We start from the raw sequence: 57,671 nt of genomic DNA on the forward strand, positions 1-57,671 counted from the left end.
CGTCGCCGATGGCGAGGAAGGGGTGCGTGCCGATGGCGACGGGCGCCTCGTCGGCTCCGACGTTGACGACGCGGTGGACGACCTTCAGCCCGTCGGCCTGCAGCTCGTAGCGGACCGAGGTCTCGAGGTGGAACGGGTAGCCCGCCTGCGGCACGACCGGCGCGGCCAGCTCGACGAAGGACGGGCCCTGGTCGACGAGGCGGTACGGGGTGCTCACCAGGAGGCCGTGGATGGCGTTGTGGTACTTCGGCTCGGTGATCGCGAGCTGGAGCGTCTCGCCGCGGTGGTGCCAGCGCCCGTCCTTCACGCGGTTGGGCCAGGGCATCAGGACGATGCCCGAGCCGAACGGCGGGACGGTGCTCTCCGGGTAGGAGGCGGTGATCTCCACTCCGTCGACCGAGAGGTGGCGCAGCGCTGCGGCCACCTCCGTCACGACGGCGTGCAGGGTGCGTCCCTCGGCGGTGAGGTCGAGCGAGAACTGGCGCCCGGTGGCGGGGGCGGGGGTGAAGTCGGCCATTCCTCGATCCTACGGACTGACGCGCTCGCCGAGCGCCCGGCAGCGGGTGACCGCGAGCCCCGCCTCCTCCAGAGCGGCGACGAGTCCGTCGGCGGCGCCCGCCCCCGTGAGCAGACGGTCGAACTCGTCGGGAGCGGCGACCCGGCCGAGGTCGACCACTCCGAGCTTCGAGGAGTCCGCGACCACGACCCGGCGGGTCGCCGCCTGCAGCATCCGGCGCTTCAGGGTCGCCTCCGGGAGGTTGACGTTGGTGACGCCGGCCTCGGGGTGCACGCCGGTGCAGCCGATGAAGGCGATGTCGGCGCGGATCCGCTCGAGCAGCTCGGACGCGAGCGGCTCGACCAGCGAGTGCTGCAGCGGCCGCAGAGTGCCCCCGGTGACGACGACCGTGAAGCGCGGGATGGCCGGCTCGAGCGCCAGCGCCGTGGAGAGGCCGTTCGTGATCACCGTGACGTCGCGCAGCTCCTCCCGCGCCACGAGCGCGTGCGCGATGGCGAGCGGGGTGGTGCCCACGTCGAGCACGATGCTCTGCCCGGAGGAGACGGAGGCGGCGGCCTCCTCGCCGATCGCGGCCTTCTCGTCGGAGGCGGCGCTCAGGCCCTCCTCGAGCGAGCGCTCACCGGTGGGCCTCGGCGCCGGGATCGCCCCTCCGCGCACCCGCTGGAGGACGCCCTCGCTCGCGAGCAGGGCGAGATCGGAGCGGACCGTGACGACCGAGACCCCGAGCATGTCGGCCATCGGGGCGACCCCGACGAAGCCCGAGCTCTCGGCGGCCAGACGCAGCCGCAGCCGGCGCTCGATCGCCGACGTGGACTCCTGCTCGCCGTCCGTCCTCATCCGCCCATCGTGCCCGCGGGCCGGTGGACTTGTCAAAGGGAAAACGAGCTTTCCTTTTCGAAGATGCGGCCCTAGTCTGACTCCTGCCATGAACGAAGCGATCACACTCTCCGCCGGCGTCGTCAAGCGCCCGCACACGCTGGCCGACGGCCGCGAGCTCCTCTACTTCGACGACGCCGACACGACCCTCCCCCCGGAGCGCGCCGCCGACGCACGCCACCTCGACCCCCGCCCTGCCACCGCGCGGATGCGCCAGGACGTGCTGACCGGCGAGTGGGTCTCCATCGCCGCGTCGCGCCAGAACCGCGTGTTCCTGCCGCCGGCCGAGCTCGATCCGCTCGCCCCGGCGTCGCCGACGAACCCGTCGGAGGTGCCCAGCCGCTACGACGTCGCCGTCTTCGAGAACCGCTCCCCCTCCTTCGGCCCGCTCCTCGAGGACGCGGACGCGCCCGCCTCCCTGGAGGACCTGCGCACTCTCGGGCTCGGCCGGACGCTGACCAGCGTCGGCCGCTGCGAGGTCGTCTGCTTCAGCCCCGAGCACGAGGGCTCGTTCGCCACGCTCAGCGCCTCCCGCGCCCGGACCGTGGTCGAGGCCTGGGCCGACCGCGTGGGCGCCCTCTCGGCCCTTCCCGGCGTGCAGCAGGTCTTCCCGTTCGAGAACCGCGGCGAGGCGATCGGCGTCACGCTGCACCATCCCCACGGGCAGATCTACTCCTACCCCTACGTCACACCGCGCACGACCCGCCTGCTCGCCTCGCTCGACAGCTACGGGCCGTCGATGTTCGCCGACGTCCTCGCCTTCGAGCAGGCCGGCGAGCGCGTCCTCCTCCGCGGCGAGCACTTCACCGCGTTCGTGCCGTTCGCCGCGCGCTGGCCGGTCGAGGTGCACCTCCTGCCGCACCGCCACGTCCCGGACCTGGCGGCGACCACCCCGGAGGAGCGCGACGAGCTGGCTGCGATGTACCAGCACCTGCTCCGCGGCATCGACGCCCTCTACGACACCCCGACGCCCTACATCGCCGCCTGGCACCAGGCCCCGGTGCACGAGCGCCGCGACGAGGTGCGCCTGATGCTCCAGATCACCTCGCCCCGCCGCGCCGAGACGAAGCTCAAGTACCTCGCGGGGAGCGAGGCCGCGATGGGCGCCTGGATCGGCGACATCGCCCCCGAGACGAGCGCCGCGGCCCTGCGCGCGGCGATCGAGCGGGCCGACGCGGCCGTGCTCGAGGCCGGGATCGCACAGCGCCCCGACGCGGCGCTGCCGGTCGCCGCGCACAGCGACGACTCGCTTCCCGGCGGCGCCGCCACTCCCGCCACCACCGCCGCCGACATCGCCGAGGAGAACCGATGACCGCCGCTCCCGCCTCCCTGACCGCCGTCGCCGAGAGCGCGGCCGCCGCCTTCGAGCGCACCTTCGGCCGCCCCGCCGCGGGCGTCTGGGCCGGCCCCGGCCGCGTGAACCTGATCGGCGAGCACACCGACTACAACGACGGCTTCGTCTTCCCCTTCGCGATCGACCGCGCCACGGCGATGGCCGTCGCTCCGAGGGAGGACCGCCTGATCCGGATCAGCAGCGCCTTCTCCCCCGACGTGGTCGAGGTCGCTCTCGACGAGCTCGGCCCCGGCGCCGTGACCGGCTGGTCGGCCTACCCGCTCGGCGTGGTCTGGGCGCTCACCGAGTACGGCGTCGACCTGGGCTCCCGCTCGGGCTTCGACGCGTACGTCGACTCCGACGTGCCGGTCGGCGCGGGGCTCTCGAGCTCGGCGGCGCTGATGTGCGCGATGGCCGTCGCCCTCGACGAGCTCTGGCACCTCGGTTTCGACCGCGCGACGATGGCCCGCGTCGGTCGTCGCGCCGAGAACGTCGCGGTCGGCGCCCCCACCGGGATCATGGACGAGTCCGCCTCCCTCTTCGGGAAGCGCGACGCCGCGGTGTTCCTGGACTGCCGCAGCCTCGACACCGAGGTCGTCCCCCTCGGCTTCGAGGAGGCCGGGCTCGTCCTGCTCGTCGTCGACACCCGCGTCGAGCACGCGCACGCCACCGGCGGCTACGCCGAGCGGCGCGCCTCCTGCGAGCTCGGCGCCGCGACCCTCGGCGTGCCGTCGCTCCGCGAGCTGACGGTCGACGACCTGCCGCGCGCCCAGGAGCTCCTCGACGACGTCACCTACCGGCGCGTGAAGCACGTCGTGACCGAGGACGTCCGCGTGCTCGAGACCGTCCGCACCCTGCGCGAGCACGGTCCCCGGGCGATCGGCGATCTGCTCGACGCCGGCCACGTCTCACTCCGCGACGACTTCGAGATCTCGGTGCCCGAGCTCGACACCGCCGTCGAGGCGGCGCGCGGCGCCGGAGCGATCGGCGCCCGGATGACCGGCGGCGGCTTCGGCGGCTCCGCGATCGCCCTCACCCCGGTGGAGAAGGAGGAGGAGGTCCGCGCCGCGGTCCTCGCCGCCTTCGCCGAGAAGGGCTTCTCGACTCCGGAGCTCTTCCTGGTCACGGCCGCCGACGGCGCGGGTCGCGTGCTCTGACCTCTGCTTCCGTCGACGCCCCCTGCGACCTCGCGTCGCAGGGGGCGTTCCTCGTCCAGCCGCTACGGCGCCGGATCCGGCGGAACGACGGCGCGCGCTTCTCCCCCGGTGACCCGGACCAGCTCGGCGAAGCTCGTCGGGTAGACGGTGTGCGCGTGCCCGGCCGCAGCCCAGACCACGTCGTAGGCGGCGAGGGCCGTGTCGACCACGGTGCGCAGCGGCGCGGGATGGCCCACCGGCGCGATCCCGCCGATCGTCTGGCCCGTCGCGGATTTCACCTCCGCGGCCGGCGCCCGGGTGATCGATCCGCCCAGCTGCACGCCCAGCCAGGCGGTGTCGACGCGGTGGCCGCCGCTGGTCAGGACCAGCAACGGCGCACCGTCGAGCAGGAACACGAGCGAGTTGGCGATCTGACCGACGTCGACGCCCAGCGCCTCGGCCGCCAGTGCGGCCGTCGACGCGGCCGAGTCGAGCCAGCGCACGGTCGGGTGCACGCCGTGCCGGTCGAGGTCGGCGAGGACGCGGTCGACGGCCGGGTGGCTCCGTTCGCTCATGCCGCCGAGGCTAGCGCCCCGGCCGCGCTCACTTCTCGAACGTGGAGGCGTCGATCACGAAGCGGTAGCGGACGTCCGAGGCGAGGACGCGCTCGTAGGCCTCGTTGATCTGCGAGGCCGAGACGACCTCGACCTCGCTCGCGATGCCCTTCTCGGCGCAGAAGTCGAGCATCTCCTGGGTCTCGCGGATGCCGCCGATGCCCGAGCCCGCGAAGGAGCGACGGGCGCCGAAGAGCGTGAAGACGTGCAACGGCAGCGCCTCGGCCGGAGCGCCCACGTTCACCATCGTGCCGTTGCGGCGCAGGAGCCCCAGGTAGGCGTCGAGGTCGAGGGGCGCGCTGACCGTGTTGACGATCAGGTCGAAGGTGTTCGCGAGATCGGTGAAGGTCGCCTCGTCGCGCGTCGCGTAGTAGTGGTCGGCGCCCAGGCGGAGGCCGTCCTCCTTCTTGCTGAGCGTCTGCGAGAGCACGGTGACCTCGGCGCCCATCGCGTGCGCGAACTTGACGGCCATGTGGCCGAGCCCGCCGAGGCCGACGACGGCCACGCGCTTGCCGGGGCCCGCCTCCCAGTGCGAGAGCGGCGAGTAGGTCGTGATGCCCGCGCACAGCAGCGGGGCGGCGGCCTCGTAGGGGATCGACTCCGGGACGCGGAGCACGAAGTCCTCGACGACGACGACGTGCGTGGAGTAGCCACCCTGGGTGATGGTGCCGTCGCGGTCGACGGAGGCGTAGGTACCGGTGTTGCCCTTCAGGCAGTACTGCTCCTCGCCCGCGAGGCAGTTCTCGCACTCGCGGCAGGAGTTCACCATGCAGCCGACGCCGACGCGGTCGCCGACGGAGTGCTTGGTGACCTCGGAGCCGACCTCGGCCACGACGCCGACGATCTCGTGGCCGACGGTCAGCGGGTACGCCACCGGTCCCCAGTCGCCGCGGACGGTGTGGATGTCGGAGTGGCAGATGCCGGAGTAGGCGATCTCGATGAGCACGTCGTGCGGTCCGACGTCGCGGCGCTCGATGGTGGTGGGGACGAGCGGCTCGGTCGCGGAGGGGGCGGCGTAGGCGGTGACGGTGAGCATGAATTCTCCTCGTGGGGCGGGGCGCGCTCCGAGGACGTGTCCGACGGGGTGGGGGACGCGAGAGCGCCGGGCCACGCTACCGGCAGGCGACTGGACGTCGCCCCCGAGCGCGGTCCGGCGCGGGTCCCGTGGCGCGGGACCGGTCAGCGCAGGGCGCGCTCGGCCGCCGTCACCACGTTGTGGATGAGCATCGCGCGCGTCATCGGGCCGACTCCGCCGGGCACGGGCGAGAGCCAGCCCGCGACCTCCGCCACCTCCGGTGCGACGTCGCCCGTCAGCTTCGCGCGGCCCGTCTCCGGGTTCTCGACTCGCGTGATGCCCACGTCGAGCACGGCGGCGCCGGGCTTCACCCAGTCGGCGCGGATGAGCCCGGGCACGCCCACGGCGGCCACCACGATGTCGGCGCGGCGCACCTCCGCGGCGAGATCGGCCGTGCGGGAGTGGGTGAGGGTCACGGTGGCGTCGAGGCCCTTCCGCGTGAGCAGGAGCCCGAGCGGACGGCCGACGGTGAGCCCGCGGCCCACGACGACGACGTGCCTGCCCGAGGTCGGGATGCCGTGGCGCTGCAGCATCTCGACGATCCCGTTCGGCGTGCAGGGCAGCGGGCTGTCCAGCTCGCCCTCGACACCGAGAACCAGGCGGCCGAGGTTGGTGGGGTGCAGGCCGTCGGCGTCCTTGTCCGGATCCATGAGCTCGAGCATCGCGTTCTCGTCGATGCCCTTCGGCAGCGGGAGCTGGATGATGTACCCGGTCACGGCCTCCGAGTCGTTGAGCTGCCGGATGGCGGCGCGGATGTCGTCCGCCGACGCGGTCGCGGGGAGGTCCACGCGGATCGACTCGATCCCGACCTCCGCGCAGTCGCGGTGCTTGCCCGCGACGTACGAGCGGGAGGCGGGATCGTCCCCCACCAGCAGCGTGCCGAGCCCGGGCACGACGCCCCGCTCGCGCAGAGCGGCGACCCGCTCCGCGATCTCCGTCTTGACCGCCGTCGCCGTCGCGACGCCGTCGAGTACCTGTGCCGTCATCTCGGGCTCCTCGGTCGTGGCGCGGCGGAGGGGGGCGGTGCCCCGTCCTCCGCCGCGCGGGTGGTGCAGCGGATCGACTACAGCCCGGGGTAGAGCGGGAAGTCGTCGGTGAGGCGGGCGACGCGGCCGCGCAGCGCCTCGAGGTCGGCCGAGGGCTTGAGCGCCTCGGCGATGACGTCGGCGACCTCGGTGAACTCCGTGTCGCCGAAGCCGCGGGTCGCGAGCGCCGGCGTGCCGATGCGCAGGCCCGAGGTGACCATCGGCGGGCGGGGGTCGAACGGCACGGCGTTGCGGTTGACCGTGATGCCGACCTCGTGGAGGCGGTCCTCGGCCTGCTTGCCGTCCAGCGGCGAGTCGCGCAGGTCGGCGAGGACGAGGTGGACGTCCGTGCCGCCGGTCAGGACGTCGATGCCCTCGGCCTTCGAGTCGGCCGCCGTGAGGCGCTCGGCGAGGATCTGCGCGCCGCGGATGGTGCGTGCCTGGCGATCGGCGAACTCGGGCTCGCCGGCGAGCTTGAACGCGGTCGCCTTCGCGGCGATCACGTGCATGAGCGGGCCGCCCTGCTGGCCGGGGAAGACGGCCGAGTTCAGCTTCTTGGCGTACTCCTGCTTCGCGAGGATGAGCCCCGAGCGCGGGCCGGCCAGCGTCTTGTGGACGGTGGTGGTCACGACGTCGGCGTAGGGCACCGGCGACGGGTGCAGCCCCGCCGCCACGAGGCCGGCGAAGTGGGCCATGTCGACCCAGAGCTTCGCGCCGACCTCGTCGGCGATGGCGCGGAACGCCTCGAAGTCGAGCTGACGCGGGTAGGCGGACCAGCCGGCGATGAGCACCTGCGGGCGGACCTCGAGGGCCTTCTCGCGGACCGCGTCCATGTCGATGCGGAAGGTCTGCGGGTCGACGCCGTACGCGGTCGCGTTGTAGAGCTTGCCCGAGAAGTTCAGCTTCATGCCGTGGGTCAGGTGGCCGCCGTGCGCGAGCTCGAGGCCGAGGATGGTGTCTCCGGGCTGCACGAGCGCGGCGAGCGCCGCGGCGTTGGCGGAGGCTCCGGAGTGCGGCTGGACGTTGGCGAACTCGGCGCCGAAGAGGGCCTTGGCGCGGTCGATCGCGAGCTGCTCGGCGATGTCGACGTACTCGCAGCCGCCGTAGTAGCGGCGGCCGGGGTAGCCCTCGGCGTACTTGTTGGTCAGGACGGAGCCCTGCGACTCGAGGATCGCGCGCGGCACGAAGTTCTCGCTCGCGATCATCTCGAGGTAGCCGCGCTGGCGGTCGAGCTCCTGCTGGAGCACGGCGGCGATCTCGGGGTCGACCACCGACACGGGCTGGTCGAACGAGGCGGCGACGCCGGGGCTGGCGGGGGAAGAGGACACGGACGCTCCTTGGCTGGGAAACGGAAGGGGCCCGGCAGGTCGCGGCGGCGCGACACGGCTCGTTCGGGCGACCCGATCTACGGTATCCGTTCCAGCCCAGGCGTGCGGCGGGAAAAGTGTCCGGGGCGCTGCCCCGGAGGAGGTGCCGCTCCCTGATGGTCACCCATCCGAACGCCAGTCGCGGCGGGCTCACTCTAGCAAGCGGGCCGGGTGGCGCGGGAGTCGCGCCAGTCGGGGGCGGGCACGCGCGATCGTGCGACGATCCCTCGGGCGGTCCCGGCGCGGGACCGGGAGGGAGGGCGTCGCCGTGGGTCCTCGACGCCGCTCCGAGCGCATCGACGGCCGCAGCGACGAGGAGCTCGTCGCGCTGGTCCGGGAGGGCCGCACCGACGCGGTCTCCGAGCTCTGGCGCCGCCACTCCTCGGCCGGGCGCACCGTGGCCCGGGCGTCGGCGAGCAGCTCCGACCCCGACGACCTGGTCTCGGAGGCGTTCCTCCGCGTCCTGCGGGCGATCGAGCGCGGCGGCGGACCCGAGGGCGCCTTCCGCCCCTACTTCTTCACCGCCGTCCGCAACGTCGCGGGATCCTGGGCCCGGCGGGACCGGCACGAGCGGCCGTTCGACGAGGCCGACCGCGCCCTCCCCTCTGCCGGCCCCGATCCCGAGGCGCACGCCCTCGCCGCCCTCGAGCGCGACCTGGGCGCGCGCGCGTTCCGGGCGCTGCCGCCGCGCTGGCAGGAGGTGCTCTGGTACACGGGGGTGGAGGGCCTGTCCCCCGCCGCCGCCGCACCGCTGATGGGCCTGCGGCCCAACGCGGTCGCAGCGCTCGGGGTGCGGGCGCGGGAGGGGCTGCGCTCCGCGTGGATCCGGGAGCACGTGGCGGACGCCTCGGCGACGGGCGAGTGCGAGTGGGTGCTCGAGCGGGCGGGGACGTACGCGCGAGGACGAGCCCCCGTCCGGGACAGGCACCGCATCGACCGGCACCTGGACGGGTGCCTCTCCTGCCGGGAGGCGCTGGCGGAGGCCGAGAGCACTGCGCGCCGCCTCGCGTCGGTGCTGCTGCCGCTCTCGGCCGGCGTGAGCGGTGCGGCCGCCTGGGCGGCGGGCGGGGGCTCCGGCGCGGCCTCCGGTCCGCTGCCGAGCGCGGTCCGGGCGTCGAGCGCGGTTCGAGCGTCGAGCGCGGTCCGAGCGTCGAGAGCGGGCAGCGGAACAGGAGTGGTCGTCGCCGCGTCCGCTGCGGCGGCACTCGCGATCGCGGGAGTCGTCGGCGCGGTGGTGCTGCTGTCCGGGAACGGGGGCGGCGCGCTCGTGGCGGCGGAGGACGCCTCCGCGCGGGTGGACGAGCGCGCAACGGCCGAGGCGGTTGCGCCGGCGTCGAGCGGAGGAGCGACGGCGAGCGCCGACCGACCGGAGACGGACCCGGAGGACCAGGAGGCCGCGGACCGCGCGAGTGCAGGAGCGGACGGCGATCCGGCGGGGCGGTCCAGCGGCTCCGGCGCCGCTCCGAGGAGCACGGTGCCGACCGTGGCCGGAGGGGATGCGTCGGACGATGCCGGAGCGACGCGCGCAACCCACGGGAGGACGGGACGTCCGCCGCAGCGGGAGCCGTCCTCCGAACCCGTCGGCGCACCGGCGTCGAGAGGGATCGAGGCGACCGCCTCCCCGACTCCTGCCGCCGAGCCCGCCCCGTCCCGCCCCACCGTGACCGGCAGCGCGGCACCGGCGCCCAAGCCCGCCGTCCCCGAGGCTCCGGCCCCCTCCGGGCCGCCGGGGGCCACGACCGGGGGCTCCGCGCCGGGCCCGATCGGCAGCGGCCCGGCCCTGCCCTCCGTCCCGGTCCCGACCCCCGCACCGAGCACTCCGGTCCCGGTTCCTGTTCCGATCGTGACTCCCCCACCGGACACTCCGGCTCCGGCAGCGACGCACGTACCGAGCACTCCGGCGCCGGTCCCGACGGAGGCGCCGAGCACCTCCGCTCCGGTCACGACTCCCACTCCGGCCGCACCCCCCGCTCCGGCCGCACCGACCCTCGCGCTCGACACCGACGGCCGGCTGCTGCCCGGTGCCCGGGGCACCGCCGCGCCCGGCGCCGAGGTGCTCCTCGAGGACGCCTCCGACGGACGCCGCGTGGGCTCCGCCACCGCCGACGCCGACGGCTCCTGGACCGCGCCGGCGCTCCCCCTCCCCGCGGGCACGACCACGGTGCTGGCGCGCACCGCTGCAGGAGTCAGCGCCCCCGAGACGGTCGACCTGCGCGCTCCGGTGCTCCTCGCCCGGGCCGCGTCGAGTGGGGGCGCGGTCGGCGTGCTCGTGCTCGCCGATCCCGACGCGGACGGCCTCGACCTCCTGGTCGACGGCGAGCAGGTGCGGTCCCTCGCTCCCGGAGCCCCCGTCCTCGCCGCGACCCTGGAGGTCGGTCCCGGGAGGCACACGATCGGCGTCCGCTACTCCTCCCCGGACGGGCGGACGGGACCCGTCGCCGCCGTGTCCGTCGATGCGGGCTGAGGCGCGCGGACCGCCCCGTGCCCCACCGTTATCCTGGGCGGATGCAGCCCGAACCCGCCGCGTCCGCGACTCCCCGGCCCGCCCCCGCGAGCACCCGTCCGACGGGCAGCGACGCCGCGTGGTCCGGCGCCCGGCCCGCGGGAAACCACTGGACCCTGACCTTCGCCTGCCCCGACCAGCCGGGCATCGTGCACGCCGTGTCCGGTGCCGTCGTCCAGGCCCGCGGCAACATCACCGAGAGCCAGCAGTTCTCGAGCGCCGACACCGGCCGCTTCTTCATGCGCCTGCAGGTGGAGTCGCCGATCAGCCGCGAGGAGTTCGCCGCCGCCCTGCTGCCGATCACCGAGCACTACGGGATGACCTGGCGCCTCGACGTCGTCGGCCGGCCGCTGCGCACCCTCGTCCTCGCCTCCACCGCCGCGCACTGCGTCAACGACCTGCTCTTCCGCCAGCGCGCCGGGCAGCTCGCGGTGGACATCCCGATGATCCTGTCCAACCACGGCAGCCTGCGCGACCTCGCCGAGTTCTACGGCGTGCCCTTCGAGTCGCGACCCGTGGTCTCGCCGGAGTCGAAGCGCGGGTTCGAGGAGCGCGTGCTGGAGGTCGTCGAGGAGCACGACGTCGAGCTCGTGGTCCTGGCGCGCTACATGCAGATCCTCTCCCCCGAGCTCTGCGCGCGACTGGCCGGCCGCGCCATCAACATCCACCACTCGTTCCTGCCGGGCTTCAAGGGCGCGAACCCCTACAAGCAGGCGCACGCCCGCGGCGTCAAGCTGATCGGGGCGACCGCGCACTTCGTCACCAGCGACCTCGACGAGGGGCCGATCATCGAGCAGAACGTCGTCCGCGTGGACCACTCGCACTCGGTCGCCCAGCTCGTGGCGATCGGGCAGGACGAGGAGAGCCGCACGCTCACGCAGGCGGTCAAGTGGTTCGCGGAGGACCGGGTGCTCCTCGACGGGGCCCGCACCATCATCTTCCGCTGACCTCCGGCGGCTAGCATGGTCGGCGTGAATCGAGCAGGAGCGGACACCGCGGGCACCGACATCAGGATCGGCCCGAACGAGATCCTCCGGTTCCTCCTGGAGCTCGTCGCGCTGGCGACCTTCGCCCTCTGGGGCTTCGCGTCGTGGGACCTCCCGTGGAACATCGTCCTCGGCATCGGCGCTCCGGTGGTCGCCGCGCTGATCTGGGCGCTCTTCCTCTCGCCGCGCGCGGTCCTCGCGATCGACGTCTACGGCCGCTCGCTGATCGAGCTGCTCGTGATGGGCGCCGCCGCGCTGGCGTGGCTGGACCTCGGCCAGCCGGTCGTCGCGATCGTCTTCGGCGTCCTCGCCGTCGTCTCCGGCGTCATCGCGGGACGCCGCTCCCTCTGATCCTGACGGCGGCCGCTCAGGCCGAGGGGGCGCTCGCTCGGAGCCGTCCACCGCTGTCCCCGAGGGTGCACCGCGGTCCCCGTGCGCTCGCCGCCGCCTCGGACCGGAACCGAACGCGTCGTCCCGGCTCGCAGCGGCAGGTCGCCACCGCGTTCTCCCGTCGATCCACCTCCCGGGATGCGCGACCGCAGCGGGACCCCGGGCCGATCGCGCCGCCGGGCCCCCAGTCGGAGGTGCTCCGCCCCGCCTGATCGTCGATCTCTCCCCGACCCGCTCCCGCCTCCCCTCTCGAGCCGTTCCCCCACGCAGCCGGGCCGGTCCTGCTCCCGGCACGCACCACGAGCCGCCCCGTCTCCGCCTCCCCCGCCCGGGAACGGCGAACGGCCGCCCCCGCCGCTCCTGGAGGAGCAGGGGGACGGCCGTTCGCGGCGGTCGCGGAGGACTACTCCGCGGCGCCCGCCTCACGCTGCGCCAGGGCGCGGCGTCGGAGGCCGGTGATCACAGCACCTGCACCGAGGAGGGCGAGGGCGGCGGCTCCGAGGAGACCGCCGTCGAAGCCCGTCGACGGGAGGCCGCCGGCGCCGTGGCCGGGCGCGCCCGGTCCGGCGGTCGGCGTGGAGGTGGGCTCCCCCGGTCCGGCGGTGGGGCCGGCCGTCGGCGTCGCGGTCGGCTCCGGGGTGCCCGTGGGCTCCGGAGTCGCGGTCGGCGTCGGGGTGGGGGTGACCGCCTCGGTGACGTCGACGCTCACGAGCGTCGCGAGTCCCGAGTCGGTGTAGGCGACACGGCCGAGGTAGCGGGCCGGGCCCGCCAGGTTCGACCAGGAGACCGCGTACGCGATCGGCTCGCCCTGCACGGCGTCGACCACGGCGGGGTCGGTGCTCAGCGAGCCGAGACCGTTCTCCGGAGTGATGACGAAGCTGCGGAAGTCGAACGTGACGGTCGAGGATCCCGGAGCGGTCGAGTAGACATCGGCCTGGACCGAGTACTCGCCCGGAGCGGGGTCGGCGATGTCGACGCGCTCGTCGGCCGAGCCGGTCGCCGAGGTGAAGACCTTGTCGGTGCTCTCGCTGGTGACGGTGAGGTCGAGGTCGGCCGCGTCGTCGAGCGAGTCGAGATCGAAGCGGGCGAACTCGGCGCCCTCCGGCACCACGACGGTGGTCGTCAGCGACTTCCCCGTGGGGAGCGTCGCCGAGTGGCCGTCAGCGGCAGTGGCGTCCTCGGCGAGGACGCCCTCGGCGAGACCGCTAGCGGTGAGCGGCAGCGCGCCGGTGATGCCGGGCGTGACCGTCACCGTGCCGGTGCCGGTCGAGCCGGTGCCGGAGACCTCGTAGGGCGCGTCCAGCAGGACGGGGCGCACCGCGATCGGGCTGCGGACGTCGTGCTCCGCGCTCGCCCAGGTCAGGTAGCCGGTGGCGAACTGGTTGAGCGCCGCCGAGCCGGTGGTGAAGGAGACCGTGTACTCCGCCGTCTGGCCCGCACCCGTGAAGGAGAGGGTCGAGGGCGAGACGACGGTGTCGATCCCGGCGAGGCCGTCGACCGAGGCGGTGTAGGTGCCCGCGCCGGTCGAGGTGACCGTGCGGGTCACGGTCTGCGTGCCCGCGAGGGCGCCGATCGCGATCGAGGCCTGGTTGAGGTCGGACGGGTCGATCGCGGCGATCGGGTCGATCACCGGGTTCGAGGTGAAGACGTAGCCCGCACCCTTGAGGAACGCGATCCAGTCCTCCGTGCCGCTCTCGTAGAGCAGCCCGGGGTCGAGGAACGCGGCCGGGTCGACGTGTCCGGCGCCCTGGGCGAAGACGTCCTCGGACGCGGCGCCCGACTGGTCGACGCTGTCGTAGGCGGAGGTCATCATGGCCGACTTCACCGCGGACGGCGAGGCCTTCGGGGTCGCGCCGAGGATCAGCGCGCCGAGGCCCGCCACGTGCGGCGACGACATCGAGGTGCCGGACTCGAACGCGAAGGCGGGGTCGTCGCCCTCGGCGTTGAAGCTGTCGGCGAGGATCGCGACGCCGGGCGCCGTGAGGTCGGGCTTCAGCACGTCGGCGCCGTCCGCCTCAGCGGGTCCGCGCGACGAGAAGCCGGCGACCTGCGGGACGGGGATGGAGGCTCCGGACGAGTTGCCCTCGGAGAGGGTCACGGTCGCACCGGCGGTGCCGGCGTAGGTCGTGATCGCCTGGTAGGCCTCCGAGTCGATCTGGATGCTCGGGACCGAGTGGTCGTCGACGTGCAGGGCGTTCGGGGTCGGGTTGAGCAGCAGCATGCCGATGCCGCCGGCCCGCTCGACCTCGGCCGACTTGGAGACGCGCGCGGTGACGCCCGCGGTGCAGGCGACGACCGTGCCCTTCACCTTGTCGGGGTCGAGGGTGCCGGTCTCGCAGATGGCGGGGTTCTCGGCGCCCGAGCGGACGACGTCGGCGCTGTTCACCAGCGGTCCGGTGACGTCCTCGTGGACCGAGATGGATCCTCCGACGAACTTCTGGCCGTCGCCGAGAGCGGCGGTCGCGGTGTAGGTCGGGATGGAGGACGCGGCGACCGTGGTGTACCAGGGCGACGCGTGGTCGAGCGTGGAGGCGCCCGCACCCGAGTTGCCGGCCGAGGCCGCGACGAAGACGCCGGCGGCGGCGGCGTTGAGGAACGCCTCGTCGATCGCGGTCAGGGTCGAGGTGGCCGAGCCGCCGCCGATCGAGAAGTTGATGACGTCGACGCCGTCCTTGGTCGCGGCGTCGATGGCCGCGAGGATGCCCGCTCCGGAGCAGAAGTCGTCGTCGTCGGTGCCCTCGTCGGGTCCGTTCCAGCAGACCTTGTACGCGGCGACCTTGGCGGCCGGGGCGACTCCGGAGATCTTCCCGTAGTCGTAGCCGTCGACGCTCGCCTCGACGCCGTTGTTGCCGGCTGCCGTGCTCGCGGTGTGCGAGCCGTGTCCGTCGGCGTCGCGCGGGGAGCGGTACTCGGGGTTGTCCGTCGAGCCGACCTCCTCGTCCGCGAGGAACCAGCGTGCGCCGATGAGCTTCTGGTTGCACTCGTCGCCGTCCCACTGCTCGGAGGCGGGGAGCCCCGGCGAGCAGGAGCCGACGAAGGTGCCGCCGTCCGACTTCACGAAGGAGGTGGTGGTGCCGTCCGTGTAGGGGGCCGCTCCGGGCGAGGTCGCCAGGGGCGCGCCTGCGAAGGAGGGGTTCTCGGGCGCGATGCCGGAGTCGATGACGCCGACGACGACGCCCTCGCCCGCCTTGTCGATGCCGCCCAGCTTCTGCCAGACGCCGGCCTCGCCCTCGAGGCCGAGGAAGTCGGTGGAGCGCTGCTGTCCGGTGTCGGGCACGGGGGTACCGGCGGCGGCCGCGGCGAGCGGCGAGGCCTGCGCGGCGCGGTCGACCTTCAGGTTCTCGACCTTGCGGACCTGGGCGACGTCGCGGCGGCTCGCGAGCTCGCCCGCCTGCTCGCCCGAGAGGGTCGCGGAGAAGCCGTTGAGGGCGACGGTGTAGTGGTAGCCGATGGCGGCGTCGACCGCGGAGGCGACGTCCTCCTGGCGCTGCTCGAGGTGGGCGGAGTAGTCCTCCACCGGAGCCGAGGCGGCCTGCAGCTGCGCACCGTCGACGGGCGCGGTGCGGGCGAAGCGGGCATCGCTGCCCTGGTAGGTGGCCGCGGAGGGCTCGACGAGGGTGACGACGTAGTCGCCGTCGTCGAAGCTCTGGCCGACGGAGAGCCCGCCGACGAGCGAGGCACTGCCGGCGAGAGGGGCGGCACTGGCGCCGGTGGTGGCGAAGGCCGCGGTCGCGGCGACTCCGAGGACGGCGAGGCCCGCGAGGATGCGCCTCTCAGCGCGGCGGACGGGTGGTCGGTGGGACAGGTGGATCGGCAATCGATGTCCTTACTCACATTCGCTGGGAACCGGATCGGTTTCCACACAGAAACGACCCTACGAACTCGATTGCCCAGCTTTGTTACGAACAGGTAACGAAGTTGACGCTGAAGGGGGCCGATCCGTTGGCACTCCCCCTCCCAGAGTGCTAATTTAATCTCGTTGAGCCGGGTCGGCTCAACTCTTGGAACTCTTCGTTGCACGACTGAATGGAGTGATCTCATGGCTGTCACCTACGACCCCGTCCGCGAGCTGGACCGCCTCGCCACCGCCCTCCTCGGCTCCGGTCAGGGGCCCCGCCGGATGCCGATCGACCTGTACCGGGACGGCGACCACTACGTCCTCACCGCCGACCTCCCCGGCATCGACCCGGGGTCCGTCGACGTCGACGTGGACGGGCAGCTCCTCACCATCCGTGCCCAGCGCACCGTCGCGAGCGGCGACGACGTCACCTGGATCACCCGGGAGCGCCAGTCGGCGACCTTCGTCCGCCAGCTGAGCCTCGGCCAGGGCGTCGACACCGAGCGCATCGCCGCGTCCTACGACAACGGCGTGCTCTCGGTGACCATCCCGGTCAGCGAGAAGGCGCGTCCCCGCCGCATCGAGGTCGTCTCGACCGCCCGCCCCGAGCAGGTGCGGATCGGCGAGGCGGCCGCCGAGTAGGACGACGAGCGAGGGCCCGTCCGCGATCGTGCGGGCGGGCCCTCCGCCTGTCCGCACGCCCTACGCTGGCCGGATGCGCGCCTCCTCCTCCGACACCGCTGTCGGCGTCCTGCTCCCCCGCGATCTCCCCGCCTCCGAGGTGCTCGGCTACGCCCGCCGCGCCGAGGAGCTCGGCTTCGACGAGCTCTGGGTGGTCGAGGACCTCGGCTTCCGCGGCGGCATCGCCCAGGCCGGCGCGGTGCTCGCCGCCACCGAGCGGATCGTCGTCGGCATCGGCATCCTGCCCGCCGCCGTCCGCACGGCGGCCTTCACCGCGATGGAGCTCGGCACTCTCGCCGAGCTGTTCCCCGGCCGCGTCCACGCCGGCATCGGGCACGGGATGCCGCACTGGATGCGCGGCCTCGGCGTCTGGCCGCGCAGCCCGCTCACCCTGCTCGAGGAGCAGTTCGACGCGATCCGCTCGCTGCTCTCCGGCGAGCGCACCGACCGCTCCGGCCGCTACGTGCACGTGGACGGCCTCGTCCTGGAGTCGCCGCCCGCCGTCGTGCCGCCGCTGCTGGCCGGCGTCCGCGGACCGAAGTCGCTGGCGCTCGCGGGCCGGATCGCCGACGGGGTCGTCCTGGCCGAGCCCGTCACTCCGGAGTACCTCGCGGCGGCCCGCAGCCACCTCGGCGGCACCGGACGGATCGTCGCCTACAACGTGGCCGCCGTGGACGACGACGCGGCCGCCGCGCGCGACGCGGTCCGGCCGGGACTCGAGTGGATCGGCGAGCCGGACTGGGCGCCGCACATCGAGCCGCTCCCCTTCGCGGAGGACTTCGCCCGCCTGCGGGCCGAGAGCGCCGACCGCGCCGCCTTCGTCCGCGACCTGCCCGACGCCTGGGTCGACCAGCTGGCCGTCGTGGGCACCCCCGAGGACGCTCGTCGCCGCATCGGCCTGCTGCACGAGGCCGGTGCGTCGAGCGTCGTGCTGATGCCGTCGGGGCCCGATCCGCTCCACGCGATGGAGGACCTCGCCCGGGCGCTCTGAGGCGCTCGGCCCGGGCGCGTCCCACCGGGCCCGGAGACGCGTCCGGCCCGCAGGATCCGAGGATCGTGCGGGCCGGACGCGTCTGCCGAAGCCGGAGATCAGGCCGACATGCGGGCCTTCAGGTTCTCATCGAGGGTCGCGAGGAACTCCTCGGTCGTCTGCCAACCCTGCTCGGGGCCGACGAGCAGGGCGAGGTCCTTCGTCATCTTCCCGGACTCGACCGTCTTGATGACCACGTCCTCAAGCGTGAGCGAGAAGTCGATGAGCTCCTGGTTGCCGTCGAGCTTGCCGCGGTGCGCGAGGCCGCGCGTCCAGGCGTAGATCGAGGCGATCGGGTTCGTCGAGGTGGGCTTGCCGGCCTGGTGCTGGCGGTAGTGGCGCGTGACGGTGCCGTGCGCCGCCTCCGCCTCGACGACGCTGCCGTCGGGCGTGGAGAGCACGGAGGTCATCAGGCCCAGCGAGCCGAAGCCCTGCGCGACGGTGTCGGACTGGACGTCGCCGTCGTAGTTCTTGCAGGCCCAGACGTAGCCGCCCTCCCACTTCATGGCCGAGGCGACCATGTCGTCGATGAGGCGGTGCTCGTAGGTGAGGCCCGCGGCGTCGAAGCGCTCCTTGAACTCGGTCTCGAAGATCTCCTCGAAGATGTCCTTGAAGCGGCCGTCGTAGGCCTTGAGGATCGTGTTCTTGGTGGAGAGGTAGACCGGGTAGTTGCGCGAGAGGCCGTAGTTCAGCGACGAGCGGGCGAAGTCGCGGATCGACGCGTCCTGGTTGTACTGGACCTGCGCGATGCCGTCGTCCGGGGCCTTGTAGACCTCGAACCTCATCGGCTCGGAGCCGTCCTCGGGCGTGAACTCGACGGTCAGCGTGCCCTTGCCCTTGAAGACGAAGTCGGTGGCGCGGTACTGGTCGCCGAACGCGTGGCGGCCGATGATGATCGGCTTGTTCCAGCCGGGGACCAGGCGCGGGATGTTCGAGATGATGATGGGCTCGCGGAAGATCACGCCGCCGAGGATGTTGCGGATCGTGCCGTTGGGCGACTTCCACATCTTCTTGAGGCCGAACTCCTCGACGCGGGCCTCGTCGGGGGTGATGGTCGCGCACTTCACGCCGACGCCGTGCTTCTGGATGGCGTGCGCCGCGTCGATCGTGACCTGGTCGTCCGTCTCGTCGCGGTACTCGATGCCGAGGTCGTAGTACTCGAGGTTCACGTCGAGGTACGGGTGGATGAGGGTGTCCTTGATCTTCTGCCAGATGATGCGCGTCATCTCGTCGCCGTCGAGCTCGACGACCGTTCCCTCAACCTTGATCTTGGACATTGCTCTCCCATGGTGTCGATGACCCCGCACCTGTGCGGGACGGGCGGCTCTGCACCGCTCCGGATGGCCTCCGCCAGCCTACCCGAGGCCCGAACTGTCTCGATGTCGAGACAGTTCTCGATCGTCCGCGCCGGGGCCGGCGCACGTCGCCCGACAGGAGGATGCCCGCCGTCCTGCGCCGCCGGTACAGTGACGGCATGAGTGACCTCCGCCTGGAAGAGCTGTCCGCCTCGAACATCTCCGCCGTGAACGGCCTGAGCCTCAAACCCGGCCAGGAGCAGTTCATCGCGCCGGTCTCCTACTCCGCCGCCGCCGCGGTGATCGACCCGGGCGCCTCCTGGCAGCGGGCCGTGATGGACGGCGACGAGCTGGTCGGCTTCATCCACGCGCACTTCGACCCGGAGGCGGCGGAGGAGTTCCGCAGCTGCATCTGGCGCATCAACATCGACGCGGCGAAGCAGGGCCGCGGCGTCGGCACCTTCGCCGTCCGCGCCACCGCCGACGAGGCGCGCGCCCGCGGCTTCGACACCCTCACGGTGATCTGGGAGTCCGGCGAGGACGGCCCGGAGCAGTTCTTCCGCTGGATCGGCTTCGAGGTCGTCGGCGAGACGCAGTACGGCGAGAACATCGGGGCGCTGACGCTCTGAGCGCGGCGCCGGAGGCAGCGGAGCCGGCCGACTTCGTCTCCGCCGTCCTCGAGGTGGTCGCCTCCATCCCGCCCGGCCGCGTGATGGCCTACGGCGAGATCGCCGCGGTCCTCGGCACGCGTGCGGCACGCGCGGTCGGCACGGTGATGGCCCGCTACGGCTCCGACACCGCCTGGTGGCGCGTCGTCCGCGCGGGAGGAGCGCCCCCGGTCGGCCACGAGGAGCGCGCCCGCCGGGAGTACGAGCGCGAGGGCACGCCCCTCGTCGTCACGCCGGGCGGCTGGCGCGTCGACGTGCGCAGCGCCCGCTGGCGCCCCTGAGCCGGGAGCGGCTCCGGGACGTGAGTCGCGAGCGGCAGCCGATCAGACGAGCGAGTCCCGCCAGGCCGCGTGCAGGGTGGCGAAGCGGCCCTCGCCGGCGATGAGCGCCTCCGGAGTGCCGTCCTCGACGATGCGGCCGTGCTCCATCACCAGCACCCGGTCGGCGATCGCGACCGTCGAGAGGCGGTGCGCGATGATGACCGCCGTGCGGTCCGCCAGGAGCGTCTGCAGGCCCTGCTGCACCAGGCGCTCGCTCGGGATGTCGAGGGAGGAGGTCGCCTCGTCCAGGATCAGCACCGCCGGGTCGGCCAGGAACGCGCGGGCGAACGAGATCAGCTGGCGCTGACCGGCCGAGACGCGGCCGCCGCGCTTGTTCACGTCGGTGTCGTAGCCGTCCGGCAGCGCCTGGATGAACTCGTGCGCGCCGACCGCCTGCGCGGCCCGGACGATCTCGTCGTAGGACGCGGTCGGCCGCCCGATCGCGATGTTGTCGGCGACGGATCCGGAGAAGAGGTACGCCTCCTGGGTGACCATCACGATCGCGCGCCGCAGGTCCTTCGGGTGCAGCTGCCGCAGGTCCACTCCGTCGAGGGTCACCACGCCGTCGCTCGGGTCGTAGAAGCGCGAGATCAGCTTGGCGAGCGTCGTCTTGCCGGCGCCCGTGGACCCGACGAGGGCGATGGTCTGCCCTGCGGGGATGTCGAGGTCGAAGCGCGGCAGCACCTCGCGGTCGGCGGTGTAGGCGAAGCGGACGCCCTCGAAGCCGAGGCGGCCCCGCGCCTGGCGCAGGTCGACCGGGCGGGCCGGATCCGGGACGCTCGGCTCCTCGGCCAGCACGCCCGAGATCTTCTCGAGCGCGGCGGCCGCCGACTGGTAGGAGTTGTAGAACATCGCCATCTCCTGCACCGGGTCGAAGAAGCGCCGGGTGTAGAGCAGGACCGCCAGCAGCGCGCCGATCTCGAGCCCGCCGTCGAGCACGCGGACGCCGCCGATGAACAGCACCACGGCGACGGTGACGTTGCCGATCAGCACGAGCCCGGGGTCGAAGGTGCCGAACACCCCGAAGACGCGCTTGTAGGCGAGCCGGTACTGCTCGACGACCCCGCCGAACACGGACTCGTTGCGCTTCTGCGTGCGGAAGGTCTGCACGGCGCGGATGCCGGTCATCGACTCCACGAACTGCACGATGAGCCGCGACGAGGCGACGCGGGTGCCGCGGAACAGCGCCTGCGACCGCTTCTGGAACCAGCGGGTGAGCAGCGCGAGCGGCACCAGGGCGCAGGCGAGCACGATGCCGCTCACGCCGTCCAGGGAGACGAGGGCGATCGCGACGAAGCCCATGTAGAGCGCACCCTGCACCAGCTGGTTGATGCCGGAGTCGAGCAGCTCGCGGATGGAGTCGAGGTCGCTGGTCTGGCGCGAGATGATCCGGCCGGAGGTGTAGTTCTCGTGGAACTCCAGGCTCAGCTTCTGGGTGTGCAGGAAGACCCGCTTGCGCAGGTCGATCAGGATCGCCTGGCTCACCCTCGCGGAGAGCACGGTGTACCAGGCGACCAGGAGCGCGCCGACGAGTCCGGTGAGGATGTAGGCGCCGACCGTGACCGCCAGCGGGACCGCGTTCCCCGCGAGGACCGCGGGCAGACCGTTGTCGATGCCCGCCGCGATCAGCGCCGGTCCCGCGACCTGGGCAGCGGTCGCGACGACGACCACGACCGCGGTGAGCACCAGCCGCAGCCGGAGCGGCCGCAGCAGGGAGCCGAGCAGCCGCAGCGAGCGCCGGCGCAGGGCCGCCGACTCCGCTCTGCTGAGGTCGTCGCGCTCCTCGGAGGAACCGAGCGTGCTCATGATCGCGTCTCCTGGTGGGTCGTCGTGGGGCGGGAGCCGATGCGCTCGGTCCCGGCGGGCCGGGTCAGCTCGTCCTCCTCGAGGCTCGAGATGACGAAGCGGTAGTGCGGGCTGCTCGCGAGCAGCTCGCTGTGGGTGCCGACCGCGGTGATGCGGCCCTCCTCCATCAGTGCCACGCGATCGGCGAGCGCCACCGTCGAGGGGCGGTGGGCGACGATGATCGCCGTGGTGTCGCCGAGCACGCGGCGCAGCCCCGCCTCGACGCGCGCCTCCGTGTCGACGTCGAGCGCCGAGAGCGGGTCGTCGAGGACGAGCACCGCCGGACGCGCGGCCACCGCGCGGGCGAGGGCCAGGCGCTGGCGCTGGCCGCCGGAGAGGCTCATCCCCTCCTCGCCCACCTTCGTGTCCAGGCCCTCGGGGAGGCGGTGGACGAAGTCGGCCTGCGCGATCTCGAGGGCCTCGAGCAGCTCCTCCTCGGTCGCGTCGGGTCGGCCGAGGAGGACGTTCTCGCGCACGCTGGTGGAGAAGAGCGTCGCGTCCTCGAACGCCATGCCGACGTGCGTGCGCAGCTCGTCGCGGCGGAGCCGGCGGATGTCGACGCCGTCGAGCTCGATGGCTCCGCCGGTCACGTCGTAGAGGCGCGGGAGCAGCGCGGTGAGCGTCGTCTTCCCGGAGCCGGTGATGCCGACCAGTGCCATCGTCTCGCCCGGCTCGACCTCGAGGTCGACGCCGTCGAGGAGGTCGCGGTAGCGCTCGGGGGCGTCCTGGTAGCGGAAGTGGACGTCGCGGAAGCGCACCCGGCCGCGCGGCTCGAGGATCGTCTCGGGGTCCTCCGGGTCGGTGATGGTGTTCCGGCTGTCCATCACCTCGAAGTAGCGGTCGACCGCCGTGCGGGTGTCGAAGGTCATCGAGAGGAGGAAGCCGATCGACTCCACCGGCCAGCGCAGCACGGTCGCGGTGGCGAAGAAGGCGAACAGCTCGCCGACGCTCAGCTGGCCGGCCGCGGCGAGCCAGACCCCGCCGAGCAGGCAGAGCGCGAAAGCGATGTCCGGCACCAGCAGGAGGACGAGCCAGATCCCGGCGATGGCACGGGCTTTGTCGATCTCGGTGCCGCGGAGCTTCTCGGCCTGGCCGGCGAAGTTCTCCAGCGCGTGCTGATGGCGGCCGAAGGCCTTCAGGACGCGGATGCCGTGCACCGACTGCTCGACGGTCGTGGCGAGGTCGCCCGCCTGGTCCTGGCTGCGGCGCGCGATGCTCGAGTAGCGCTTCTCGAACGCGAACCCGTAGATCCAGACCGGGATCGAGCACACGACGAAGAGCACGCCGAGGATCGGGTTCCAGTACACGAGGACGCCGAAGCCGACGACGATCGTCAGCGCGTTGACCACGAGCAGGACGAAGCCGAAGGCTATCCAGCGGCGGATGAGGCTGAGGTCGCTCATCGCCCGCGACAGGAGCTGCCCGCTCTGCCAGCGGTCGTGGAACGAGACGGGGAGGTCCTGCAGGCGGCTGTAGAGCGCCGAGCGCATGCGCGACTCGATCCGCGTGCTGGGGGTGAGGACCATCCGGCGGCGCAGCGCGATGGCACCGGCCTCGACGACGCCGAGCACGAGGATGACGGCGACCGGGCCGATCAGCGGCCCGAGGTCGCCGGAGCCGGCGGAGGCCGCTCCGTCCCCCAGCGGCCCGTCGACGAGCTGCTGCAGGACGATCGGGATGACCAGCGACACCAGGCTCGCCACGAGCGCGACCGCGATGCCGCCGACCAGCCGGGGCAGGGAGTCGCCGACGAAGGGGACGAGGCGCAGCAGGGTCTGCAGCGTGCTCGGGCGCTTCTGCGCGGGGGCGCCGGGAGACGGGAGGGCGGGAGCGGACACGGCGGAGGGCTTTCGCGACGAGGGCGGGGCCTCCCCTGCCGGGTGGGCGGGGAGGCGGGAGGTGCCACCGGGCCGGAGAGCTCCGGGCAGCCTTGAAGGCTATACCCCGGCTATGTGCTCCGTCCAGCGGCCGCCGCGATCCGGCGGTTCCCCGCCTCCGCCGTCAGCGGACGCGGACCGAGAGGCAGGTGACGCAGCCCTCGAGCTTCTCGAACTCCGAGACGTCCACGGTGAGGACGCGGTAGCCCAGGCTCCGCAGCAGCTCGGCGCTCCGGGGAGCGGAGGCGGCCATCAGGAGGGTGTCGTCGTCGAGGACGACCACGTGGGCGCCCGCCTCCTCGGGCATCGGCAGGAAGGAGGGGAACAGGCGCGGCTCGTCGACGACCGGCTCCCAGCCGATGACCGTGCCGTCGGGCAGCGCGGTCACGGCGCTCTTGAGGTGCAGCACCTTGGTCAGCGGGACCGCGACGACGTCGTACCCGCGGGGGCGGAGGATCGCGCGCAGCTGGGCGACCCCCGCCGCGTCGGTCCGGCCTCCGCGGCCGACGTAGACCGTCGATCCCACCTTGAGGACGTCGCCGCCGTCGAGCGTGCCCGGCTCCTCGATGCGGTCGACCGTCAGGCCGAGGGCGCGGACGGCCTCCTCGGCGCCCGCCGTCTCTCCGCGGCGGGACTCCGCTCCGGACCGGGCGATCACGGCGTGGTCGCCGAAGACGACGACCGCGTCCTCGAGGAAGACGGAGTCGGCGAGTCCGGGCGCCGGTGCGGCCTCGACCGTCTCCCAGCCGGCCCGCTCGAGCAGGTCGACGTACGCCTCCCACTGCTGCTGGGCGCGCTGCTGGTCGACGGGGACGCGCTCGAGGTGGGTGAGCTCGCCCGCCGAGAGGTCGGCGGCCGGCGCCCGGACGATCGCGATGCGGCGGTCGGTGACGACGGCGGCCGGAGCGCCCGTGGTGCGGAGGCGGTTCCAGAGCGTGTGGCCGACGCTCGCTGCCGAGACGGTGAACGCGAGCAGGAAGACGAGGTTGAGTCCGGCGAAGGTCTGGAAGATGGAGGCCCAGACGGCGCCCGTGACGGCCTCGCCGGTGGCGCTGGCCTGGACGAGCGTGCCGAACACGGCTCCGACCACACCCGCGACGAGTCCCGCGAGGGCGGCGCTCCAGGTGCGTCCGAGCATCCCCGCGACGGCGAGGACGAGGACGACCACGAAGCCGAGCACGCTCGAGAGCAGGAAGTAGGCGTTGACCTGCGGGATGGAGCCGGGCTGCAGCTGGTTGCCGATGAAGAAGGCCAGCAGGTTGGCGAGGTGCGCCACGAGCGCGGTCGCCGCGGCGGCGAGCAGCGCGACGAGGATCCGGCGGCCCGTCCCGGGCGCGCGGTCCCGGTTCGGGGCGATCGTGGAGGCGGCGGTCGGGGTGTCGGGAGTGGACGCGGGCGTCGAGTCGGAAGGCACCCGGCGACCCTACGCGCCCCCGCCCGCGCCCCGCCTGTCGATCCCCTAGCAGCCCCCTAAGAGCCGCCCACCGCAACGCAGAGCACTTTCAGCGGGAATCGCGTGCCCAGCGATTCACGCGGTCGGCGACGCTACCCGCTCTACGGAACGCACCCCGTCGCGAAGCCGACCGCGCCCCGCCGCGCAGGGAGCGGCGGGGAAGACGAACACGCCAAGGCAGAGCCGGTTCAGCGGGAATCGCGTGCCAAGCGATTCCCGCGACCGGCGACGCACCCCGCTCCACGGAACGCGCCCCGTCGCCGAGCCGACCGCGCCCCGCCGCGCAGGGAGCGGCGAGGAAGACGAACACGCCAAGGCAGAGCCGGTTCAGCGGAAATCGCGTGCCAAGCGATTCCCGCGACCGGCGACGCACCCCGCTCCACGGAACGCACCCCGTCGCGAAGCCGACCGCGCCCCGCCGCGCAGGGAGCGGCGGGGAGATCGAACACCACTTCTTCCACCGAGTGACGGGCGCGGAGCGCCCGTCACTCAGTGGAAGAAGTGCCGCTCCCCCGTCGTGTACATCGTGACGCCGGCGCGGGCGGCCGCGTCGATGACCTCGGCGTCGCGGACGGACCCGCCGGGCTGGACGACGGCCTTCACGCCGGCGGTGAGGAGCACCTCGAGGCCGTCAGCGAAGGGGAAGAACGCGTCGGAGGCGGCGACGGAGCCGGGGGCGCGGTCGCCGGCGCGGGTGACGGCGAGGTGGCAGGAGTCGACGCGGTTGACCTGGCCCATGCCGACGCCGACGGAGGCGCCGCCCTTGGCGAGGAGGATCGCGTTCGACTTGACGGCGCGGCAGGCCTTCCACGCGAACTCGAGGTCGAGCATCGTGTCGGCGTCGGCGGGCTCGCCGGCGACGAGCTGCCAGCCGGAGCTGACCTCGCCGGGGCCGCCGATGAAGCGGTCCGGCTCCTGCAGCAGCAGGCCGCCGGAGATCTGCTTGAACTCGCGCTCGACGGGGGCGTAGAAGTCGGGGAGCTGCAGCAGGCGCAGGTTCTTCTTGGTCTTCAGCACCTCGAGCGCCTCGGGCTCGAAGCCGGGGGCGACGAGCACCTCGGTGAAGATCTCCTTCACCGTCTCGGCCATGGCGAGGGTGACGGGCCGGTTCGCGGCGATGACGCCGCCGAAGGCCGACACCGGGTCGCACTCGTGGGCGCGGCGGTGGGCGGAGGCGATGGGGTCGATCGCCTTCGAGCTCGCGATCGCGATGCCGCACGGGTTCGCGTGCTTGATGATCGCGACGGCGGGCAGTACGAAGTCGTACGCCGCGCGGACGGCCGCGTCGGCGTCGACGTAGTTGTTGTAGGACATCTCCTTGCCGTGCAGCTGTGTCGCCTGCGCGATGCCGGTGCCGTCGGGAGAGACGTAGAGGGCCGCCTTCTGGTGCGAGTTCTCGCCGTAGCGGAGGACCTGCTGCAGGGTCCCGCGGATCTCGACCGAGCCCTCGACGCCCTCGGCCGCCTCCTGCCCGGCGAACCAGGCGGCGACGGCGGAGTCGTAGGAGGCGGTGTGCGCGAAGGCGCGGGCCGCCAGGGTGCGGCGCGCGGCGAGCGTCGTGCCTCCGTCGGCGAGGGCGGTCGCGATCCCGGAGTAGTCGGCCGGGTCGACGACGATCGCGACGTTGGCGTGGTTCTTCGCGGAGGCGCGGACGAGGGCCGGGCCCCCGATGTCGATGTTCTCGACCACGGTCGCCGGGTCGGCGCCGCCGGCGACGGTCTCGCGGAACGGGTACAGGTTCACCACGACCAGCTCGAACGCGGCGATGTCGAGCTGCTCCAGCTGCTCGCGGTGCGAGGCGAGCCTCAGGTCGGCGAGGATGCCCGCGTGCACGGCCGGGTGCAGCGTCTTCACGCGGCCGTCGAGCGACTCCGGGAACCCGGTGACGGCCGAGACGTCGGTGACCTCGTGGCCGGCGCCGCGGAGGGTCGCTGCGGTCGAGCCGGTGGAGACGAGCTCGACGCCGGCCGCGGCGAGCGCCGCTCCGAGCTCGAGCAGGCCGGTCTTGTCGCTGACCGAGATCAGCGCCCGGCGGACGGGGACCCGGTCGCGGTCGTCGTAGCTGCTGGGGTCGTGGGCGGTGATGCTCATGCGCGGGCGAGCTCCTCGAGGTCGACGGTTCCGTGGGCGATGTCGAGCACCGTCTGCACCAGCAGGCGACGCTCGATGGTCTTGATGCGCTCGTGCAGCGCGTCCTCGCTCTCGCCGGGAAGCACGGCGAGGCTCTCCTGGGCGATGACGGGTCCCGTGTCGACGCCGGTGTCGATCACGTGCACGGTGACGCCGGTCTCGGTCGCGCCGGCGGCGAGGGCGTCGCGGACGGCGTGGGCGCCGGGGAAGAGGGGCAGCAGTGCGGGATGCGTGTTGATCATCCGCGGGCTGAGCGCGTCCACCACCACGGGCGGCAGGATGCGCATGAAGCCCGCGCAGACGACGAGGTCGGGCTCCCACTCCCGGATGCGCCCGAGCAGGGCGGCGCCCCACTCGTCGCGGGAGGAGAAGTCGCGCGGCGCGACCGTGAAGGCGGGTACTCCGCGCTCCTCGGCGTGGCGGAAGCCCTCGGCGTCGGTGTCGCTGCCGACCGCGACGATTCGGGCGGGGAAGCCCTCGTCTCCGGTGGCGTCCAGCAGGGCGCGGAGGTTCGATCCGCCGCCGGAGAGGAGTACGACCAACTTCAGCACTGCGCAAGTCTAGGGGGACGCCTCCGCCGGCGTCAGCCGCGTCGGCTGCGGCCCGCGGCGAGGCCCAGGCCCGCGGCCAGCGCGAGCTCGAGGGCGGCGACCGCCCCGACGACGAGCGGGTCCGGGCCCACCTGGGCGAGCCGCCCGGGCCCGGCGGCGCCCGCCGAGAACCAGGCGAGGAGCCCGAGCAGCAGGCCGCCGACCACGCCGATCCCGCCGGCCGCGGCCGCGCCCCAGCGCAGAAGCGAGCGTCCGTCGAGCGCCTCGATCACGCCGCGCCGCAGCCGCCATCCCGCGGCGAACCCGGCGAGCAGCGGCACGAGCAGCCCGAGGAATCCGAAGGCCGAGTCCCCTGCGGGCAGTGCGGCGAGGACCGGGATCGACGGGATCGGTCCGAGCAGCGTTCCGGCCGCGCTCACGGAGGAGCCGGTGCCGAGGGCGAAGCCCGGGCCGATCAGCCAGCTCGCCGCCCAGATCACCAGGTTCGGGAGGAACGCGAGCTGCCCGAGAGTGAGGGCCAGGCCGCCGAGCGCCTCGGCGCCGAGGCTCTCGTAGAGCGCGACGACCGAGGTGTAGTGCACGACCAGCAGCACGGCGACGAGCACCGCCGCGACTCCGACCACGCCGGCCGCGGCGAGCGCTCCCCCGCGCAGCGACGCGAGGACGAGCCCGGGCCCCGGCGCGGGGACGCGGTCGAGCGCGGAGGCGGCCAGCTCGCCGAGGGGGTCGGCCTCGTCGCTGCGGGCGGAGTGGAGCGCTGCTCCGACGAGCACCCCCAGCGCGAAGACGAGCGGCGGCAGCAGCGTCCCCTGCAGGGGATCGACGGTGGCGGCCGGGTCCGCGGATCCGAGCGAGACCAGGAGCGCGATCGCCAGGTAGGTCGCGATCGCGACGAGGACGCCGATGGCCCGGAACGGCGACTCCTGGGCGCGGCGGCCGGTGCGCGCGCCGAGCAGCACGGTGAGGAGTGCGAAGGCCAGCGGAGCGATCGTCACCGGGAAGGCGTCCGCGCCTCCGGGCAGCGCGACGGCGAGGGCGGAGTCGGGGGCCAGCGCCGCCTGCAGGTCGGCCCCGTGGCCGAGCAGCCAGGCGTCGGCGGCGACCCGCCAGAACACGCCGAAGTCGACCGTCGTGTCGTACTGCACGGCCCAGAGGACGGTCAGCGGGACGAGCGGGATCGCGATCCCGATCAGCGCCGACAGCGCGGCATCGAAGGCGGCGAGGAGGGCGACGGTGATCCGGTTCATGGGCCTGACGAGCCTAGCGGCGGCGCGCTCGGAGGCGGGTCAGGGGCGCGCCGCCCGGCCCTCTAGTGTCGGAGCCATGACGGGGACCTCGGACGCACGGACGGAGCGCGGCCTGGACCGCCTCGTGAACTTCTCCGACGCCGTCGTCGCCATCGCCATCACGTTCCTCGTCCTCCCCCTCGTCGACGTGGTCGAGGAGAGCCGCGCGGCCGATCTGGGGTCCCTCCTCACCGGTCACTACGGCACCCTCTCCGCCTTCTTCATCACGTTCGCCGTGATCGGACGGCTCTGGGCGGTCCACCACTCCGTCTTCGAGGGCGTGGCCCGGTACTCGCCCGCGCTCGTCGTCGCGAACTTCGTCTGGCTGGCCGCGGTCGTCCTGCTCCCCTTCGCGGCGAACCTGATCTCGAACGTGCTCGACACCGACGGCAGCGTCATCGCGCTCTACATCGGCACGATGATCGCGGCGAGCGCGGCGACCCTCGCGATGCAGCTCATCGTGCGCCGCGATCCGGATCTCCTGGCCCCGGGGGCGGAGCCGCGGCGCTCCCTCTCGAGGTCGCTGATCGTGATCGGCGTCCTCCTCGCGGCCCTCGTGCTCGCCGTCGCGGTGCCGGCCGTCAACATGTTCGCGCTCCTGCTGCTCCTGCTCTCGGGTCCGATCGAGCGCCTGGTGCACCGCGGGCGCCCCGGGGGACGCGCGGCCCACCGCCGGACGGAGCGCGGGCTCGACCGGCTCGTCAACTTCTCGGACGCGACCGCCGCCATCGCCATCACCGTCCTCGTCCTGCCGCTGGTGCAGCTGGCTCCCGAGGTCGCCCGGGAGGGCGGCGGAGTCCCGGCGCTGCTCGCGGAGCACCTGGACTCGGTCCTCGCCTTCGCGCTCTCCTTCGCGGTCATCGCCGTCTTCTGGATCCCCCACCACCGCGTCTTCGAGATCGCCGGGGACTACGACGGCGCCCTGGTGTGGCTGGACCTGCTCTGGCTGGCCGCGCTGGCGTTCTTCCCGTTCTCGACGAGCGCGCTGGCGCTGTTCCCGGACTCCCGGGCGACGATCGGGCTCTACATCGGCACGATGGCCGCGATGAGCGGGGCGCTGGTCCTGATCGAGCTGCGCCTCTCCCGGCACCCGGAGCTCAGGCGGCCCGGCGCAGGGCCCCTGCCGCTCGCGCCCGCCCTGCTGCCCTTCGCGCTGCTCCTCGTCGCACTGGCGCTGGCGCTGCTGGTCCCGTCGGTCGGGCTCTGGTGGCTGCTCCTGCTCCTGCTGCAGCGGCCCGTCCGGGCACTGCTCGCGCGGCGCTGATCCTCAGGCGCCGGGCGTCCAGCCCAGCTGCGGGGCGATGCGCTCGGCGACGGCGCGCAGGATGCGCCGGTGCGACTCCACCCCGCCGACCGCCGGGAGCGTCACCGTGAGCGCGTCCGCCTCCGCGAGCGCCGGATCCGCGGCGAGCGATGCGACGATCCGCTCCGGGGTCCCGACATGGAGGGGGCTGAAGCGCATCGGGGCGGCGATGATCGACCGGTCGGCCGTGCGGGGGCGGCCCTCGTCGTCCATCCGCGCGAGGTAGCCCTCGATGAAGGGGCGGTGCGCCTCCTCGTCGGCGGCGTCGAGCAGCGGCAGCACGATCCGGCCCGCCGTCACCCTCGACGTGCGCCCCGGGTGCGCTGCGGCGAAGGCCTCGCGGTAGGCCCGGATCTGCACCGCCTGCTGCTCGGCGAACGGCAGGCCCGTCTCCTCCGTGTTGAGCGTGGACACCTGCAGGTGCATGCCCTGCTCGCCCGCCCGGACCGCGGAGGACACCGTTCCCGCCCCGTACCAGAGCCGGTCGGCGAGGCCGGGCGCGTGCGGCTGCTGGACGAGCGGAGCGCCGACCGGGACCGACATCAGGGCCGATTCCGCGACGCCGAGCACGGCGCCCGAGAGCGCCTCGCGGAGTCGCGCGATGCGCTCCTGCGCCTCCTCGCGGAAGTCGCGCTCGGCCTGCCCGAACACCCCGTCGAAGACGGAGGCGAGATGCGCGAAGCCGCTGCTGACGCCGAGGTCGAGGCGTCCGCCCGAGAGCAGGTCCACGGTCGCGGCGTCCTCGGCGAGGCGCACGGGCGACTCGTAGCGGGCGCCGATGACCGCGGTACCGAGGCGGAGGCGGCGGGTCCGCTGGGAGGCGGCCGCGAAGAAGGTCATCGGAGACGCGAGGTAGCGCTCGAAGTGCCGCACGCGGACCCAGCCGGTGCCGTAGCCGAGCTCCTCGGCGAGCTCGAGCAGGGCCAGCCCGTCCTCGAGGCTCCGCGCGGCGTCGCCGGGCTGCTCGGGGCCCTCCGGGTACGGCACGAAGGTCAGCAGGTCGAGTCCGAGGCGGCGGGTCACGCTGCGACGCTACTCCGGCCGGACCCGCCCCGACGACGGAACGGACGGCGCCGCCCGCCGGAGCAGGGGCACCGTCCGTTCCGACGGTGGTGCGGGGAGGACGGGCGCTAGAGCGCCGCGTAGACCTCGCGGAGCAGGGCGGCCGTCTCGGACGGCGTCTTGCCGACCTTCACGCCCGCGGCCTCGAGGGCCTCCTTCTTGGCCTGCGCGGTCCCGGCCGAGCCGGAGACGATGGCGCCGGCGTGGCCCATCGTCTTGCCCTCGGGGGCGGTGAAGCCCGCGACGTAGCCGACGACGGGCTTCGTGACGTTCGCCTTGATGAAGTCCGCGGCGCGCTCCTCGGCGTCGCCGCCGATCTCGCCGATCATCACGATCGCCTTCGTCTCGGGGTCGGCCTCGAACGCGGCGAGCGCGTCGATGTGGGTCGTGCCGATGATCGGGTCGCCGCCGATGCCGATCGCGGTCGAGAAGCCCAGGTCGCGCAGCTCGTACATCATCTGGTAGGTCAGGGTGCCCGACTTCGAGACGAGGCCGATCGGGCCCTTGCCGGTGATCGTCGCGGGGGTGATGCCCACGAGCGACTCGCCCGGCGTGATGATGCCGGGGCAGTTCGGGCCGATGATCCGCGTCTTGTTCCCCTTCTCCTGCGCGTACGCCCAGAACTCCGCGGAGTCCTGCACCGGGATGCCCTCGGTGATGACGACGAGGAGGCCGATCTCGGCGTCGATCGCCTCGATGACGGCGTCCTTCGAGAAGGCGGGCGGCACGAACGCGATGGAGACGTCGGCGCCGGTGGCCTCCATCGCCTCCTTCACGGTGCCGAAGACGGGGAGCTCGACGTCGCCGTGGGTGACGGTCGTGCCGGCCTTGCGGGCGTTGACGCCGCCGACCACGTTCGTGCCGGCCTTGAGCATCAGCGCGGTGTGCTTGGTGCCCTCGCCGCCGGTGATGCCCTGGACGATGACCTTGGAGTCCTTGGTGAGGAAGATCGACATGCTTGTTCTCTGATTCCTTGAGTCGTCGGGTCCGTTACGCGGCGGCGAGTTCGGCGGCCTTGTCGGCGCCCTCGTCCATGGTCGCGGCGAGCGTGATGAGCGGGTTGGCGGCGGCCTGGAGGATCGCGCGGCCCTCCTCGACCTTGTTGCCGTCGAGGCGGACGACGAGCGGCTTCGTGGCCGAGTCGCCGAGGATCTCGAGCGCCTGGAGGATGCCGTTGGCGACCGCGTCGCACGCGGTGATGCCGCCGAAGACGTTGACGAAGACGCTCTTGACCTGCTCGTCGCCGAGGATCACGTCGAGGCCGTTCGCCATCACCTGGGCGGAGGCTCCGCCGCCGATGTCGAGGAAGTTGGCCGGCTTCACGCCGTTGTGCCTCTCTCCGGCGTAGGCGACGACGTCGAGGGTCGACATGACCAGGCCCGCGCCGTTGCCGATGATTCCGACCTCGCCGTCGAGCTTCACGTAGTTGAGGTCGTTCTCCTTGGCCTTCGCCTCGAGCGGGTCGGCGGCGTCCTTGTCCTCGAGCGCGGCGTGGTCCGCGTGGCGGAAGCCGGCGTTCTCGTCGAGCGAGACCTTGCCGTCGAGCGCGACGATGTCGCCCTCCTCGGTGAGCACGAGCGGGTTCACCTCGACGAGCGTGGCGTCCTCGCCGGTGTAGACGTCGTACAGCTTCACCAGGACGGGCGCGACCTTGGCGATCAGCTCCTCCGGGAACTTCGCCGCGCGGGCGATCTCCTCGGCCTTGGCCTGGTCGATGCCCTGGCCGGGGACGACCTCGACGCGCGCGAGGGCGTCGGGGCGCTCGACGGCGAGCTGCTCGATCTCCATGCCGCCCTCGTAGGAGGTGAGCGAGAGGTAGGAGCGGTTGGCCCGGTCCAGCAGCACCGAGAAGTAGAACTCGCGGTCGATGCGCGCACCGCCGGCGACCATGACGCGCTTGACGACGTGGCCCTTGATGTCGAGGCCGAGGATCGACTGCGCCGCGGCGAACGCGTCCTCGGGGGTCTTCGCGACCTTCACGCCGCCCGCCTTGCCGCGGCCGCCGATCTTGACCTGCGCCTTGACGACGGTGACGCCGCCCAGCTTCTCCGCCGCGGCGCGCACCTCCTCCGGCGTGTCGGCGACGATGCCCGGGAGCACGGGGACGCCGTACTTCTCGAACAGATCACGGGCCTGGTATTCGAAGAGATCCACGCTGCATTCCCATTCCGCGCCGAGCGCGCTTGCGTTTCGAGTTCGAGGTGGCCCGGACGACGCCGGAGTCTCGGCACTGTCCCTGGGCCGCGCCGAGTCTACTCCGCACCCGCCGGGGGCTTCCCGTGCGGTCGCTCCGCGCCCGCCGGACGCCCGCCGGGGGCACCGGCTCCTCCTCCGCCCGCCGCTCCCGCGTAGCGTGGAGCCATGTCGTCGGCCTCCCGCACCCCGGACGTCTTCCGCGAGGGCGTGTTCCTGCTGGCGGGCGCGCGCGCGATCCTCCTCCAGATCGCGCACCCGGCGGTCGGGCAGGGCGTCGCCGACCACTCCGACTTCGTGCACCGGGCCGTGAACCGCCTGCACGGGACGCTCTCCTACCTCTACGTCCTGCACTACGGCACTCCCGAGGACGTGCGCGCCGTCCGCCGCCGCGTGAACAGGGCGCACGTGCCCGTGCGCGGCCCCGGCTACACGGCCTTCGACCCGGAGCTGCAGCGCTGGGTCGCGGCGACGCTCACCCAGTCGATGCTGCAGCTCTACGAGGGCGCCTTCGGTGCGCTGAGCAAGGAGGAGGCGGACGACATCGTGCGCCGCTCCGTCGTCGTCGGCGCGGCCCTGCAGATGCCCGCGGACCTCTGGCCCGACTCCCGCACCGCGTTCGACGCCTACTGGGAGCGGGAGCTGGAGCGCCTCGAGGTCACGCCCGCGGCCCGCCGGGTCGCCCACGACCTGCTGGGCCCGAGCATCGCCGCCTGGTACCTGCGCCCGCTCGGCCCCTACCTCCGCCTGATCACCGCCGGTCTGCTCCCGGCGGCGCTCCGCGAGCCCTTCGGCTTCCACTGGACCGCACGGCAGGAGGCGCGGTTCGAGCGGGCGCTCTCGCGCACCTTCGCCGTCTACCGCCTGCTTCCCGCGATCGTGAGGACGGCGCCCAGCCGCTACTACCTCGCCCGGGTCCGACGCGACGCTCAGAAGCCGGCCACGACCTCCCAGCCCGCGTAGGCGGCGAGCTCCAGCCCGAGCGCCTGCGCGGCCGCACGCGCCTCGTCGATCCCGCGCTCGTCGCGCACGTCGACGGTGACCGGCACGCTGTCGCCGAACCCCGCGATCTCGACCCGCGCGCTCGTCGGACCGCTGTAGAGCGGGACGTGCGCGTCCGCGGTCCGCGCGCCGACCACTCGCGAGCCGGTCGCCTCCGCGATCACCGCGAGGGCGAACGGAGCCGTCACCACCGCGTCCGTGTAGAGCGTCGCCTCGCCGCGCATCGCGCCTCCCGTCGTCCGACCCGCGAACCGGGCCGCAGCAGTCCGACTGTAGGCAGCCGCCCGCGCCTCCCGCACCCCCTTCCGCTCGGCGCCGGGATGCGCACTCCCCGCCCGTCCGTGCTGAACATCCGATGCGGATCGCTCGACGCGGCCGCCCGGCGGATCTACGGTGAAGCACCCGGCATCCGCCGCGGCGGTCAACGACGACTGGAGCCTTGATGAGCATCACCGAACCCCGCACGGCCGAGGCCCCCGCCGCTCCCCCGCCCGCCGCCGGCTTCGGCACCCTCTCCGTCGCGGCCATCCTGGCGGAGGCGGCGCGGCGCACCCCTGACACGATCGCCATCCGCGTCGGCGAGCAGGCCGTCGACTACGCGACCCTCTGGCGGCAGACCCGTGCCTACGCCGGAGCCCTGCGCGCCCAGGGGATCGGACCGGGCGACCGCGTGGCCCTGCTCGTCCCGAACGTCCCCGACTTCCCCCGCGGCTACTTCGCCGTCCTCGCGCTCGGCGCCGTGGTGGTCCCCGTGCACGCCCTGCTCAAGCACGACGAGATCGCCTACGTCCTGCGCGACTCCGGAGCCGTCGCGCTCGTGTGCGCCGCTCCGCTGCTCGCCGAGGGGGCCGCCGGAGCGGACCTCGCCGACGTTCCCGTGCTGAGCGTGATGGTGCCCGACGGCACCGCCTCGCCCCTCCCGCGCCTGGAGGACCTCGCCGCGGAGGCGACCCCGATCGACGGCTACGTGCCCCGCTCCCCCTCCGACACGGCGACGATCCTCTACACCAGCGGCACCACCGGCCGCCCGAAGGGGGCGGAGGGGACGCACTTCGCGATCGTCTCGCAGTCGGACGTGCTGCTGATGAACACGTTCGACCTGCACCGCGGCGACGTGGTGCTCGGGGCGCTGCCGCTCTTCCACACCTTCGGGCAGGTCTGCGCGATGAACACGGCCTTCCGCACCGCCGCGACGGTCGTCCTGGTGCCGAAGTTCGACGGCGACGCCGCGCTCGAGGCGATGATCGCCCACGGCTGCACGGTCTTCGAGGGCGTGCCCACGATGTACGTCGCCCTGCTCGACGCCGCGACCCGGCGCGAGGACCGGCCGCCGCTGCGCTACGCGGTCTCGGGAGGCGCCGCCCTGCCCGTCGCCGTGATCGAGCGCTTCCGCGAGGTGTTCGGCGTCGAGATCTACGAGGGCTACGGGCTCACCGAGACCTCCCCGGTCGCCACCTTCAACCACGTCGGAGTCCCGCCGCGGCCGGGCACGGTCGGCACGCCGATCTGGGGCGTCGAGGTCGAGGTCGCCCGCCCCGACGTGACCGACCGCGTCGAGCTGCTCCCCCGGGGCGAGCTCGGCGAGATCGTGGTGCGCGGGCACAACCTGATGAAGGGGTACCTCGGCAATCCGGCGGCGACCGCGGAGGCGGTGATCGACGGCTGGTTCCGCACCGGCGACCTGGGCACGAAGGACGAGGAGGACTACGTCCGCATCCTCGACCGCACGAAGGACATGATCATCCGCAACGGCTACAACGTGTACCCGCGCGAGGTCGAGGAGGTGCTGATCGGGCACCCGGCCGTGCAGAACGCAGCGGTCTTCGGGATCCCGGACGAGCGCCACGGCCAGGAGGTGATGGCCGCGGTGATCCTCGCCCCGTCGGCGACCGCCACCGCGGAGGAGCTGATCGCCTACGCGAACGAGCATCTCGCCGCCTTCAAGTTCCCCCGCCGCGTCGAGTTCGTCGACGCCCTTCCGCTCGGGCCCAGCGGCAAGATCCTCAAGCGGGAGCTCGTCGCGCGCTACGCCGGCTGACCCCTTCCGCGAGATGCCACTCGGGTGAGCCCGCCACGGCGCGCCTCCCACTCGAGTGGAATCTCGCGGAAGGCGACCAGAGGGCACACGGGAAGGGACGGACGTCAGCCGAGCAGGGACCAGACGGTCCCGGCGAGGACGGTGCCGACCGCGGCGCCCGCGAGGACCTGAGCGGGGGTGTGCGCACCGAGGCGCACCCTCGACCAGAGCACCCAGAGGACGACGGGCACGCTGATCAGAAGGGAGAGCGGTCCGTAGGCGATCAGCACGACGACGGCGCAGGTGGCGACCACCGCCGCGTGCCCGGACAGCTTCCAGACCAGGTTGACCACGCCGACGGCGAGCACCACGGCCACCGTCACCACGCCGAACGTGGTCACCGCGGCAGGAGCGCCGAGCACGGCGAGCAGTACCAGGCCGGCCGCGATCGACACCAGCGCCAGCGCGATCGGCAGCGCCCGCTCGCGCCGGTCGGGCACGTGATGGTCGCCGTGGATCCGGCCGGTGCGCATCAGCAGGCGGATGACGAGGTAGGGCACCACGCCGACGAAGAGCGCCGCGAGCGCTCCCCAGGCGACGCCGAGCAGGGGGGGATCCGCGACGCGCGCGCCGACCACGACCGGCACGAGCACCGCGAGGACCGCAGGGGAGAACACCTCCGTCGCGAGCCGCGCGGCCGCCGATCCGGCCGCCACCGGACTAGATCTTCTCGATCGGCGCGACCTTGATCAGCAGCTTCTTCGCGCCCACCTGGTCGAAGAGCACGTGCGCGACGCGCTTCGAGCCCTCGCCCGTCACCGCGTTCACGCGCCCCTCACCGAAGTCGGTGTGCCGGATGCGGTCGCCCGCGATCAGCTCGAGATCGCCGTTGTCGCGCACCATGCCGGTGATCCGGTTCGGGAACTCGCCCTTGGCCTTCGGCGCCGCGGCGAGCGCCTCCCGGAACTCGGTGTTCGATCGCGACTTGCCGAAGCCGGGCCGCTGAGCGTTCAGCGCCCGGGGCTGCGTGCCACCGCGCGAGGTCGCCGCGCCGGGCGACTGGCGCCACTGGATCAGCTCTCCGGGGATCTCCTGCAGGAACCGGCTCGGCATCGCGACCGACGTCTCGCCGTACTGCGCGCGGGTCATCGCGAGCGAGAGGTAGAGGCGCTTGCGGGCCCGGGTGATCCCCACGTAGAACAGCCGCCGCTCCTCGGCCGGGCCGCCGGGCTCGTTCGCCGAGATGCGGTGCGGGAGCAGGTCCTCCTCGATGCCGGTGAGGAACACGGCGTCGTACTCGAGGCCCTTCGCCGTGTGCAGTGTCATCAGCGAGACGGTGCCGGAGTCGTCGTCGAGGTCGTCGGCCGCGGCGACCAGCGAGACCTCGGTGAGGAAGTCCACGAGCCCGCCGTCCGGGTTGTTGCGCGCGAACTCCTTGGTGACGGCGATGAGCTCGTCGACGTTCTCGGCGCGGGCCTCGTCCTGCGGGTCGCGGCTGGCGCGGAGCATGTCGAGGTAGCCGCTGCGGGTGAGGAGCGCCGTCAGGACCTCGTGCACCTTCGCCTCGCCGCCCTCCCGTGCGGGGTCGAGCATCAGCGCGCACTCGTCGAGGAGGGTCGCGAGGTCGACGATCGCCTTCGTCACCTTCGGGCCCATCCCGAGCGAGCCGGCGTTGCGCATCGCCTCCCGCAGGGTCACCGCGTTGGTGTCGGCGAACGACTGCAGCTGCGCCTCCGTCGCGGGGCCGATGCCCCGCTTCGGAGTGTTCATGATGCGCCGCAGCGCCAGCACGTCGGCCGGGTTCGCCACCGTGATCAGGTACGCCAGGGCGTCCTTGATCTCGGCGCGCTCGTAGAACTTCGTGCCGCCCAGGATCCGGTAGGGCAGCGCGGAGCGGATGAAGATCTCCTCCAGCGCGCGGGTCTGCGCGTTGGTGCGGTAGAAGACCGCGATCTCGTCGTAGCCGGTCCCCGCCGCGTGCAGGCGGGCGATCTCGTCGACCACGAACTGCGCCTCGTCGTGACCCGAGTACCCGGTGTAGCCGACGATCTTCTCCCCGTCGCCGCTGGAGGACCAGAGGTTCTTCGCGCGACGGTCGAAGTTGTTCGAGATGACGGCGTTGGCCGCCGAGAGGATGTTCTGCGTCGAGCGGTAGTTCTGCTCGAGCAGGATCACGCGGCAGCCCGGGAAGTCGCGCTCGAACTCGACGATGTTGCGGATGTCGGCGCCGCGGAACGCGTAGATGGACTGGTCCGAGTCGCCGACGACGGTGAGCGAGGCCCCCGGGATGGAGCCGTCGGCCGTGACCGGTCCGCGGTAGGGGCGGTCGAACTGCGCCGCGGCCATCGTCGCCGGCGGCACGGGCCGGGTCAGCTCGTGGATCAGCGAGTACTGGGCGTGGTTCGTGTCCTGGTACTCGTCGACCAGCACGTGGCGGAAGCGCCGCTGGTACTTCGCGGCGACGTGCGGGAAGGCGCGGAAGAGGTAGACGGTCTGCGCGATCAGGTCGTCGAAGTCGAACGCGTTCGCCCCCTCGAGCGCCCGCGAGTAGGCCCGGAAGACCTGGAGGAACATCTCCTCGTTCGGGTCGCTGAGGTTCGCGGTGCGGGCGTAGGAGTCGACGTCGGCGAGCTCGTTCTTGAGCTTGGAGATCTTCGCGGAGGCGCTCGCGACGGTGATCCCGAGCGAGTCGGCCTCGAGGTCCTTCACGATGCGCTTGAGCAGGGCGCGCTGATCGCCCGAGTCGTAGATCGTGAACGACTTGGTCATGCCGAAGTTCTCGGCCTCGCGGCGCAGGATCCGCACGCACGCGGAGTGGAACGTCGAGATCCACATCCCCTCGGCGCTCTGCCCCACCAGCTTCTCGACGCGCTCGCGCATCTCGGCCGCGGCCTTGTTGGTGAACGTGATCGCGAGGATCTGGCTCGGCCAGGCCTCGCCGTTGCCCAGGAGGCTCGCGATGCGCCGGGTGAGGACGCTGGTCTTGCCCGAGCCCGCACCCGCGACGATGAGCAGCGCGTCTCCGCGGTACTCGACCGCCTCGCGCTGCTGGGGGTTCAGCCCCGCGACGAGCTGCTCGTGCGCCGGGTCGGTGCGGGGCGCGTCCCCGGGGCCGCCGGGGGGACCGACGATGACCGGGGTGGCGCGGGAGTCGCTCGGATCGAAGAGGAAGCTCATGTCCCTCCGAGTGTAGATCGCCCCTCCGACACCGGGAGCGGTCAGGCGGTCCGCTGACGCGGCGCGGGCGAGGTGAGCGCCCCACCGACGTCCAGTCCGCGCCACGCGAGGGAGAAGCCGAGCACGGCGAGCGCCGACGTCGACACCGCCAGGAGCTGCAGGAGCGCGAAGGCGGTGAGGTCCTTCGTGTCGTCGGGGTAGTACTGGATGCCCTGGACGGCGAGAGCCGCGAGCAGCACCACCACGATCACCGAGCACACCAGGAGCAGCCGGTTCACCCCGCGCCGCGCGGGCCTCTTCGGCGCTCGGCCCACCTGGGCCCTGGTGGTCAGCCACGCGCAGGCGGCGGAGGCGGAGGCGAGCGCGACGAGGTCGGCCCCGAGGACGTCGCTCGCCCGGTGCCAGGAGGCGGCCATCGTCAGGTTGCCGACCAGCACCACGACCGCGCCGCCCAGCGCGAGCACGACGGTCCGCGCGCGCCCGGGGACGACCATCGCCAGGGCGAAGACCACCGAGACGGCCGCCGCGGTGTGCCCGCTCGGGAAGCTGCCGCCGGTGTACCAGGAGTCGGTGTCGACCAGCTCGGGCCGCTCGAGGACCACGTTCTTGAGCAGCTGGGTGAGCCCGGCCGTGACGACGATCGAGCCGACGGAGGCGAAGGCCAGCGCCGGGCGCCTCCGGATCAGCGCGATCGCCGCGACGAGCAGGGCGCCGACGACCATGGAGAGCGGGGTGACGTCCGCGAGCGCCCCCGCGGCGGCGCCGGTGGCCCGGCCGAAGACGAGGTCGGCGCCCCGGAGCCCCGAGTTCTCGACGCCCTGGCCCTGAGGGGTGAGCACGGCGAGCCAGTAGACGACGGCGACGCCGATCACGGCGAGGACGGCGGTGGTGATCCAGCGGCGGGTGATGCGCTCTCGGGTGGACACGGGGCCTCCTCTCGAGGGTCGGGCGGGCGGTGGTGAGCCGATGATGCCAGCGCAGCCTCCGCGTCCGCTCGGCACGCGCCGGACGAGAACCCGATCGGCGGACCGGTCAGCCGCGGAGCAGGCGCTCCTGCTCGGCCGCCCGCGCCTCGATCGCCAGATCGGGCTGGTCGGCGAAGACGCCGTCCACTCCCGAGCGGAGGATCATCGCGAACTCCTCCTGCCAGCCGCCGTACTCCGCCGGGTCCTTCCCGCGGCGGTGCACCTTCTCGAGGAACCGGTTCTCGGCGCGCAGCGTCCAGCAGTAGACCTCGAGCCCGGCCGCGTGCGCGTCCTCGACGAGCGGACCGGTCCCCGTCGCCCGGCCGGCCGCGTCCCGCGAGAAGAGCATGCTCTTGTCGACGCTGATCCCGTCGACGGCTCCGGCGAGGTTCCGCAGTCCCGCCGGCGTGGTGAAGGCGGAGTAGGGGGCCGCGTCGGCGCCGTGGGCGGCCACGAGGTCGGGCGGGGCGCCCCGCGACTCGAGCAGGTAGATCCGGCGGGTGCCGACTCCGCTCACCGCGAGCCGCTCCAGAACGGTCTTCTCGAAGCTCTCGATCGTGAGCCGCGGGTCGCGCGGACCCCAGCCCGCGGCGGCGAGCTCCTCGCGCAGCAGCACGTCCAGCGGCAGCCCGATCCCGGCGAAGTACGTCGCGTGCTTGATCTCGGCGACGAGCCCCGGCGGAGCGAGCGGATCGTCCTCCGCCGCCCGGTCCAGCAGCGCCAGCAGCTCGCTGAAGCGCAGCAGCGGGAACTGCCCGTCGAACGTGGCGCTGGAGCCGCGCACCGCCGGCAGCCGCTCGCGGGCCCGCAGCTCCGACAGCTCGTCCCAGGTGAAGTCCTCGGTGAACCAGCCGGTGATCTCGCGGCCGTCGATCCGCTTGGTGGTGCGGCGCGCGGCGAACTCCGGGCGCTTCTCGACGTCCGTCGTGCCGGAGATCTCGTTCTCGTGGCGGAGGACGAGCACGCCGTCGCGGGTCGCCACCAGATCGGGCTCGAGCGCATCGGCGCCCAGCGCGATCGCCAGCTCGTAGGCGGAGCGGGTGTGCTCCGGTCGGTAGCCGCTCGCTCCGCGGTGGCCGATGACGAGCGGTGACTGACGCGCGGGCATGCCGCGATCCTACGGGCGGCACTGCGCGGCTCGCAGCGGAGTCGAGGTCCGCTCGAAGAGAACAGCCAGACTCTGAGAGGTGCTCTCAGATATGGTGGTGTCCATCGTCGCAGTCCTCTCGGATCCGCGGCGCACTCCGCACCCACAGCGACTCAGATCCGCGAGTTCCCTCGGAGACCAGCGCACCTGAGAGAAGAGGAACCATGGCAAGCAACAATCCGGCCTTCGGACGCCCGGAGTTCAGCAACCGCGGCTACGCCGGCCGCGTGCAGGACCTCCCGGACGTCTCCCCCGGCACGCTCGACCAGATGTACTCCCGTCCGGCCGCCGGCTCCGTCGAGACCGACCGGATGACCGTCGAGGACACCCTCGCCAAGACCGCCCTCGCCTTCGTCGTGCTCCTCGCGGGTGCGGCCGTCGGCTGGTTCGTCCCGGGCCTGATGCTCCCCGCCGTGCTCGTCGCGCTGGTGCTGGGCATCGTCAACGCCTTCAAGAAGCAGCCGTCGCCGGCCCTGATCCTCGGCTACGCCGCGACCCAGGGCATCGCGGTCGGTGCGATCTCGAAGTTCTTCGAGAGCGCGTACGCCGGAGCGGTCGTCCAGGCCCTCATGGCGACCGTCATCGTGATCGGCGTCACCCTGGCGCTGTTCATGAACGGCAAGATCCGCACCTCGCCGAAGCTCAACAAGATCTTCTTCATCGGCATGATCAGCTACGCGGTGTTCTCGCTGGTGAACCTGGGCCTCGGCCTCTTCGGCGTCGGCGGCGGCTTCGGTCTCCGCACCGGCTTCATCGGCATCGTGATCGGCCTCATCGCCGTCGCGCTCGCCACGTACTCGCTCGTGATGGACTTCGAGTTCATCCAGCAGGGCGTGCGCAACCGCCTCCCCCGCATCTACGGCTGGACCGGCGCCTACGGCATCCTGGTCACCGTCGTCTGGATGTACCTGGAGATCCTGCGCCTCGTCGCGATCTTCCGCGAGTAGCACGGCGCACCACGTCCGACGGGCGCTCGACCTCCGGGTCGGGCGCCCGTCGTCGTTCCCGGCCCCAGCGCCGTTCCCGGTGCACTGCCGGGAGCGCCTGGCACGATGGAGGGATGAGCGCCGCAGACTCCCGGATCGTCGGCCTCGACGTCGCACGCGGCCTGGCCGTCCTCGGCATGTTCGCCGCCCACCTCGCCCCGGTCGAGAGCGAGATGCTCTGGAACGGCCGCAGCTCCGTCCTCTTCGCCGTGCTGGCGGGAGTGTCGATCGGGCTGATGACGGGCGGAGCACAGCGCTCCTCGCGGCCCTGGCACGACACGGGATCGATCCTGCTCCGCGGGCTGTACCTGCTCGTCATCGGCGTCGCCCTCACCCTGCTCGGGACGCCGATCGCGGTGATCCTGCCGCACTACGGGGTGATGTTCCTCGTCGCGGCGCTGCTGCTCTTCCTGCCGCGGGCGGTCCTCGCCCTGCTGGTCGCGGTCGCGGCGATCGCCGGGCCCCTCGCGGTCGACGCGCTGACGAGCGCCGGCGGCTCCTGGCTCTCGACCCTGTCGCCCGACGAGGCGCTCCTGGCCGCGCAGCCCCTCATCTGGCTCACCCAGTACTACCCGGTGCCGTCGTGGCTGGCGTACGTGGTACTCGGCCTCCTGATCGCGCGCTGCGACATCCGGTCCGCGACCACCCAGCGCCGGGTCGTCGTCGGCGGCGCCGTCTCGGCCGTGCTCGGCTACGGCGGCGGGCTGCTGCTCGGGGGTCCGGAGGCGGTGGAGGCGCACGCCAGCACCACTGCCGAGCTGCTCGGGGCGGGCGGGGTCGCCTGCGTCGTCCTCGGCGCGCTGACGGCTCTGCTGCAGCGGCTGCCGCTCCTGGCGCGGGCGGCGACTCCGATCGCGGCCGTCGGTGCGATGCCGCTGACGATCTACTCGCTGCAGCTCGTGGCGCTGGCGGTGTACCTGGTCCCGTACGAGCCGTTCGACTTCGAGGCGTGGCGCAGCTGGGCGCTGCTCGGCGTCTTCGTGGTCGGCTCGATCGTCGCCGCTCTCCTCTGGAGGCGGCTCGTGGGGCAGGGCCCGCTGGAGTGGCTGCTCGCGCGCGCGTCGCTGCGGCCTCGGGGTCCGCGTGCGGCGCTGGGTTAGGGTGGCCGGATGATCACGCGTCGCGAGGCCGCTCAGCGCCTCGACATCCCCCTCGAGATGGCGACGCGGCACGGCATCCCCACCCGTCTGTCGGAGGAGGAGCTCGCCGCCCTCGAGCAGGATCCGCCCGCCTGGCTCGTCCAGTCGCGCGCGAACCGCACCGGCAGGCGTCCCGTGTGGGTGACCCTCGACTGCGCCGTCTGCGGCCGCTCCGAGGCCGCCCGCCCGAAGAAGTGGTGGCCCGAGTTCACGTTCCTCGTCTGCGAGGACCACTCCCCCGCCTCCTGGCCGCACCACCCCGAGGGCCACCGCCGCGACGAGTACGACGGCATCGGCACCCGCTTCATCGGCGTGCTCGACACCCCCGCCTGACCCGCGCTCGCGCGCCTGCCGCCTGCACCTCGGCCCCCGGACCAGCGCCGACCCGCGTTCCCCGACCACCCGGCAGGAGCTCGCCTCTCGATCGGCACCCCCGGAACGTCCCCGCAGGGCCTCGAACCCCTGACCGCCACTCGGTACACCCCGCGAGGAACCGGTCGCCCCTGACCGATCCCCCGGCCGAACCGCGGCCACCCGTTCCCTGAACAGCCACCTGAGCTCGTTCCCCGACCTGCACCCGGGAACGGCCCCGCAGGGGCTCGTTCCCCACTACCTGCACCCAGGAACGGCCCCGCAGGAGCTCGTTCCCCACTACCTGCACCCGGGAACGGCCCCGCAGGGGCTCGTTCCCCCACCCGCTCCCCTCAACAAGAAACGGCCCCCTCGAAGGGAGCCGTTCCTGACGTTCCGCGGGTCTCCGCGCGGTCAGCTGCAAGGCGGAGAAGGGCGCGATACCGGAGGTATCGCAACCGCCGACAACGCCGCAGATGACCGTGCGGAGACCCGCGGAATCACTCCCACTCGATGGTGCCGGGGGGCTTGGACGTCACATCCAGCACCACCCGGTTCACGCCGCTCACCTCGTTGGTGATGCGGTTGGAGATGCGGGCGAGGAGGTCGTAGGGCAGGCGGGTCCAGTCGGCGGTCATCGCGTCTTCCGAGGAGACGGGGCGCAGGACGATGGGGTGGCCGTAGGTGCGGCCGTCGCCCTGGACTCCGACGGAGCGGACGTCGGCGAGGAGGACGACGGGGCACTGCCAGATCTCGGTGTCGAGGCCGGCGGCGGTGAGCTCGGCGCGGACGATGGCGTCGGCGTCCTGGAGGAGGTCGAGCCGCTCCTGGGTGACCTCGCCGACGATGCGGATGCCGAGGCCGGGTCCGGGGAAGGGCTGGCGGCCGACGATGACCTCGGGGAGGCCGAGCTCGCGGCCGATCGCGCGGACCTCGTCCTTGAAGAGGGTGCGGAGCGGCTCGACGAGGGCGAACTGCAGGTCCTCGGGGAGTCCGCCCACGTTGTGGTGGGACTTGATGTTGGCGGTGCCGGTGCCGCCGCCGGATTCGACGACGTCGGGGTAGAGCGTGCCCTGGACGAGGAAGTCGATCGTCTCGCCCTCGCCCTGCGCTTCGAGCACGAGCGCTTCGGCGGCGGCCTCGAAGGTGCGGATGAACTCGCGGCCGATGATCTTGCGCTTCTGCTCCGGGTCGCTGACGCCGGCGAGCGCGTCGAGGAACTGCTCGCGCGCGTCGACGGTGACCAGGCGGACGCCGGTCGCGGCGACGTAGTCCTCCTCGACCTGGCGGCGCTCGTCCTTGCGGAGGAGTCCGTGGTCGACGAAGACGCAGGTGAGCTGATCGCCGATGGCGCGGTGCACGATCGCAGCGGCGACGGCGGAGTCGACTCCGCCGGACAGGCCGCAGATGACGCGTCCGGTGCCGACCTGCTCGCGGATCACGGCGACCTGGTCGTCGATCACGTTGGAGGAGTTCCAGTCGGCCGGGATGCCCGCGGCGCGGTGGAGGAAGTTCTCGATGACGGCCTGGCCGTAGGCGGAGTGCTTGACCTCCGGGTGCCACTGCACGCCGTAGAGGCGGCGCTCGTCGTTGCCGAAGGCGGCGACCGGGGTGGAGCTCGTGGAGGCGAGGACCTCGAAGCCCTCGGGCGCCTGTGCGACCGAGTCGCCGTGGCTCATCCACACCGTCTGGTCGGCGGGCTGCTCGCCGAGGAGCACGCCACCGTCGGTCGAGAGGGCGGCATCCGTCGCTCCGTACTCGCGCAGCCCCGTGTTGGCGACCTCGCCGCCGAGCGTCTTCGCCATCACCTGGAAGCCGTAGCAGATGCCCAGGACCGGGACCCCGAGGTCGAAGATCGCGGGGTCGAGCTGCGGGGCGCCCTCCTCGTACACACTGGACGGGCCGCCCGAGAGGATGATGCCGACGGGCGACTTCGCGGCGATCTCGGCGGCCGTGGCGTTGGAGGGCACGATCTCGGAGTAGACGTTCGCCTCGCGGACCCGGCGGGCGATCAGCTGCGCGTACTGCGCGCCGAAGTCGACGACGAGGACGGGCTGCGCGGCCAGGTGCGGCTGGGGAGCGGTGGGCTGCTCGCTAATGGGGGGCCTCCACGGAGTCGGTCGGGGTCTTCGGGTCGGTGCCGGCGGTCCGGCGCTCGAGATACTGCTCGACCTCGCGGGCGATGCGGGTCTCGACGAAGAAGGAGAGGGTGGGCACCACGCCGCCGAGCGCGATGAGCACGAAGCGCGTGAACGGCCAGCGCATGAGGCTCCACAGGCGGAAGTCGGCGAAGAGGTAGACGACGTAGAACCAGCCGTGCGCGATCAGGATGCCGGTGGACAGGTTCGCGCCGGTGCCGCTCGACGTGAACTCGCCTCCGGGCACCTCGTACATCGGGGCGAAGTGCAGGACGCCCTGCTGGCCGAAGGCGAACAGCTCGAGGTGGAAGACGTACTTGAGCAGCATCTCCGCGCAGAGCAGGAGCAGCATCACGCCGGTGATGATCGAGGTCACCCGGTAGAAGCGCAGCGCGCTCCGGATCGCAGGGAACTGCGCGGGCTTGGGCTCGAGGGGCATGACGACCAGTTTACGGTGCGGGGGCGGGGGCCTCGGCCCGGTCGCCCAGGTCGGCGCGGGCGCGCTCCTCGGCGTCGAGCGCCTCCTCGGCCTCGCGCTCCCACGCGTCCTTGACGAGGCGGAACCAGAGGTAGAGGGCGAAGCCGGCGAAGACGACCCACTCGATCGCGTAGAAGACGTTGAGCCAGTTCAGCGAGACGTCGCTCACGCGCGCCGGGGAGTCGATGGCCCCGAGGCCGGCGACCGGCTCGTCGACGACGACGTAGCCCTGGTAGACGTCCTGCGGCGGATCCGGCCAGCGGTTGATCAGCGCGGGGACGGAGAGCGCGGTGAGGGTGGCGGGGTCCAGGCCCTCCGCCGGCACCTCCGCCGCCTCGTTGGCCACGAGGCGGCCGGTGAAGGAGGAGGGCGCCTGCTCGCTCCCGCTGTTGAGCGCGTTCGCGACGGACTGCGCCTGCGTCTCGTCCTGCGTCCAGCCGTAGGCGAGCACCAGGTCGGCGTCGGCGGTGCGGGTGCGGGCGATGACCCACCAGCCCGGCTGCTCGCCGTTCAGGCGGCCGCCGAGGATCTCGGCACCGCCCGGCACGAAGACGGACGAGCCCTCCACGCGCTGTCCGTCGGCGGTCGCCGTGATCGAGCGGGAGGGGGTCGCGACCTCGGCGAGCGGGAGCGTCGTCTCCGACACTCCGGAGTCGGGCGCGGCGGCTTCGACCGCGCGGCCGACCTGCCACTGCCCGAGCGCGGCGAAGAGCCCGGCGATCAGGAGTGCGAGCGCCAGCGCGGCGATCCAGCGCGGGCGCCGGGCCACCTGCCCGACCGTGCTCTGCGTCATTCGTCCCTCGTCCGCCCTCGATCCGTGCGGTGTCCCGCGGGCCGGATCGAGCCTAACCCGTGAGTGTGGGAGCTCCGTGGGATCAGTAGTCGGGCTCCCTCGGGCGGCGGGGCCGGGCGTCGTCGGCGCCGTCGGACTGCTGCATCGCCTGGTCGATGAGCGCCTGACGCATCGGATCGGGGAACTCGTCGTCGAGCTCGTCCGGCTCCGCGGGGCGCCTCGGAGGAGCGGGGGCCTCCTCCGCGGAGACGGCGGGCGCGGCCATCGCCGCCTCCACGAGCGCGAAGTCCTCCTCGTCCATGGCCGTGGCCGCTGCGGGTGCCGGGCGGTGCCGCCGCCGCGAGAGGAACGCGCCGATGCTCTCGGAGCGCGAGGCGAGGATCGGCCCGACGATCGCCATGATCAGCACGTAGAGGCCGGCGAAGGGCTGGATCCGCTCGTCGAGCCCCGCCGAGAGCGAGAGCGTCGCCAGGATGAGCGCGAACTCGCCGCGGTTGTGCAGGATGAACGCCGCGTTCAGGCCCGCGCGCGGTCCGAGCTTGTTGAGCCACGCGACGAACTGCCCCGCGCCGAGGTTGAGGACGATGGTCATCACCGCGGCGATCAGCACCGGGACCACGACGCTCGGGAACGCGCCGGGATCCAGCCCGAGACCGAAGTTGACGAAGAAGAAGGCTCCGAACACGTCGCGCAGCGGGATCGCGATGTGCTCGACCCTCGACCGGAACCGCGTCGCTCCGATGACCAGTCCGATCAGGAACGCGCCGATCGCATCCGTCACTCCGAGGACCTCGCCGATGCCGCCGAACAGGATGGCGAGACCGAAGAACAGGATCGTGAACAGCTCGTCGTCGCGAGTGCGGAAGAAGCGGGAGACGACCTTCCCGCCCCAGCGGGCGATCGCGAACATCACCACGAGGAACGCGAACGCGATGACGAGCTTGAGCACCACCGGCCACGGCTCCGTCTCGCCCGAGAGCACGACGGACACGATCGCCAGGTAGACCGCGATGAAGATGTCCTCGACGACCGTGACGCCCAGGATCATCGGCGTCTCGGGGTTCGCCAGGCGCTTGAGCTCGATCAGCAGCTTGGTGACGATCGCGCTCGAGCTCGTCGCCGTGATACCGGCGATGATCAGCGCCTCGCGGCTCCCCCAGCCCAGCGCGAAGCCGAAGCCGAGGCCGACGGCCATGTTGACCGCGATGTAGGAGCCGCCGGAGAGGATCAGACGGCCGGCGTTCCCGAAGAACTCGTCCTGGTCGAACTCCAGGCCGAGGTTGAACAGCAGCAGGATCAGCCCGAAGACCGCGGTCAGCTCGATGTAGCTCGACTCGAAGTCGAGCGGGAAGAGGTGGAAGTTCGGGCTCGCGAGGAGCCCGACGACCATGTAGATCGGGATGGCCGGGAGCCCGATCGTCCTCCCCAGCCGGCCGAGGACGTAGGCGACGACGAACAGGACGCCGAGGACGATGAGGTCTTCGCCGTGGTGCATCCTCAGGCTCCGGGCGGGGCGTCGACCGTCTTGGCGAAGCTGCCGGTGCGGAAGAACGCGAACGCCTTGGCGACCTTCTCGGGGCTGCCGGCGACCACGAGGGTGTCGCCGGGGAAGACGCGGAAGTCGGGGGCCGGCGCCGGATTGGCGGCGTCGCCCCGGACCACGGCGACGACGGTCAGCCCGACGATCCCTCGGTCGGCGGGCTTGCCGAGCTGCTGTCCGGCGATGTGGTCGTCGTAGTCGACGGTGAACCAGTCGATCGAGAGGCCCGGGATCTGATCGAGCGCGGTCAGCGACTCCGTGATCTGCGTGCCGCCGAGGAGCTCGGCGAGGGTGTGCGCCTCGTCGTCGCTCAGGCGGAGGGACACCTTGGCGCCGTCCTGGTCGCCCTCGGCGAACGTGATCAGGTCGCTGTGGCCGGAGCGGTGGGCGATGACCCCGACCTTGCCGCCGTCGGCCGTCAGGAACGTGTGCAGAACGCCGACACCGGGCAGTTTGACCCTGCGGACCTCGACCATGCGTGCTCCCTCCGCGCCGTGCGGCGCTCCCACTCGGGACTTCCAGCTTAGGCGCGTGCGGAGCCCTCCTGCCGAGGGAACCCCGACCCGTCGAGGGATCCCGCAGTTCCCGACGGCCTCGGCGGTCCTGCGTTCCCTCGCTGCCCACAGGTGGTGGGGGGAGTCTCCACAGGAGGAGCGGAGGGAGGGAAAGGGGGGCGGAAGCGTGCAGTGGGGATCCGTCGAGACGGGGCGTGAGGCCGGTCGGAAGAGCTCGTGCGGCTGCACCGCGGTACGCGCCGACCGGCGAGTGGGCGGGGGCCTCCGCGGACGAGCGGCAGCGGGCGCGGATCGACGCCGTGGCCGCGACCTGGAGCGCGCCCTTCGTCCTCCGCGAGTCGGCGGCGGCGGCGGTCCGGGACGCCCCTTGGTCGAGCCTCTTGCGGAGACCGTGCATGTCGAGGGGCGACGGACCCGGGCAGCCGGACGTGGAGCGGCGTCGCGGAGCGCTCGTCCGCCCTCACCCGCACTGATCGACGGACTCGCCGTCTCGGATCTCGCGCAGACCGCCGTCGATCCGAACCGACCCGGCGTTCCTCGGGGGCCGCTCGCCCGAGCACGTGCTTCTCGCCCAGAAGCGCCGGGAAGACCGGATCCGCGCGCGCGGGTCCGCAGTGTCGTCCGCCGGGCTGGCGCGAGGCCTAGGACGCCAGCACGTCCGGCCGGCCCGCGCCGGCGTCCGCCGCGTCCAGGGACCCCCGGGCCGTCGAGGGAGCCCGCTGTTCGCGGTGGCCTCGACGGTCAGGATCGCCTCGGTCGGTGAGCGTCAGCTGGGCTGGTACGGCGCGACGACGACCTCGACCCGCTGGAACTCCTTGAGGTCGGAGTAGCCGGTCGTCGCCATCGAGCGGCGCAGGGCGCCGATGAGGTTCGCCGTGCCGTCGGCGCCGGTCGCCGGGCCGTACAGGACCTGCTCGAGGGTGCCGACGGTGCCGACCTCGACGCGGCGGCCGCGCGGCAGCTGCGGGTGGTGCGCCTCCGCGCCCCAGTGCCAGCCGCCGCCCGGAGCGTCGGTCGCGCGGGCCAGCGCCGAGCCGAGCATCACGGCGTCCGCGCCCACCGCGACGGCCTTCACGATGTCGCCGGAGGTGCCGAGGCCGCCGTCCGCGATGACGTGCACGTAGCGTCCGCCCGACTCGTCGAGGTAGTCGCGGCGAGCGCCGGCGACATCGGCGACCGCGGTCGCCATCGGAGCCTGGATGCCGAGCGTCGTGCGGGTGGTGGAGGCGGCACCGCCGCCGAACCCGACGAGGACGCCCGCGGCGCCCGTGCGCATGAGGTGCAGGGCCGCGGTGTAGGTGGAGGCGCCGCCGACGATGACGGGCACATCGAGCTCGTAGATGAACTTCTTGAGGTTCAGCGGCTCGGTATCGCGCGAGACGTGCTCGGCCGACACGGTCGTGCCGCGGATGACGAACACGTCGACCCCGGCGTCGACGACGGTCTGGTACAGCTCCGCGGTCCGCTGGGGCGACAGGGCCCCGGCGACGGTCACGCCCGCGGCGCGGATCTCGGCCAGGCGCGCGGTCACCAGCTCGGGGCGGATCGGAGCGGAGTAGATCTCCTGCATCCGCTGCGTCGCGGTCTCGGCCGGAAGCCGGCGGATCTCCTCGAGCAGCGGCTCCGGGTCCTCGTACCGCGTCCACAGACCCTCGAGGTCGAGGACGCCCAGCGCCCCCAGATGCCCGAGCCGGATCGCCGTCGCCGGCGACACCACCGAGTCCATCGGCGCGGCGAGAATCGGCGTCGCGAACTGGTACGCGTCGATCGACCACTTCACCGACACGACCTCGGGGTCGCGCGTCCGGCGGCTCGGGACGACGGCGATGTCGTCGAAGGCGTACGCGCGGCGGGCGCGCTTGGCGCGCCCGATCTCGATCTCCATGACGCAGAGTTTACTGTGGCTCGCTCCTCGCTCCGCTCGTCGCTCGCCCGCGGTCGGCCCGAGCGGGCGGTCGCGTTCCGCAGAGCGTCCTACGTCCGCGCTACGCCGATCCGCTCGCACGCGGATCGCCGGTTACCGCTGAGCGGTGTCAGCTGTGGCTCGCTCCTCGCTCCGCTCGTCGCTCACCCGCGGTCGGCTTGTGCGAGTGGTCGCGTTCCGCAGAGCGTCCAGCGTCCGCACCACGACGATCCGCTGGAACGCGGATCGCCGGTCACCGCTCCCACCTTGCTCCGCAGCGCTCAGCAACCGCCGTGTCCGCCCGTACGGGCGGTTGCGTTCCGTAGAGCGGGTCACGTCCGCGCTACGACGATCCGCTGGCACGCGGATCGCCGGTTCGCGCTACCACCTTGCTCTGGAAAGCCCGGTCGCTCGCCCGGGGTCGGCTAGAGCGGGTGGTCACGTGGCGCAGAGCGGGTGGCGGCACCCCTTCCCTGCGTCACGGGAGGCGGACGCCCTCCCGGCGCAGTCGCGGCGGCGCCCGGCGCCGCTCGCGCTGCGTCCCCCGCCCCTCAGCCGAGAATCGGTGCTCGTCTCCCGGAGGGAGGCGGCGGATCGGGATCGCGGCCCCTCCGGCGTGGTGGGCGTATGGGCCGCAGGGCCATCGGGCAGAGGGGCCGCGATCCCGATCCGCCGCCGGCCCCCACCAGACCCCTCAGCGCCGGTAGTTCGGCGCCTCCACCACCATCTGCACATCGTGCGGGTGCGACTCCTTCAGCCCGGCCGCCGTGATGCGCACGAACTTCCCGCGCTCCTTCAGCTCGGGGATGGTGCGCGCTCCGACGTAGAACATCGACTGGCGGAGCCCGCCGGCGAGCTGGTACGCCACGTTGGCGAGCGGGCCGCGGTAGGGCACCTGGCCCTCGATGCCCTCGGCGATCAGCTTGTCGTCGGTGGGCACGTCGGACTGGAAGTAGCGGTCCTTCGAGTAGGAGGTCCGCTCGCCGCGGGTCTGCAGGGCGCCGAGGGAGCCCATGCCGCGGTAGGTCTTGAACTGCTTGCCGTTCTGGAACACGAGGTCGCCGGGGCTCTCCTCGCAGCCCGCGAGGAGCGAGCCGAGCATCACGGTGTCGGCGCCGGCGACGAGCGCCTTGGCGATGTCGCCGGAGTACTGGAGGCCGCCGTCGGCGATCACCGGCACGCCGGACTCGCGCGCGGCGAGGGACGCCTCGTAGACCGCGGTGACCTGCGGGACTCCGACGCCGGCGACGACGCGGGTGGTGCAGATCGAGCCGGGGCCGACGCCGACCTTGATGGCGTCGGCGCCCGCGTCGACGAGGGCCTGCGCCCCGGAGCGGGTCGCGACGTTGCCGCCGATGACGTCGACGCCGGCGAACGCGGAGTCGGACTTCAGGCGGCGGATGATGTCGAGCACGCCGGCGGAGTCGCCGTTGGCGGTGTCGACGACGATCACGTCGACGCCCGCGTCGAGCAGGGCGGTGGCGCGCTGCCAGGCGTCGCCGAAGAAGCCGATCGCGGCGCCGACCCGGAGGCGGCCCTCGTCGTCCTTCGTGGCGTTGGGGTACTGCTCCGACTTGTCGAAGTCCTTGACCGTGATGAGGCCGGCGAGCTTGCCCTGCGCGTCGACGAGCGGCAGCTTCTCGATCTTGTGCTGCGCGAAGAGGGCGATGACCTCGCTGTCGGGGATGCCGACGCGGCCCGTGATCAGGCCGGTGCTGGTCATGACGTCGCGGACGAGCGTGGTCGCCTTCTCGAACGGCGAGACGAAGCGCATGTCGCGGTTGGTGATGATGCCCACGAGCACGCCGGTGGAGTCGACGACGGGGAGGCCGCTGATCCGGTACTGGCCGCAGAGGTCGTCCACCTGGGCGACGGTGGCGTCCGGGGTGGCGGTGACGGGGTTCGAGACCATGCCCGACTCGCTCCGCTTCACCCGGTCGACCTGGTCGGCCTGGTCGGCGATGGAGAGGTTGCGGTGCAGGACGCCGAAGCCGCCCTGGCGGGCCATCGCGATCGCCATGCGCGCCTCGGTGACGGTGTCCATCGCCGCGGAGAGCAGCGGGGTCGCCACGCTGATGCGCTTGGTGAGACGGGAGGCCGTGTCGGCCTCGCTCGGGATGACGTCGGTGTGCCCCGGGAGGAGCATGACGTCGTCGTAGGTGAGTCCGAGGAATCCGAAGGGATCCGGCTGGTCCATCAATGCCCCTTAGCAGGTCGAGTGCGGGAGCCCGGAGAGGACGGGAGGAGTCCGCTCACGAGCGCCACGGTTGTTCGATCTTAAGCGCCGCAGGGCCCGCGGTATTCCTCGACGGCGCGGCCGCCGGGCCGCGGATGGGCGCTGGAGCGCTCTCCTCTCCCTCATAATGTCGTCACGCGTAAGTGCGGACGGTGAAACACCGCCGACACATGCGGAACGTATGGTCAACCAACGTTGTTTGACGACGGCGATTCGGGCGTGCCCGGAGACCCCATCCGTCTGTGCACCCTGACGAGAGGTAGACGTCTTGCTCACAGCCAGCCGTTCGATGCGCCGCCAGCGCTCGACGACCCTGCATCCGACGGACCGGGAGGCGCCCCGTGGATAGGAGACGCCCGAGGCTCCGAGACCGGCTCCTGGCCCTGGGTCTGCTCGCCGCGACCCTCACCGGGATCGCCGCAGCAGCCCCCGCCGCACTCGCCGCCACCACCGCCGACCAGTCGATCATCGCCTGGGTCCGCGTGCAGGGGACGAACGAGAACCTGACGGGGGTGACCGTCGAGATCGGCGGCGACGCCTCCGCGACCGTGACCACCGGCGAGGACGGCCGGGCCACGTTCCCCCTCGACGCCGCGGGCACCTACACGGTGACCGTCGACGAGGAGTCCCTGCCCGCCGACAAGGGCTACCCCGCCGCGGGTCAGAACCCGAAGCAGGTGAAGATCGTCGCCTCGCAGAACCAGATCGTCAACTTCATCGTCTCGACGGCCAACCCGAAGGGCTCCGGAGCGACCGTCCCGGTCCCGACGGACTCCGCGGCTCCGACGAGCCCCGCGACCGAGGGCACGACCGGCAACGACGCGACGAACCCCGACGGGACGTCCAACGCGGTGAACCAGCCGGTGTCGGCCGACACGTTCTGGATCATCTTCTGGCCGAAGGTCGTCACCGGCCTGATCTTCGGGCTCCTGATCGCCCTCGCGGCGATCGGCGCCTCGCTGATCTACGGCGTGACCGGCCTGAACAACTTCGCCCACGGCGAGCTGGTCACCTTCGGCGCGCTGATGGCGTACCTCTTCTCCGGGGTCTTCGGACTCCCGGCGCTGCTGGCCATCCCGATCGCGGTGATCCTCGGCGGGGCCTTCGGCTTCGTCCAGGACGGACTGCTCTGGAAGCCGCTGCGGAAGAAGGGCATCCAGCTCATCCCGCTGATGATCGTGACGATCGGCCTCTCGCTGGCCCTGCGCTACGTGTTCGTCTTCTTCTTCGGAGCCGACCGCCTCTCGCTCCCCAACAGCACCGCTCCGTTCTTCACGGTGCCGGAGCTCGGGATCAGCCTGAAGTTCACCGACATCGTCGGCGCCGTCGTCGGCGTCGTCTGCATCGTCGCCGTGGCCTACGTCCTCACGAAGACGAAGATCGGCAAGGCGATGCGGGCGGTCTCGGACAACCGGGCCCTCGCCTCCGCCTCGGGCATCAACGTCGAGCGCGTCATCCGCGTCGTCTGGGTGATGTCGGGCGCTCTCGCCGCGCTGGCGGGCGTCTACATCGGCTACTACCAGTCGCTGCGCTGGGACACGGGAGCGTCGATCCTGCTGCTGATCTTCGCGGCGATCACGCTCGGCGGACTCGGCTCCGCCTACGGCGCGCTGGTCGGCTCGCTCATCATCGGACTGATGATGAACATCTCGACGATCTGGATCCCGGAGAACCTCAAGTACGTGGCTCCGCTCGTTCTCATGATCATCATCCTCCTGGTCAGGCCGCAGGGAATCCTGGGCCGCAAGGAACGGATCGGCTAGGACACCATGAACCTCAACTTCATCTGGCTGGCGATCGGGCAGATCGTCGATCCCACTGTCGCCGCGTACGCGCTGGCGACCATCGGCCTGGTCATCCACTTCGGATTCACGGGGCTGCTCAACTTCGGACAGGCCGGCTTCATGGCGGTGGGCGGCTACGCCTTCGCCATCACCTCGGTCAAGTTCGAATGGCCCGTCTGGGGCTCCTTCCTCGCGACGATCGTCGCGGCGACCGTCTTCGCGCTCATCCTGGGCATCCCGACGCTGCGGCTGCGGGCCGACTACCTCTCGATCGTCACGATCGCGGCGGCGGAGATCATCCGGCTCTCGGTCAAGACCCCCGAGTTCTCGGCGATCACCGGCGGCTCGGAGGGCATCAACGGCGCGGCGAAGGCGTTCAACGACCTCAACCCGCTCCCCGAGGGCCGCTGGGGCATCGGCGTCCTCACCTACAGCCAGGACCAGTGGTGGGTGCGGATCGTCGGCTGGGGCCTCGTGCTCCTGGCCTGCCTCCTGGTGTTCCTCCTGATGCGCAGCCCCTGGGGCCGCGTCATCAAGGGCATCCGCGAGGACGAGGACGCCGTGCGCTCGCTCGGCAAGAACGTCTTCTCGTACAAGATCCAGGCGCTCATCCTGGGCGGCGTGCTCGGAGGCCTCGCAGGAGCGCTGTTCATCCTCCCCCGCTCGCTCCAGCCCGACAACTACGGCACCCAGCTCACGTTCTTCCTCTACACGATCATGCTGCTGGGCGGCGCCGCGACGGTCTTCGGACCCGTCGTCGGCTCGATCATCTTCTGGGTCGTCCTCGGTCTGACCGACGGACTGCTCACGCTCGGGATCGACACCGGGGTCCTCAACAACGACCTCATCCGCCTCACCACCGTGCAGACCGGGCCCATCCGGTTCATCGTGGTGGGGGTAGCCCTCATGCTCCTGGTGATCTTCAGACCCCAGGGGATCTTCGGCAAGAAGAAGGATCTGCACTTTGCCTAAGACGCCGGTCTCGGACATCACCGAGGAAGCAATCGTCCCCGGGGTCAGGAAGAAGGACCCCATCGTCGTCGCCGACAACGTCAGCCGCCGCTTCGGCGGCCTGACCGCGGTCGACGTCGAGCACCTCGAGATCCCCCGCGGATCCATCACCGCCCTGATCGGCCCGAACGGGGCCGGAAAGACCACGTTCTTCAACCTGCTGACGGGCTTCGACAAGCCCAACACCGGCAAGTGGAACTTCAAGGGCAAGAACCTCGCCAACGTCCCGGCCTACCGGGTGTCGCGGATGGGCATGGTGCGCACGTTCCAGCTCACCAAGGCGCTCGGCGGCATGACGGTGCTCGAGAACATGCTGCTCGGCGCGAAGGGGCAGAAGGGCGAGAACATCTTCACCTCGCTCATCCGCCCGCTGTGGTCGAAGGAGGAGGACTCGATCGAGCAGCGCGCGATCCGCCTGCTCGAGAAGTTCAAGCTGGACACGAAGCGGGACGACTACGCGTCGAGCCTGTCGGGCGGCCAGAAGAAGCTGCTCGAGATGGCGCGGGCGCTGATGTCGGAGCCCGAGCTCGTCATGCTCGACGAGCCGATGGCCGGCGTGAACCCGGCGCTGACGCAGTCGCTCCTGGGTCACATCGTGAACCTGAAGGACGAGGGCATGACCGTGCTCTTCGTCGAGCACGACATGCACATGGTCAACACGATCGCCGACTGGGTGATCGTGATGGCCGAGGGCAAGGTCGTCGCCGAGGGCCCGCCCTCGACCGTGATGAACGACCCGGCCGTCATCGACGCGTACCTCGGCGCGCACCACGACACCGACCTGGGCACGATCGAGGGCCAGCTCGAGATCGCCGAGGAGATGGACTCCGACCTCGTCCGCGAGGACGTGGAGCGGCAGGCGGAGCAGGCCGGCATCCCGACGCCCGGCCACGACGCTCCGGCGGCCGGAACGGCGTCCCCGTCGGCCTCCGCGCCGACGAGCGTCGCCCCGACGACCGACGCCCCGGCCGTCGAATTCGAGAAGGACGAGAGATGACCGCCGACACGACGACTCCGAACACCCTCGAGACGCACGATCTGCACGCGGGCTACGTGCCGGGGGTCAACATCCTCAACGGCTCGAACGTCTACGTGAAGCGCGGCGAGCTCGTCGGGATCATCGGCCCGAACGGCG

General features: G+C 72.4%; 48 protein-coding genes (2 of these 48 only partly in view). 19 read left to right on the forward strand and 29 right to left on the reverse strand.

Annotation, left to right across the window (positions count from 1 at the left end; translation table 11 throughout):
• Together GSU40_RS12140 and GSU40_RS12145 are read right to left on the reverse strand one after the other, a co-directional pair.
• Nucleotides 1-517: the 5' portion of an aldose 1-epimerase family protein gene (locus GSU40_RS12140; protein WP_104263066.1), read on the reverse strand. The gene continues 437 nt to the left of window position 1, outside the view; 517 of the gene's 954 nt are visible here — the first part of the coding sequence; the start codon lies at nt 515-517; the stop codon falls past the left edge of the window.
• Nucleotides 518-526: 9 nt separating this feature from the next.
• Nucleotides 527-1,354: a DeoR/GlpR family DNA-binding transcription regulator gene (locus tag GSU40_RS12145; protein WP_104288068.1), complete on the reverse strand. Its 828-nt coding sequence runs from the start codon at nt 1,352-1,354 to the stop codon at nt 527-529.
• An 88-nt stretch (nt 1,355-1,442) separates the two neighbouring features.
• Here GSU40_RS12145 and galT point away from each other — a divergent pair, with 88 nt between their 5' ends.
• Both galT and galK read left to right on the forward strand, forming a co-directional pair.
• A complete protein-coding gene (gene galT, locus GSU40_RS12150) occupies nt 1,443-2,705 on the forward strand; it encodes a galactose-1-phosphate uridylyltransferase (RefSeq protein ID WP_160035131.1) in 1,263 nt (420 codons plus the stop codon).
• Nucleotides 2,702-3,883, forward strand: coding sequence for a galactokinase (gene galK, locus GSU40_RS12155; RefSeq protein ID WP_104351847.1), 1,182 nt, complete (start codon nt 2,702-2,704; stop codon nt 3,881-3,883). Before galT ends, galK begins: the two co-directional genes overlap by 4 nt.
• Nucleotides 3,884-3,945: 62 nt before the next feature.
• On the opposite strand, the gene GSU40_RS12160 is transcribed toward galK, so the two are convergent.
• The 4 genes from GSU40_RS12160 to glyA all read right to left on the reverse strand — a co-directional run bounded on the left by GSU40_RS12160 (nt 3,946) and on the right by glyA (nt 7,904).
• Nucleotides 3,946-4,437, reverse strand: coding sequence for a YbaK/EbsC family protein (locus GSU40_RS12160; protein WP_160035133.1), 492 nt, complete (start codon nt 4,435-4,437; stop codon nt 3,946-3,948).
• A 28-nt stretch (nt 4,438-4,465) separates the two neighbouring features.
• Nucleotides 4,466-5,512 carry an NAD(P)-dependent alcohol dehydrogenase gene (locus GSU40_RS12165; RefSeq protein WP_104233905.1) on the reverse strand — a complete coding sequence of 349 codons (1,047 nt, stop codon included), beginning with the start codon at nt 5,510-5,512 and terminating at the stop codon, nt 4,466-4,468.
• 143 nt (nt 5,513-5,655) lie between these two features.
• Nucleotides 5,656-6,537, reverse strand: a complete 882-nt coding sequence (locus GSU40_RS12170; protein ID WP_104227279.1) for a bifunctional methylenetetrahydrofolate dehydrogenase/methenyltetrahydrofolate cyclohydrolase — start codon at nt 6,535-6,537, stop codon at nt 5,656-5,658.
• Nucleotides 6,538-6,614: 77 nt separating this feature from the next.
• Nucleotides 6,615-7,904: a serine hydroxymethyltransferase gene (glyA, locus tag GSU40_RS12175; protein ID WP_104224723.1), complete on the reverse strand. Its 1,290-nt coding sequence runs from the start codon at nt 7,902-7,904 to the stop codon at nt 6,615-6,617.
• 307 nt (nt 7,905-8,211) lie between these two features.
• Between glyA and GSU40_RS17165 the strand changes: the two genes are divergently transcribed.
• The 3 genes from GSU40_RS17165 to GSU40_RS12190 are packed head-to-tail and all read left to right on the forward strand — an operon-like array spanning nt 8,212 to nt 11,783.
• On the forward strand, nt 8,212-10,407 hold the full coding sequence (locus GSU40_RS17165) for a sigma-70 family RNA polymerase sigma factor (RefSeq protein ID WP_160035135.1): 2,196 nt from the start codon (nt 8,212-8,214) through the stop codon (nt 10,405-10,407).
• A gap of 41 nt (nt 10,408-10,448) precedes the next feature.
• A complete protein-coding gene (gene purU / locus GSU40_RS12185; RefSeq protein ID WP_104224944.1) occupies nt 10,449-11,393 on the forward strand; it encodes a formyltetrahydrofolate deformylase in 945 nt (314 codons plus the stop codon).
• 24 nt (nt 11,394-11,417) lie between these two features.
• Nucleotides 11,418-11,783, forward strand: a complete 366-nt coding sequence (locus GSU40_RS12190; protein WP_244229475.1) for a YrdB family protein — start codon at nt 11,418-11,420, stop codon at nt 11,781-11,783.
• Nucleotides 11,784-12,225: 442 nt separating this feature from the next.
• On the opposite strand, the gene GSU40_RS12195 is transcribed toward GSU40_RS12190, so the two are convergent.
• A complete protein-coding gene (locus tag GSU40_RS12195; RefSeq protein WP_160035139.1) occupies nt 12,226-15,639 on the reverse strand; it encodes a S8 family serine peptidase in 3,414 nt (1,137 codons plus the stop codon).
• Between the two features lie 222 nt (nt 15,640-15,861).
• Between GSU40_RS12195 and GSU40_RS12200 the strand changes: the two genes are divergently transcribed.
• Together GSU40_RS12200 and GSU40_RS12205 are read left to right on the forward strand one after the other, a co-directional pair.
• Nucleotides 15,862-16,302 (forward strand): Hsp20/alpha crystallin family protein, encoded by a 441-nt coding sequence (locus GSU40_RS12200; RefSeq protein WP_104233909.1) that lies wholly within the window; start codon nt 15,862-15,864, stop codon nt 16,300-16,302.
• A gap of 73 nt (nt 16,303-16,375) precedes the next feature.
• Complete coding sequence (locus GSU40_RS12205) at nt 16,376-17,332, forward strand: LLM class flavin-dependent oxidoreductase (protein WP_160035141.1); 957 nt, start codon at nt 16,376-16,378, stop codon at nt 17,330-17,332.
• Between the two features lie 98 nt (nt 17,333-17,430).
• Here GSU40_RS12205 and GSU40_RS12210 read toward each other — a convergent pair whose 3' ends face one another.
• Nucleotides 17,431-18,648: an NADP-dependent isocitrate dehydrogenase gene (locus GSU40_RS12210; protein ID WP_104224939.1), complete on the reverse strand. Its 1,218-nt coding sequence runs from the start codon at nt 18,646-18,648 to the stop codon at nt 17,431-17,433.
• Nucleotides 18,649-18,845: 197 nt separating this feature from the next.
• Here GSU40_RS12210 and GSU40_RS12215 point away from each other — a divergent pair, with 197 nt between their 5' ends.
• Both GSU40_RS12215 and GSU40_RS12220 read left to right on the forward strand, forming a co-directional pair.
• Entirely contained in the window at nt 18,846-19,295 is a 450-nt protein-coding gene (locus tag GSU40_RS12215; protein WP_104224946.1) for a GNAT family N-acetyltransferase, read from the forward strand.
• Nucleotides 19,292-19,615 (forward strand): MGMT family protein, encoded by a 324-nt coding sequence (locus GSU40_RS12220; protein ID WP_104238475.1) that lies wholly within the window; start codon nt 19,292-19,294, stop codon nt 19,613-19,615. Before GSU40_RS12215 ends, GSU40_RS12220 begins: the two co-directional genes overlap by 4 nt.
• 42 nt (nt 19,616-19,657) lie before the next feature.
• Here the strand turns inward: GSU40_RS12220 and GSU40_RS12225 are convergent, their stop codons facing one another.
• From GSU40_RS12225 to GSU40_RS12250, 6 genes are all read right to left on the reverse strand, one after another.
• Nucleotides 19,658-21,460, reverse strand: coding sequence for an ABC transporter ATP-binding protein (locus GSU40_RS12225; protein WP_104258297.1), 1,803 nt, complete (start codon nt 21,458-21,460; stop codon nt 19,658-19,660).
• Nucleotides 21,457-23,337, reverse strand: coding sequence for an ABC transporter ATP-binding protein (locus tag GSU40_RS12230; RefSeq protein WP_160035143.1), 1,881 nt, complete (start codon nt 23,335-23,337; stop codon nt 21,457-21,459). Before GSU40_RS12230 ends, GSU40_RS12225 begins: the two co-directional genes overlap by 4 nt.
• 163 nt (nt 23,338-23,500) lie before the next feature.
• Complete coding sequence (gene ddaH / locus GSU40_RS17170) at nt 23,501-24,790, reverse strand: dimethylargininase (protein WP_279630827.1); 1,290 nt, start codon at nt 24,788-24,790, stop codon at nt 23,501-23,503.
• Nucleotides 24,791-25,318: 528 nt separating this feature from the next.
• A complete protein-coding gene (gene purH, locus GSU40_RS12240) occupies nt 25,319-26,920 on the reverse strand; it encodes a bifunctional phosphoribosylaminoimidazolecarboxamide formyltransferase/IMP cyclohydrolase (protein ID WP_160035145.1) in 1,602 nt (533 codons plus the stop codon).
• The gene (purN, locus tag GSU40_RS12245; protein ID WP_104224933.1) at nt 26,917-27,510 is read right to left on the reverse strand and encodes a phosphoribosylglycinamide formyltransferase; all 594 of its coding nucleotides are present in this window, start codon (nt 27,508-27,510) and stop codon (nt 26,917-26,919) included. Before purN ends, purH begins: the two co-directional genes overlap by 4 nt.
• A gap of 32 nt (nt 27,511-27,542) precedes the next feature.
• The gene (locus GSU40_RS12250; protein WP_104227293.1) at nt 27,543-28,757 is read right to left on the reverse strand and encodes a DUF6350 family protein; all 1,215 of its coding nucleotides are present in this window, start codon (nt 28,755-28,757) and stop codon (nt 27,543-27,545) included.
• Between the two features lie 76 nt (nt 28,758-28,833).
• Here GSU40_RS12250 and GSU40_RS12255 point away from each other — a divergent pair, with 76 nt between their 5' ends.
• On the forward strand, nt 28,834-30,060 hold the full coding sequence (locus tag GSU40_RS12255; RefSeq protein WP_160035147.1) for a TMEM175 family protein: 1,227 nt from the start codon (nt 28,834-28,836) through the stop codon (nt 30,058-30,060).
• Between the two features lie 3 nt (nt 30,061-30,063).
• On the opposite strand, the gene GSU40_RS12260 is transcribed toward GSU40_RS12255, so the two are convergent.
• The 3 genes from GSU40_RS12260 to sucC form a co-directional block, all read right to left on the reverse strand.
• Entirely contained in the window at nt 30,064-31,122 is a 1,059-nt protein-coding gene (locus GSU40_RS12260) for an LLM class flavin-dependent oxidoreductase (RefSeq protein WP_160035149.1), read from the reverse strand.
• A gap of 107 nt (nt 31,123-31,229) precedes the next feature.
• On the reverse strand, nt 31,230-32,117 hold the full coding sequence (gene sucD / locus GSU40_RS12265) for a succinate--CoA ligase subunit alpha (protein WP_104224929.1): 888 nt from the start codon (nt 32,115-32,117) through the stop codon (nt 31,230-31,232).
• 34 nt (nt 32,118-32,151) lie between these two features.
• Complete coding sequence (gene sucC, locus GSU40_RS12270) at nt 32,152-33,315, reverse strand: ADP-forming succinate--CoA ligase subunit beta (RefSeq protein ID WP_104224928.1); 1,164 nt, start codon at nt 33,313-33,315, stop codon at nt 32,152-32,154.
• Between the two features lie 207 nt (nt 33,316-33,522).
• On the opposite strand from sucC, the gene GSU40_RS12275 reads away from it, so the two are divergent.
• The gene (locus GSU40_RS12275) at nt 33,523-34,317 is read left to right on the forward strand and encodes an oxygenase MpaB family protein (RefSeq protein WP_104261609.1); all 795 of its coding nucleotides are present in this window, start codon (nt 33,523-33,525) and stop codon (nt 34,315-34,317) included.
• On the opposite strand, the gene GSU40_RS12280 is transcribed toward GSU40_RS12275, so the two are convergent.
• Nucleotides 34,284-34,580: a hypothetical protein gene (locus GSU40_RS12280; RefSeq protein ID WP_104224926.1), complete on the reverse strand. Its 297-nt coding sequence runs from the start codon at nt 34,578-34,580 to the stop codon at nt 34,284-34,286. The genes GSU40_RS12275 and GSU40_RS12280 overlap by 34 nt on opposite strands.
• Before the next feature lie 218 nt (nt 34,581-34,798).
• Between GSU40_RS12280 and GSU40_RS12285 the strand changes: the two genes are divergently transcribed.
• On the forward strand, nt 34,799-36,394 hold the full coding sequence (locus GSU40_RS12285) for a long-chain fatty acid--CoA ligase (RefSeq protein ID WP_104317960.1): 1,596 nt from the start codon (nt 34,799-34,801) through the stop codon (nt 36,392-36,394).
• Between the two features lie 104 nt (nt 36,395-36,498).
• Here the strand turns inward: GSU40_RS12285 and GSU40_RS12290 are convergent, their stop codons facing one another.
• From GSU40_RS12290 to GSU40_RS12305, 4 genes are all read right to left on the reverse strand, one after another.
• On the reverse strand, nt 36,499-37,089 hold the full coding sequence (locus tag GSU40_RS12290) for a phosphatase PAP2 family protein (RefSeq protein WP_160035151.1): 591 nt from the start codon (nt 37,087-37,089) through the stop codon (nt 36,499-36,501).
• A gap of 4 nt (nt 37,090-37,093) precedes the next feature.
• A complete protein-coding gene (locus tag GSU40_RS12295) occupies nt 37,094-39,550 on the reverse strand; it encodes a UvrD-helicase domain-containing protein (RefSeq protein WP_104261607.1) in 2,457 nt (818 codons plus the stop codon).
• Between the two features lie 41 nt (nt 39,551-39,591).
• A complete protein-coding gene (locus tag GSU40_RS12300) occupies nt 39,592-40,476 on the reverse strand; it encodes a phosphatase PAP2 family protein (protein WP_160035153.1) in 885 nt (294 codons plus the stop codon).
• 106 nt (nt 40,477-40,582) lie between these two features.
• A complete protein-coding gene (locus GSU40_RS12305) occupies nt 40,583-41,623 on the reverse strand; it encodes a glycerophosphodiester phosphodiesterase family protein (RefSeq protein ID WP_160035155.1) in 1,041 nt (346 codons plus the stop codon).
• 203 nt (nt 41,624-41,826) lie between these two features.
• On the opposite strand from GSU40_RS12305, the gene GSU40_RS12310 reads away from it, so the two are divergent.
• The 3 genes from GSU40_RS12310 (at nt 41,827) to GSU40_RS12320 (ending at nt 44,120) form a co-directional block, all read left to right on the forward strand.
• Nucleotides 41,827-42,609: a Bax inhibitor-1/YccA family protein gene (locus tag GSU40_RS12310; RefSeq protein WP_104224741.1), complete on the forward strand. Its 783-nt coding sequence runs from the start codon at nt 41,827-41,829 to the stop codon at nt 42,607-42,609.
• A gap of 113 nt (nt 42,610-42,722) precedes the next feature.
• Entirely contained in the window at nt 42,723-43,748 is a 1,026-nt protein-coding gene (locus GSU40_RS12315) for a DUF418 domain-containing protein (protein WP_160035157.1), read from the forward strand.
• A gap of 9 nt (nt 43,749-43,757) precedes the next feature.
• Complete coding sequence (locus GSU40_RS12320; RefSeq protein ID WP_104224739.1) at nt 43,758-44,120, forward strand: hypothetical protein; 363 nt, start codon at nt 43,758-43,760, stop codon at nt 44,118-44,120.
• A 518-nt stretch (nt 44,121-44,638) separates the two neighbouring features.
• Here GSU40_RS12320 and guaA read toward each other — a convergent pair.
• The 7 genes from guaA to guaB form a co-directional block, all read right to left on the reverse strand.
• Nucleotides 44,639-46,204, reverse strand: a complete 1,566-nt coding sequence (gene guaA, locus GSU40_RS12325; RefSeq protein ID WP_104227304.1) for a glutamine-hydrolyzing GMP synthase — start codon at nt 46,202-46,204, stop codon at nt 44,639-44,641.
• 28 nt (nt 46,205-46,232) lie between these two features.
• Complete coding sequence (locus GSU40_RS12330) at nt 46,233-46,715, reverse strand: DUF3817 domain-containing protein (RefSeq protein WP_104234169.1); 483 nt, start codon at nt 46,713-46,715, stop codon at nt 46,233-46,235.
• Between the two features lie 10 nt (nt 46,716-46,725).
• A complete protein-coding gene (locus tag GSU40_RS12335) occupies nt 46,726-47,547 on the reverse strand; it encodes an SURF1 family cytochrome oxidase biogenesis protein (RefSeq protein WP_160035159.1) in 822 nt (273 codons plus the stop codon).
• Between the two features lie 82 nt (nt 47,548-47,629).
• Nucleotides 47,630-49,042 (reverse strand): cation:proton antiporter, encoded by a 1,413-nt coding sequence (locus GSU40_RS12340; protein ID WP_104234167.1) that lies wholly within the window; start codon nt 49,040-49,042, stop codon nt 47,630-47,632.
• Nucleotides 49,043-49,044: 2 nt separating this feature from the next.
• Nucleotides 49,045-49,563, reverse strand: coding sequence for a TrkA C-terminal domain-containing protein (locus GSU40_RS12345; protein ID WP_068256939.1), 519 nt, complete (start codon nt 49,561-49,563; stop codon nt 49,045-49,047).
• Nucleotides 49,564-50,368: 805 nt separating this feature from the next.
• Nucleotides 50,369-51,487, reverse strand: a complete 1,119-nt coding sequence (locus GSU40_RS12350) for a GuaB3 family IMP dehydrogenase-related protein (protein WP_104224734.1) — start codon at nt 51,485-51,487, stop codon at nt 50,369-50,371.
• A 712-nt stretch (nt 51,488-52,199) separates the two neighbouring features.
• A complete protein-coding gene (guaB, locus tag GSU40_RS12355) occupies nt 52,200-53,702 on the reverse strand; it encodes an IMP dehydrogenase (protein WP_160035161.1) in 1,503 nt (500 codons plus the stop codon).
• Between the two features lie 380 nt (nt 53,703-54,082).
• Here guaB and GSU40_RS12360 point away from each other — a divergent pair, with 380 nt between their 5' ends.
• The 4 genes in view from GSU40_RS12360 to GSU40_RS12375 are tightly spaced (at most 6 nt apart) and all read left to right on the forward strand, a layout consistent with a single transcriptional unit that may run on beyond the window.
• A complete protein-coding gene (locus GSU40_RS12360) occupies nt 54,083-55,504 on the forward strand; it encodes a branched-chain amino acid ABC transporter permease (RefSeq protein ID WP_104224732.1) in 1,422 nt (473 codons plus the stop codon).
• Nucleotides 55,505-55,510: 6 nt separating this feature from the next.
• The gene (locus tag GSU40_RS12365; protein WP_104224731.1) at nt 55,511-56,497 is read left to right on the forward strand and encodes a branched-chain amino acid ABC transporter permease; all 987 of its coding nucleotides are present in this window, start codon (nt 55,511-55,513) and stop codon (nt 56,495-56,497) included.
• Nucleotides 56,490-57,533: an ABC transporter ATP-binding protein gene (locus GSU40_RS12370; protein ID WP_104251056.1), complete on the forward strand. Its 1,044-nt coding sequence runs from the start codon at nt 56,490-56,492 to the stop codon at nt 57,531-57,533. Before GSU40_RS12365 ends, GSU40_RS12370 begins: the two co-directional genes overlap by 8 nt.
• Nucleotides 57,530-57,671, forward strand: partial view of an ABC transporter ATP-binding protein gene (locus tag GSU40_RS12375; protein WP_104224729.1) — the start only. 635 nt of this gene lie beyond the right edge of the window; only the first 142 of its 777 coding nucleotides appear in the window; it begins with the start codon at nt 57,530-57,532; its stop codon lies off the right edge, out of view. The genes GSU40_RS12370 and GSU40_RS12375 overlap by 4 nt, the downstream gene beginning before the upstream one ends.

This window comes from Rathayibacter sp. VKM Ac-2805 (genome assembly GCF_009834265.1).
Lineage (GTDB): Bacteria > Actinomycetota > Actinomycetes > Actinomycetales > Microbacteriaceae > Rathayibacter.

Coding starts and splice junctions, on each gene's coding strand:
- GSU40_RS12225 (WP_104258297.1), bottom strand. CDS start 21,460: ATGAGCACGCTCGGTTCCTCCGAGGAGCGCGACGACCTCAGCAGAGCG.
- GSU40_RS12335 (WP_160035159.1), bottom strand. CDS start 47,547: ATGACGCAGAGCACGGTCGGGCAGGTGGCCCGGCGCCCGCGCTGGATC.
- purU (WP_104224944.1), top strand. CDS start 10,449: ATGCAGCCCGAACCCGCCGCGTCCGCGACTCCCCGGCCCGCCCCCGCG.
- GSU40_RS12365 (WP_104224731.1), top strand. CDS start 55,511: ATGAACCTCAACTTCATCTGGCTGGCGATCGGGCAGATCGTCGATCCC.
- GSU40_RS12170 (WP_104227279.1), bottom strand. CDS start 6,537: ATGACGGCACAGGTACTCGACGGCGTCGCGACGGCGACGGCGGTCAAG.
- GSU40_RS12215 (WP_104224946.1), top strand. CDS start 18,846: ATGAGTGACCTCCGCCTGGAAGAGCTGTCCGCCTCGAACATCTCCGCC.
- GSU40_RS12250 (WP_104227293.1), bottom strand. CDS start 28,757: ATGAACCGGATCACCGTCGCCCTCCTCGCCGCCTTCGATGCCGCGCTG.
- GSU40_RS12255 (WP_160035147.1), top strand. CDS start 28,834: ATGACGGGGACCTCGGACGCACGGACGGAGCGCGGCCTGGACCGCCTC.
- galK (WP_104351847.1), top strand. CDS start 2,702: ATGACCGCCGCTCCCGCCTCCCTGACCGCCGTCGCCGAGAGCGCGGCC.
- GSU40_RS12210 (WP_104224939.1), bottom strand. CDS start 18,648: ATGTCCAAGATCAAGGTTGAGGGAACGGTCGTCGAGCTCGACGGCGAC.
- GSU40_RS12205 (WP_160035141.1), top strand. CDS start 16,376: ATGCGCGCCTCCTCCTCCGACACCGCTGTCGGCGTCCTGCTCCCCCGC.
- GSU40_RS12295 (WP_104261607.1), bottom strand. CDS start 39,550: ATGAGCTTCCTCTTCGATCCGAGCGACTCCCGCGCCACCCCGGTCATC.
- GSU40_RS12320 (WP_104224739.1), top strand. CDS start 43,758: ATGATCACGCGTCGCGAGGCCGCTCAGCGCCTCGACATCCCCCTCGAG.
- galT (WP_160035131.1), top strand. CDS start 1,443: ATGAACGAAGCGATCACACTCTCCGCCGGCGTCGTCAAGCGCCCGCAC.
- GSU40_RS12350 (WP_104224734.1), bottom strand. CDS start 51,487: ATGGAGATCGAGATCGGGCGCGCCAAGCGCGCCCGCCGCGCGTACGCC.
- purH (WP_160035145.1), bottom strand. CDS start 26,920: ATGAGCATCACCGCCCACGACCCCAGCAGCTACGACGACCGCGACCGG.
- GSU40_RS12315 (WP_160035157.1), top strand. CDS start 42,723: ATGAGCGCCGCAGACTCCCGGATCGTCGGCCTCGACGTCGCACGCGGC.
- GSU40_RS12160 (WP_160035133.1), bottom strand. CDS start 4,437: ATGAGCGAACGGAGCCACCCGGCCGTCGACCGCGTCCTCGCCGACCTC.
- GSU40_RS12145 (WP_104288068.1), bottom strand. CDS start 1,354: ATGAGGACGGACGGCGAGCAGGAGTCCACGTCGGCGATCGAGCGCCGG.
- GSU40_RS12330 (WP_104234169.1), bottom strand. CDS start 46,715: ATGCCCCTCGAGCCCAAGCCCGCGCAGTTCCCTGCGATCCGGAGCGCG.
- guaB (WP_160035161.1), bottom strand. CDS start 53,702: ATGGACCAGCCGGATCCCTTCGGATTCCTCGGACTCACCTACGACGAC.
- sucD (WP_104224929.1), bottom strand. CDS start 32,117: ATGTCGATCTTCCTCACCAAGGACTCCAAGGTCATCGTCCAGGGCATC.
- GSU40_RS12280 (WP_104224926.1), bottom strand. CDS start 34,580: ATGCGCGGCGAGGCGACGCTCTACACGGACGCGGTGGTGACGGCTCCG.
- GSU40_RS12275 (WP_104261609.1), top strand. CDS start 33,523: ATGTCGTCGGCCTCCCGCACCCCGGACGTCTTCCGCGAGGGCGTGTTC.
- GSU40_RS12310 (WP_104224741.1), top strand. CDS start 41,827: ATGGCAAGCAACAATCCGGCCTTCGGACGCCCGGAGTTCAGCAACCGC.
- GSU40_RS12340 (WP_104234167.1), bottom strand. CDS start 49,042: ATGCACCACGGCGAAGACCTCATCGTCCTCGGCGTCCTGTTCGTCGTC.
- GSU40_RS12345 (WP_068256939.1), bottom strand. CDS start 49,563: ATGGTCGAGGTCCGCAGGGTCAAACTGCCCGGTGTCGGCGTTCTGCAC.
- GSU40_RS12165 (WP_104233905.1), bottom strand. CDS start 5,512: ATGCTCACCGTCACCGCCTACGCCGCCCCCTCCGCGACCGAGCCGCTC.
- GSU40_RS12200 (WP_104233909.1), top strand. CDS start 15,862: ATGGCTGTCACCTACGACCCCGTCCGCGAGCTGGACCGCCTCGCCACC.
- GSU40_RS12305 (WP_160035155.1), bottom strand. CDS start 41,623: ATGCCCGCGCGTCAGTCACCGCTCGTCATCGGCCACCGCGGAGCGAGC.
- GSU40_RS12285 (WP_104317960.1), top strand. CDS start 34,799: ATGAGCATCACCGAACCCCGCACGGCCGAGGCCCCCGCCGCTCCCCCG.